Here is a 57,671-nt window from a genome sequence, read left to right on the forward strand (position 1 = left end):
CTTAGCGACATCCGGCAGGCGGTCGCCGGGGCAGGCGTTCAGGCTGGCCACCAAGCGCTCGTGCTTGGTGCTGCCCCCGCTGGGCACGGGAAGCCCGAGGCGCTCGCACAGCGCCGGCAGTTCCTTCGCCGTGTAGCGCGTGTACAGCGTGAGGAGCACACCGTCGATCAGCCTTCGCAGCAGCGCCATGTCCATCTGTTCCCCCATCCCATGATGATGAGCGACGCCGGGACACGATTCCACCCTGCCCGTTCACCTTGCTCCGGCAGCCAAATTCGCGGTGCACTCTTACGCCGCGCTCCTACCTTGGTTCGCATGTCGCACGAAGCAATCCACGAGCAGCTGCTGATATCGGCCCGGAAGTGGGCGCGTACGGCTGTCGACGCGTACCTGGAAGAGCCCGTCGACCAGGACTTCGCCGTGCACCACATGGCGGTCGCAGTAGAACACGCGTCCAAGGCGTACCTGGCGTCTATCGCTCCCGTGCTCCTCGCGTCGGAGAGGCAGCCGAGCGTGGACGACCTCCTGGTCCTGAGCGGGAACGAAGACAGGACGAAGAAGGGCCGCGCCGGGCTCAAGACTATCGGCGGCGAGGGGGCCATCCTCAGGGCAGCCCAGCTCCTCGGCCCCGAGCACAAGGTGCCTGCCAAGCTCAAGGAACTACGCGAGTCCCGCAACGGCATCACCCACATGGGGTGGGGCCAGCCCGTCACCGAGTGTCGCGCACTCCTGGCCGCGGGCATCGAGCACATCAATGCCCTGCTGAAGGCCCTGTCGGCAGAGCCCGACAACTTCTGGGACACGCACCTCGAAGCCTGCACCGCGCTGGTGGCCCAGGCCATGACCGAGATGGAGATCCGGTACCAGGCGAAACTCCGGCAGGCCCGCGAGCGTTTCGCCGAGACCACCCGGCGCCTGTCTGAAGCCGAAATCGAGGAACTCGTCAGCAGTCTCTCCGCGCTGCCGACTGCCGCTCCATGGCCGATCGCCGTACCCGCAGAATGCCCCGCGTGCGGACACACCGGCTTCGCAAGCGACCGGGACAAGTCGGGCGAGTATGGTGCAATCTGGTTTCTGCCCCGGCACTTCGGGTGCCGCCTGTGCGGTCTCACACTCACGACGTGGGAACTGGTCCTCGCCGGAATCAAGGGCCAGATACTCAACGATTCAGAAGAGCCCGACCCTGACTGGGAACCCGACTTCGAGACGTACTGACGGCTCAGACGGACTCCCTACGCTGCCCCTGTCCCATCCACCGAGGAACTCAGACAGAGCGCGGTGCTGCTGTCCCTCCCGGCCGTCTGCTGCGCGAGGACGTCGCGGTCGACGTACGAGTCAACGGCGGCGACGACCAGGCACGGAGTTCGGCCGGCTAAGCGCCTCCACCTCCCCATGCACCGGGCGGGCCGGGTCAAAGCCGTAGGTGTGGGCAAAGGCCGGCCATCGCGGGGCGCCGTACTTGGCCTCGATTAGGAGCACCTCGTAGGCACGGACCGGGTCGTAGGTCAGCAGCACCCGCTCCGTCTCACGCAGAACGACGTCGGCGAGCCGCTGTCCCTCGGCAGGCAGCTGGCCAACGCGACAGGGAATAGGGCATAGCTCTCGTTGATCAGAGCTATGCCTCTATGCGCTACGCCCCGACTCCGGGGGTATCGATCGGACTCGTGGGAGACTGCGGCTCGATCTTCTCCGCTGCCGCCCACAACCTTTCAGAGCCCTCTCGGTACACCTTCGCGATACCCGACTCCGGAGTGACCAGTGAGGTCGCATGCCGTCCTATGCCGTTGATGGACGTACCGATGAGCTGAACTGACCCGTCAGCAGCAACGATACGACGGTCGTGCAGTTCTTTGTCGGGGGATGCCCGTACTTCGATGTCCCGGCCGTTGGGCAGGGTGGCCAAGGCAACGGCGATGATCGGTCGCTCCTTGTTACTAGCCTTCTTAGAGATCAGGATGCGCCGGATGGAGGTGGCTTCCAAGATCCAGCGCAGGTTCTCGGCCTTGAAGTACGGGTCGACAAGCAAGCCAGCGCCAGCTGCGGCCAGGCGACGGGTAAGCACGGTGTAGACGAGTGGGTCGTCCGGGCTGAGGGCCAAGTCGTTCACCAGCGGATGTTGAGCCTCCTCCAACTGCTCCTTGGCTCCGCTTGCCCGCAGCATCGCGCGTCCGAGGTCGGTCAGCCGCATCCCATCGAGGTTCACGGCCCATCCGACGGTGACCAGGTAGTCGGCCACTGGTTCGGCGCGAGTGACCACCTGCTTGGGAAGCACTCCGGCGAATGGATTCAACAACGACTCGTAGACGGCGTCCCGCGGGGGCGGCTCGGTCGCAACTCGGTCGACGTCCTTGGGGGTGATTGCCACACCTTGAGATGACGCGACGTTGATGTACCAGAGGGCCCGCAGAACATGGTGCGAAAGGTGATCCACGCTCTGCACAATGACATCTAACGGCATCACAAGTCATCTGAGATTCCTTCTTGTCCCTCGCACGGACCGCGCCTGGCCTCAGAGTGCGACCTCCAAGACTCGCCATGTCTCCGTGCACGGCTGCCGTCACTTTGCTCATTCCGCCTGCCTTCGGCGGATGCCGGGCGGAGGTGATCAGCACAGTGTTCCTGGAGGCTTCCTGGCCACGGTCTTTGTTGATGCATCCCACACCCAGATCTCATGGGACTGCCACAGATGGGGGAGAGCTTCAACAGGCCTGGTGTGAGGATTGCCGTCCGGGCCGGACAGCAGTTCGCCCGTCTCCCCATTACGCCAGTCGCCGGTCGGTACGAGGGAGGGGCGCCAGCCTGGGTCACCGATGAGGATCGCGCGGATGTTGACCAGGTTCACTCCCGCGCCGTGGATGGGCAGGCGCCACTCCCGTTCGTGTAGCCAGACCGAGTCCGAGCCAGTGCGTACAGCCCAGTGTTCTAGGCCCCGGGCTTTGAAGTAGGAGTAGACGGCGTCCGGTACATACGCAACGCTCCCACCACCCAGACGGAGAACGGCAGAACGAGAGACCACCACGCCCCAGGGTGAGAAACCACGTGTTAGGACCAAGTGGGCAAGATGAGCCGGCGTGCATTCGGAGAAGCAGATGCACGCCTGCGCCGTCCCGAAGGGCGGGAACCCCCGCAGAGTGCGTGTTCCGAGGATCGCGTCCAAGCGCTCTTGGGGCGTCATGTTGCGTATTTCCTCGGGGACATGGACCGGGCGGTTGCCGTTCCGTCCAGTGAAATGGAACAGGTCATCGCTCTGGGCAGGCCCGACCAGCCCAAGATCGATCAGCGTCACGACATCCCCCACGAATTCATGTAACGGCGCATCCCCCCTGGGCACCGCGCGTTCTATCTGCCAGTGCATCATGCCCCTGATCAAGACAGCGACGTCTCTGTGCTCACCCGGTCGGAAGCGACAGCTTCCAGCAGCGCGATCAACGCTTCGCGGCCTCGCCCACGGTCCGAGGCCTTGTCTCAGCGCGATCCCGGGTGACGGGTCGGGGTGTGGCTTCTTGCGCCTCGGCACGGGGGATTGGCGTAGCTAGCAGCTCCTGGACGCGTTGCAGGACCAGCCACCAGGCCGAGCGGTCAAGGATCAGTACGGCACCGACGGCCGCCTCGGAGAAGACCATCTAGGCTTGTCAAGTGACGTCCCATCTCAAAGCAGTTGTGCTGAATGAGGCATGTGAGGGACGAGGCTGAGGAATAGGCTTGCTCTCGCAGGCGCCTGCGCCGAGGGCAGCGCAGGCGCCTAAGCAATGTCGACTGCGAGGTGGGTGGTGACTCTTGACCCTGAAGCGGATGCGCGACACCACGCGTTGGGCAGGAAGGCCGATTGCAATCGAGATCCGGTGCGCTAGTCAGGGCGGACGGTGCGGGCGTATCCGAGCCTTCGCTGTGGAGGCACCACCGAGCAGCGACGCTCTACTGATCGTAACTACCGAAGGCACACCGAGGCAGAAGCTGCTGCTGGAGAGCATCGTGCGGGGCGATTTTGCCGGAGTGCTTGACGGGTTCCACTGTGACCAGCAAGGGCACGATCTGTTCCTTGCAGGTACGCCCACCGGGTCGACGACGTGGTCATCGACGGTTTTCGGCCCGAAGACTCGGTCGGTCCGCAAGCGCCTCTATGAAGGCGAGAAGCTCGTCGAAGGTGGAATGGGTATGGCGGCCGCCCACCTCCGCGACGCGTACGAGCAGTACAGAAGGAGCGGCAGGTCTCACACCCAGACCGTAAGATGGACGATCGGTGGTCCAGGTACTGCCGAGGTGCCTCCCATCGGCACCAGAAGTCCATAGGTAGCCCGCAGCAGATCAGTTGCAGACCCCGGTGATGGCACACCGAGACTCCTGGAGGGGTCTCGATCGTGCTGTCCTCCGAAGGTCTCCTGAAGGCTCTGACGGCCCGCACGCCGCGGCTGGCGTTGCTCGCATTGACCGTCGTCGTGATACTGCCGGCGGTTTGGTCCCGTAAGGCTGAGCGTCGCGAGAGCGCCCTCGATGTTCTCCGGCTGCTGCTCTTCGGGCCGCCGCAGCTGACGCCGGATCAGCCCACCGGACAGGGCCGACGGCCCGCCCCCTCGACCTACACTCGCTCCATGACGACTGATCGGTACGTCGGCGGTCGAGCGGAATACCGAGGACTCATGACGGCCGAGGACGTGGCTGACGTGCTGCTGATCTGGCTCAGCAACCGTACCAATCGGTGGGCAGGCGAGTACGTCAGTGTCAAGGAGTTCGCTGGCGACGATGAGACCCTCCTCCAGTGGGCGGAGGAAGCGGCCTGGCTACTCCAGGAACGAGGCCATGTCGCGGTGCTGAAGGTGCCCGGCTGCTTGGATGCTGCGATCGCTGATAGCGGCCTGGTCGAGGCGGATCGGATCTTGGCTGAACGTGACAACCACGTCGCTCGATTCGGTTATGTTCTCGATCGCCTGGTTGCCCAGGCATTCGCGTCACCGGATGGCGCTGTCCAGCTGCAGATGTTCGTCGCGACCACGCTCTACCTGGGTGAGCACCTGAAGGTTGCGGTGGTCTTGCGTGCCGCCCGAGGCCTTCGCGACTACGGCCTGGCGGTGCTAACACCCGCTGAGGGCCATCCCACGACGCTGACGCTGACGCCGCGCGGAGAGCTCTGCGCGATGTCCGGACAGAAGGTGAACCAGTACGTGAGCGAGCAGACTCCCGCATCCGCGGGCCCGGTATTTACGCAGAACGTCTACGGCGGTACGGCCGCTCAGGGCATGAACGTGACCCAGAACGTAGGGGTGCAGACCGATCAGCTGGCTGACCTTGTGCGGCAGCTCCGCGACTTCGCCACGACCCTGCCGACGGCCGAGCGGGAGGATTTCCTGGTCGACGTAGAAGTGCTCGAGGACACCGAGCAGGGTCCTCAGGCTCGGCTCAGTGCTGGGCAGCGGATCATGTTGGCGCTGAACGCAGCGCCCGGCGCTCAGGCGATGGTCGAGATCGTGGGCCAGGTGATCGGGGCGCTCGGCGGGTAGATCCACTTAGCAGGGCGTCCTGCTAAACGGCCGACGGCCGGCACCCGTTGTGGGCGTCGGCCGTCGGCCGCGTCACTTGGCCCGGACGGATCACCGGGGAACCTACGGCTTGGATCCCGTCAGTCCCGTCAGACCCCGACAACTGCCGATGCCCGCCGTCGTCGACCTCCTCGGTCCACCACCCGTGGATGTCCAGCAGCAGGCCGTCCAGCGGGCCGCCGACCAGTTCGGCGTAGGTCCGGTGCGGGAGCGGGCCGGGGTTGGGGTCGTCGTGCTCCGCGCCGTAGACGCGGCCGTTCAGCAGCTGCTCGTCTCCGTTCATCCGGTCAGCTTCCCAGCCGCCACCGACAACCGGGCAGAGCCGGCGGGCCCGGCCTGAGCGGAGGCCGGGCCCACTGTGCTCACCGCGGCTTGGGCGCTGCGGCCAGCACCCGCCGGTCCTCACCGCGGCCGACGATCCGCCACACCGGCCGGTCGGCCCCGTCATGGGTGAGCTGGTGCAGGGTCGTCGTCGCCACGGTGATCTGCCAGTTCGGCCGGGCGCGGTCGTGGAAGGCGGCCTCCCTCGTTTCTGGGGCCGCGCGGCGCTTGGCCGGGGCGAAGACGAACAGCAGCAGCGGGAAGGGCCGTTCCAGTGACGGACCGGCGTAGGTCTCCTGCCAGTGGTTGCGCGGGGGGCGGGCGGCGTTGCCGCGCCCGGACGCCGGTGCGTTGCGGTAGGCGTCGTAGCGCTCCAGCTTGGCGAGCAGGCTGGCGTAGGACATGGTGCGGTCGATCTCCACGAACGCGCTGGAGCCGTTGGCCAGGAGCACCACGGCGTCGGGCACCAGGTTCCCGGCCGGGGTGGGGTGGGCGACTTCCACCCGCCAGTCGGCGTGATCGGCCACCTGCGCCTGGTGGAAGGCGATGACGGTGTCGACCAGGGCGAGGCCGTGTTCCCGAAGGCCCGTCTTGCTGGCTGCGATGCGCTTGCCTGTGGTCCGGCCGACCGGCGACGCGAGCTCACCGGAGGCGGCGGCTTCGGCGAGGCCCGCCGGGGTGCAGTACCAGTAGCTCTGCTGGGCACGGTGGGTCCGGCCGACCAGGGCCGGGGATTCGGCGAGTAGATTGCGCAGCGCGCGGCGGACGTGGTCGGTGTCCTGCTGGTGTGGCAGCAGCAGTGCCTTGAGCTGGCGGGGTGTGGCCAGGCGTAGCCGGGCGAGGGTGAGCAGGACCTCGCCGCGGAGGTCCGCGCCGGCCTTCGTCGCCGCGGCCTTCCGGGGCCGGGACGCTTCTCCAGGTACATCAGTACCTGGAGAAGAGGAGTTGCAACCGGCCGGGGCAGGTGAATCGGGGGTCTGATCAGCAACAACCGTCAGACGGCGGCTGGAGGCTGCGGGGCTGGGAGCGGGGCTTGTCGCGGGGCTCGGAGCGGGGCTTGCCGTCGCAGCGGTGTCCGCCAGGGCCGGCGGGGTGTGCGGGTCGGGTGCGGTGGTCATCGCGTCCTCGGGTTTCTCCGGCCGCACAAGGCCGGGTCGGCAGTCGTCCGGCCCGCGCGCGGATCTGCGCACGGGCCGGAGCCACCGTGAGAAGGCACCCCTTGACCGTCGTCTGACTGCCACCGACAACCTGCGCCCGATTCCTCCTTGGCCGCCCCTTGCAGTACGAGTTTGTCCGTGACCGGAGTCACGCCCGCACCGTGTCCTGGAGCGCGGTCTCTGTCCACAGGGCCGGGCGCGCACCGTAGGGCGACCGGCCGGGCGCACCAGGCATCCGGCCAGCGAACAGCAAGGAGCCGTCATGGAGACGACGTCGCCGAAGGTGCCCCAGCTCGCCCCGGAGCAGATCCTGCGGGCCTGCGACTACGTGGAGCTGGTCTGGCGGGAGCAGGGCAGCGAGGAGGAGAAGGCCGCGCTGGCGGAGTTCCACGCCGACGGCCCGGAGCTGGCGCGGCTGATCGGTGAGTTCGGTGCGCTGCTGCTGGCCGACTACCTCACCGTCGTGCCCGATGAGCACGCCGACTGCGAGTCCGCGTACGTCACCGGGAAGCTGGTGACGGTGACGAGCCGGTACCTCAAGCGGTGGTGCCTCGCGAGCGGGGCCGGGGCGCACACCGCGTGGATCGCGGCCGGGTTCCTGATCGAGTGCATGCAGGAGGTCGACCAGGTCCACCAGTTCCTCGACGACATCCGTAAGAACGTCGGCGCGGGATTTCGGAGCGGCTACGGCCTGAACTGAGCCGGAAATCCGGGCAGCGCCCGGGGACGGAGATCTCTCCTCCCCCGGGCGCTGCCCCTTTTGGCGCGGGATGTCGCAGGTAGCGGAGGTGGACAAGGGGGGTGCCGCGAATGGCGCGGGGGGCTCTCTCCCCCGCCCGACGGCCGGACTCTGTCCACAGGGCCGCAGTTCGAAAGTGGTTTCGAGGTCGCTGCGATCAGCAAGGCGGCCCATACGTGAGGAGCTGTCATGCCCGAGAACACCGTCACCACGCCGCTCGCCCCGATGGAGCCGGAGGACGTCGCCGACGCCTTCGACTACATCCGGGCGCTGCAGGCCGGGGACATCGACACCGCCTGCGCGGTCGCCAACGACACGGGCCCGGAGCTGCGCCGGCTGCTCCTGGACGTCGCCGCGCGCATCTTCATCCCGGTCACCGCCGTGGACGACTGCGACGGGGAGCCGTGTGCGCACTCCTTCCTGGCAGCGGCGCTCGGGCGACTGCTCCTGGAGGTCCTGTGCCACGGCGACGGCGCCTGCCTGGCTTTCCCGCCGGGCATCGCCCAGACCATCGTCCGCTTCACCGAGAACATCCTCACCGAGGAGCACGGCGACGTCGCCGACGTACTGCGCCAGCTGGAGGCCGCAGGGATGAAGCAGGCAATGGAAGCGCACCCGGTGCGCCGGACCACCGCGTAGCCGCACCTTCGCGACGGCGGTGGTGCGGTCCGGCGCGCATTCCCGGCGCACCACCGCACCACCGTGGTGCGCTCCACCGCGCCACGGCACCACACCGCCGGGAGCCGCGGTGCGGTCTCCCGACATCGCCGCACCGCGCCGGGGCGCGCCACGGCCGGGCGGGCTCCTCTATCACACACCCCCTTGACCGCGACCTGATCGCGAGCCGAAACCGGCGATGGCAAGGGAAAACGTCGCGGTAGCAGAGCTGGACAAGGGGGTGTAGCGGAGCCGGACAAGGGGTCGTGCGCGTCCGGCCGCACCCGGACAAGGGCGGCCGACTGCGGGCGCACCGGTGCGGTGCGGAGCATCGGGTGCGGCGCACCGACGCGCGCGAGGGTGCCGGGCATCGTCGGGTGGTGCGGCGCACCGGGTGCGGTGGCGCACCATCGCGGAGCGCACCACAGTGGCGTCCATCGTCGTCCGGCGCACCGGAGTGGAGTCCACTCGGTGGAGTCCACCGGGTGGAGCCCACTCGGTGTTCTGCATCCGGTGGCGATGCGCGACATCGGGTGGACTCCACTCAGTGGACGGTGCCCGGCATCGTTACCACAGCCAGGCGTTGGAGTGCCGCACCCGGGACAGGGCGCGGGCATCCCGGCGCGCGGCAGCGTTGCCGATCCGGCTCTGCTGGGAACGGGGCCGGCGTGAGTTTCCTGCGGCGAGTCTGCGCTTGGCGGCGTCCTGGAGCCTCCGCCGCTGCTTACGCAGTTCCGCCTTCTTCGCGGCCTTCGACTTCGGCGTCCGGGGCCGCTTCCAGATCGGCTGCCATCGCACGGGCTCATCGGCCTCGTGCTCCTGGTCCTCGTCGAGCGCGGCGGCCATCTGCTCGCGGGCGGCACGGGCGCGGGCGAGGGCGTCGTCGGGGTTGGGGCGCTCTTCCGGGGTGCTCACGTGACTCCTCCTGTGGTTCGGCCCGGCGTGTGCTGGGTGCCGGGTTGCTGGGTGTGCGGCGGCGGGGTCGTCGCCGGGGTGGGCTGCGGGCGGGGGCCGTGGGCGGCTTCGCGTGCCCGCCGGCTGTCCTGGAGCGTGGCGGCCACCTGCGCGGCGGCGGCTTCCAAGGTCTGGCGCGTCCGTTCCACCGTGTCGACGCCGGTCTCCGGCTCCAGGAGGCGGCCGTTCTTCGGGCCGGTGCGGAACGGCCGCGGGTGCGACCTCGAGGCGGTGGGCACGGCGACGGTGCGCGGCCGGGTACGGGAGTGCAGGCGCTCCGCGCGGCGCACCGCGTGGACCCGGGTGGCCAGGGCGTCGGCGGCGAGGCGGGCTCGTTCGTACGGCGGGGCGGTCCGCTTGCGGGTCAGCGGGCGCAGCACGGCCTGGTCCTCGGTGTCGCGCGGGTAGAGGGCGCGCAGGTCGGCGGTCATCATCCGCCAGCTCGCCGGGCGGGTGTAGTCGTCGACGACCGTCTGCACGATTCGTTCGTCCAGGCCCGGCTCGTGGGGCCGGCCGCGCAGGACGTAGGAGAGGTGGCGGCGGGCTTCGGTGAGCAGGTGGTGGCGTTTGAACGCGCCGCGCATCACGTACACCACGGCGACGACGTCGACGGCCGCCAGCGCGATGTCGACCACCGGCCGCACCCGCGCCCACACCGCCGCGGCCGCCGCCCGCGCCCGCTCGGCGAGCCGGTAGACGGTGCAGGCGCCGAACGCCCGGATCGCCGATTCCCGCCACCGCGTCCGCAGCTCGGTCAGCGACAACAGCTCGGTGCGTTTCGGCGGGCGGGTCTGGTCGGCGGCCTGGCAGGCAAGCGCGTAGCCGGCCTTCTCCCCCGGCGCATGCCCCTGCCGTTCCTCGTACCTGGCGGTGAGGACGGGCAGCGCGTCCTCGATCTGCTGGCGGCGGGTCGACTGCCAGCCGATGAGCCGCTGGTCGATGCCCGCGACCTCCATGACGTGCCTGCGGCCGGGTGTCACCTCGCGCGGCTCCCACGCCCACCCGAGCCGGGCAGACACCTCCTCCATGAAGTACAGGGTGTAGAGGGTGTCAGCGGCGACTATGTGGGTCATCAGCGAGTCCGCCGACAGGTTGCCCCACTTCCCGTCGTGCGGCCGCCGGGCACGGATCGACACCACCGCGTGTGCGTGAAGCAGCGGCCTCGATTCCGTGGCCCTGGACTCGTAGTGCCGGAACACCGCGACGACCAGCCCGTCCTTGACCCGGTCGCGCTCCTTGCCGCCGGCCTTCCAGCGGATCTTCGCGACCGACTCCTCCAGCCACGCCAGCGTCTTGTCGCGGGCGATCCCGTCGCACAGCTCCAGCACCCGGCGGTGCTCGTCGTCCATCAGGGCCCACGCGATGTGTGCCGTCGGCGGGGGCCGGAACACCAGGTCAAAGGCCAGCCAGGGGATGCGCTCCTTGGCCTTGTCGGTCTTCGGTGAGCGGTTGTGCTCAATGGGCCTGCCCAGCACGGTCGCCCGCCTCGCCTGCTCCGGGGTCTTGCCCTGCGCCAGGAGCTCGCGCTCGATCCGGTCGGCGTCCGGGTGCCGGCCTTCCCCCAGGAGTAGTTCGGCCTGCCGCTCGGTTACCACGTCTCCAGCCGCCAGGCCGAGCGCGGCCAGGCCCCGGCCCTTCCACACGCCGGGTGGGACACCGGCTTCGTCCTGGGCGGCGCGCAGCGGTGTGCCCGCCGTGCGGTGGCCGTCGCCGACCATCACACCGCGGAAGAGATAGCGCCACCCGTTTCCCGGGCGAACCTCCGACATGCTGATCATCGGCCCATGGAAACCCGGCGCTGACCTGCGAGAAAGCGCGATCCCGGGTAAGTCCCGCCGGGCGGGAGGGCATCACCAGATCTTTACCGGAGCGCCCGCCAGGCGGGCCGCCGGGCCAGCCCGAGACGGTAAGCCGCCGGTGTGTGCACAGTCCGCCGCATGAACACGAACCTTTTCCACGGAGACCTCTGCCCGCTGTGCGGCCGCCCCCTCACGCTGCGCCCGACCGTCACCGTCCACTCGAACGTGCCGTACCCCACCCGGACCGACTACCTGCCCCACTGCACCGCCTGCGCCAACGACCTGCCCAACGTGCAGAGGTGGAACGACCTGATGAACGACCGCTACGGCCTCTGACTCGGGCCGTGCGAATACTGCGCCACGACCACCCCAACAGCATCCACCATGCGATCCGCCCCGAGCCGACTCCAACGTCATCCAACGCGCACCAACGCACCACTTCCCCAGCCGCCCACCACCGCTGAGCGCACCGCGTCACCGACGCCCTTCAACACGAACAGCCACCACCGCCCCCGGCCGACTCCGGCCGGGGGCTTCGTGCGTCCTGGAGGTTCGCCGTGCCCACCTACGAGACCCTGCCGCGCTTCGCCGCCGACCTGGACCGCCTCACCCCAGAGCAGCGCCGTCGATTCCGCCGCACCGTGGCGGCCTTCGTCGAGGACCTGCGCACCGGCAACTTCCGCGCCGGCCTCCGCGTCAAGCGCGTCCAGCGAGCACCGGGCGTCTACGAGCTGACCTGGTCCATGGGCACCGGTCCCGCAGGACGCGCGACGTGGGAGTACGGGCCCGCGTGCCGCCCCGGCACACCGCACATCATCTGGCGCCGCATCGGAGGCCACGACATCCTGACCGGGCCGTAACCCGGGACGCACGGGCGAATTTGCCCGCGAGCGTTCAAGTCAGCTCGAGCAAGGGCGCTTCGACCCCTCAGAAGATCCGTCGGTTCACCCGGTGACCTGTCTCAGTAGACGTGGGCCATCGTGTAGCCGTGACCTGGGGTGGTTCAGGTTGATGTCGGCAACGCCTGAAAACGTGCCACCTCCAACGGATGAAAAGTGGCCCGTCTGAACCGTCTGGCTCGTTGAGCCAGGCAGGGAGGAAGGGTGATCAGCGTGGAGGACTGGGCGGAGATCCGCCGGTTGCACCGGTCCGAGGGCATGCCGATCAGAGCGATTGCTCGGAAGCTCGGGATCTCGCGGACGACGGTGCGGCGGGCGGTGTCCAGTGACCGGCCGCCGAAGTACGAGCGGGCCTCGAAGGGATCGGTCGTGGATGAGGTCGAGCCGAGGATCAGGGAACTGCTCGAGGTCTGGCCGGACATGCCGGCAACGGTGGTGGCCGAGCGGATTGGCTGGCAGCGGGGGATGACGGTCCTGCGGGACCGGCTGCGGGACCTGCGCCGGGACTATGTTCCGGCGGACCCGGCGTCCAGGACGGCTTATGAGCCGGGTGAGCTGGTCCAGTGCGATCTGTGGTTCCCGTCGGCGGAGATTCCGCTGGGGTTCGGGCAGACCGGCAGCCCACCGGTCCTGGTGATGGTCAGCGGTTACTCGCGCTGGATCATGGCGAGGATGCTGCCGACCCGGTCGGCTGCGGATCTGATCGCGGGGCACTGGCGGCTGCTGTCAGGGCTCGGAGCGGTTCCCAGGGCTTTGGTCTGGGACAACGAGGGTGCGGTCGGTTCCTGGCGGGGCGGGCGGCCGCGGCTGACGGAGGACTTCGCCGCGTTCGCCGGACTGCTGGGAATCCGGATCATCCAGTGCCGTCCGGGTGATCCGGAGGCGAAGGGCCTGGTCGAGCGGGCCAACGGCTATCTGGAGACCTCGTTCCTGCCCGGGCGGGTGTTCGCCTCGCCGACCGACTTCAACATTCAGCTGGAGGACTGGCTGCGGCGGGCGAACCGCCGGGTCCACCGCACTCTGCAGGCGCGTCCCGTCGACCGCATCGACGCGGATCGGGCGGGGATGCTGCCCTTGCCGCCGGTCGATCCGCCGGGCTGGTGGCGCACGTCGCTGCGGCTGCCGCGCGACCACTACGTCCGTGTCGACACCTGCGACTACTCCGTCCACCCTCTCGCCATCGGCCGCCGGATCGAGGTCAAGGCCGGCCTGGACGAGGTCCTGGTGTTCTGCGAGGGCACCGAGGTCGCCCGGCACGTCCGCTGCTGGGCCCGCCACCAGAGCATCACCGACCCCGCCCACTCCGCGGCGGCCGGCGCCGCCCGCCTGGCGGCCTGCAAGGAACCCGCCGCCGACGACGGTGAGGTCGAGGTCGAACAGCGGTCGCTGGACACCTACGACCGGATCTTCGGCGTCATCGAGGGCGGCCTCGGCAAGGAGGAGGAGATCGCATGACCACCACCACGGCCACCTCGTCAGGCCGGGACGTCACCTCCGAACTGGCCTATCTGACCCGGGTCCTCAAAGCCCCGGCCCTGCGGGAGGCAGCCTCCCGGCTGGCGGAGCGGGCGAAGGCCGAGCAGTGGGGCTTCGAGGAGTATCTGGCGGCCTGTCTGCAGCGGGAGGTCGCCGCCCGCGACGCGCACGGCGCCGAGAGCCGCATCCGCGCGGCCCGGTTCCCTTCCCGCAAGTCGCTCGAGGACTTCGACTTCGAGCACCAGCGGTCGGTGAAACGGGAGACGATCACCCACCTGGGCACCCTCGACTTCGTCGCGGGCAAGGAGAACGTGATCTTCCTCGGCCCGCCCGGCACGGGCAAGACGCACCTGGCCACGGGTCTGGGGATCCGGGCCTGTCAGGCCGGTCACCGGGTCGCGTTCGCGACCGCCGCCGAGTGGGTCGCCCGCCTCGCGAAGGCCCACGAGACCGGCCGCCTGGACGACGAGCTGGTCCGGCTCGGCCGGATCCCGCTGATCATCGTCGACGAGGTCGGCTACATCCCCTTCGAGCCCGAGGCCGCGAACCTGTTCTTCCAGTTCATCTCGGGCCGCTACGAGCGGGCCTCGGTCATCGTGACCAGCAACAAACCCTTCGGCCGCTGGGGCGAGGTCTTCGGCGACGACACCGTCGCCGCCGCCATGATCGACCGCCTCGTCCACCACGCCGAAGTCGTCTCCCTCAAGGGAGACAGCTACCGCATGCGCGGCCGCGACCTCGGACGGGTCCCCGCCGCCAACACCAGGGAATGACCAACATCAACTGACAAGCGGTCCACTTTTCATCCGCTGCCTCTGGTCCACGATTGCGCCGTTACCGACACGCAACTGCGCCACGAGGTCCTCGTACCGGTAGGGCCAGATGGACAACCGCTCCGAGCAGGCTCGCACCGACCCATCCGGCTCGATCTGAGCGACCACGATCTCGAGGAAGTGTTCCTGCTCCCAGCGCTGCTCGATCTGCCAGTAGTAGCTGACGACCGCATCGCGGTCGTTGCGGCGGATGAGCCGATCGCGGACGTCTACCCGTGAGCCGGCGGAGCGCACGAGCTCCCAGTTGCGTGAGTGGAGCACAAGGCGTCCGCCCGGATTCAGCAGCCCCGACATCGCTTCCAGTGCGGTCAGGCGCCCGGCTGCGCCCTCGGCGTGCCCGAGCGAGTTGCCGACGCAAAACACCAGATCGAACGTGGAGTCCTCCAGGTGCTCGGGCAGCTCGTCCCAGCTCGCGCGGAGGGCTCGAAGCGCCACACCCTGCTCGTCGGCGGCCTTCTCGGTCCGGCGAACCATCCCCTTGCTGGCGTCTGCGGCGACCACGTCAAGGCCAAGACCCGCGAGACCGACGGCGAGCTGGCCGGTTCCACACGCGCAGTCCAGGACGCGCGCATTGGGCGGCACAGAGCCCACGACATCGCTGTAGTAAACCGCGGCTGCCTTGGCGGGGGTCAACCTGTCGTCCCCGATCAGCCACTCGTACACGTCGGAAAGCGCCCCATAACCAGCCACCGCGATAACCTCCACCACTCGACGCCACGCGGGCCAGACCGCGCCTGCGACTCGGACCTTGCGCCTCGCACTGTGCCGGGCCGTGTCAGCGAAGCATTGAGCAGGACCCAACCACTTCCGGCCGCTGAGACTCCACCAGATTTCATGAGAAACCGCGACACGCCGCACCGACGCAGGCACCCACTCCACCAGCGCCCCATCGGCCACGACGGGGGCAGTGAGCTCTTTTCAAGCTGCGGTGTCTGACCGCGAGTTTGACTGTCCTGCGCAACGACGAAGCTCCTGGTAGACGGGTTCTCGACCAAGATCACCCTTATCCGCCAGGAGCTTCGCGTGCTTTTCTACCCGTCCTCGATTGATCTGTCCAGCCGCACCCTGCGGTTCCTGGCCGGACAACTGGCAGCCCGGCGGCAGGAGATCGGAACGCGGTGGCGGCGCCTTCCCGCCGCACGTCAGGCACTGCTCGCCCTGGCCCGTCTACGGTGCGGTGACACCTACGCCCAGCTCGCTGCCGGGTTCGACATCGGGATCGCGACCGTCTACCGCTACATACGTGAAGCCGTCGAGGCCCTGGCCGCCCTCGCCCCGTCCCTGGCCGAGGCGATGAAGACGATCCGGACGAAGGCGTTCGTGATCCTCGACGGCACCCTGCTGCCGATCGACCGCATCGCCGCCGACACCCCGTACTACTGCGGGAAACACAAACGCCACGGCATGAACGTCCAGGTTCTCACCGATCCGTTCGGACGGCTGCTCTGGGCCTCGCCGGCTCTGCCCGGCTCGACTCACGACCTGACCGCCGCGCGGCAGCACGGCATCATCGAAGCCCTCGCCGATGCGGAACTCAAATGCTGGGCGGACAAGGCATATCAAGGCGCCGACGGATCCGTCCGCGTACCGTTTCGGGGCCGCCGCCTCAAGCGATGGAAGCGTCGCCACAACACCACCCACGCCAAGATCCGCTGCCTCGGCGAGCGGACCATGGCCACCGTCAAGGGCTGGCGCCTCCTGCGGAAGCTCCGCTGCAGCACCAACCGAATCACCGACGTGGTGAAGGCCGTCCTCGTCCTTCACCACGCATCAGCGTGAGGTTGGAAAAGGCTCACTTTCCAAGCGGCACAACGTCATCGTCGTCACTGCTGCCTACCAGATCTTCATGCTGGTCCCGCTCCGACGGCTACAGCGAGGTGCTACCCGTTACTGGGGGAGAGGCCGGCCAGCGCGCATGGGAAGGGAAGCCGAGATCCTCAGTCTTTCAACTTCGGAAGTCGAAGGCGGATGACGGCCGACACGGGAAACTCGTCAACCGGCGCGCTCGGCGAGCAGGGTGTGCGGGTTACTGGATTCGTACCAGCCGAGGAACGGAGGACAGACGTCGTAGCCCAGCAGACGCTGCAACTCTTCGGGGTACTCGCGGACCACATCCATCGGCACCGCGAGATACTGGTTCTCCTCCTGTCGCATGTTCCCGGCGATATACGACAGGGTCAGCCCGGTACGCGGCTCGGTGGACGCATTACGCCCGCCACCGTGATAGAGACCGCCGAGCCAGATCAGCGCGGATCCGGCCGGCATCTCGGCCGGCACCGCCTCGTCGCGCTGGGGTGCCCGCTCGTCGTCCCAGCGGTGACTTCCCGGGATCGTCATGGTCGCGCCGTTCTCCGCAGTGAAATCGGTCATCGCGACCATGACCTGGACCCGGGTGGTGGGGGCGGGGTAGGGCCGCAGGTGAGAGGTATCGTCGCGGTGCAGCCACTGCGCACCCTCGTCGGGCCAGATCTGAATCACCTGGGTTGCGCTGACCTGGATGTTGGGTGAGATGTTCACCTGCTGACCGCTGAACCACACCGGCACGGGCTGCTGAATGAGCCGGCGGGCAGCACCGAGGAACAACGGATGCAGCGCAACGGTGGCCATATGCCGACTACGGGCGAACAGCGAGGACATCCGCTTGGTCTTGTGGCCGGAGAAATCATTGTCGCCGTAGCTGAACTTCTCCAGCGCGGGCCCCAGGTCGGCCCAGAGGGCCTGTCGGGTGTCGGGGTCCAGGAACTCCTCCACGACGACTGCACCATCCTGTTCGAGGAGATTGCAGACTCGGTCGAGATCGGCGTCGGAGCGGACCGTGACGAGGTTTTTGTTGATCATTTGTTTCCCCTCCATGAAGGCGTGCGGTTCAGGACGCGATGTCCTTGAGGCTCTGGGCGCGCTTGGTGCTCTCCCACTTCAGGTCCGGCAGCTCCCGGCCGAAGTGCCCGCTGCCCCGGTCTGCTGGTAGATCGGGGCAGCAGCTCCGGGTCGCGGTCGCGTACGGGCACGTGGTGTCTCCTCGTTCAGCGGGGATCGCCGGTCATACGAGTTCACGGTCTTGCGACGACTCCGTCTGCCGGAATCGGTTGATCGCGTCGAGATGCTTGTCGCGCATCGCGGTGTCGCGGACGCCCAGCCCCTCGTGCGGTGCCAGGGCCAGCACGCCGACCTTGCCGATGTGCCGGTTGCGGTGCACGTCGTCGACTGCCTGACCGGCGTGTTCCAGGGCGTACGTTCGGGAAAGGGTGGGGTGGATCTTGCCTTTGGCGATGAGGCGGTTGGACTCCCACGCCTCCCGGTAGTTGGCGAAATGCGATCCGACGATCCGTTTGAGTGACATCCACAGGTAGCGGTTGTCGTACTCGTGGCGGTAGCCGGAGGTGGATGCACAGGTCACGATGGTGCCGCCCTTGCGGGTGACGTACACCGAGGCGCCGAAGGTGTCCCGGCCGGGATGTTCGAAGACGATGTCGGGGTCCTCCCCGCCGGTGAGCTCCCGGATCCGGCGGCCGAACCGTTTCCATTCCGCCGGGTCCTGTGTGTATTCGTCCTTCCAGAACGTGTAGCCCTCATCGGCGCGGTCGATGACCGCGTCGGCGCCCATCGCCCGGCAGATGGCGGCCTTGGCCGGGCTGGACACCACGCAGATCGGGTTCGCGCCGCCGGCCAGCGCGAACTGCGTCGCGAACGCCCCCACGCCGCCGGATGCGCCCCAGATGAGCACGTTGTCGCCCTGCTTCATCTGGGCGCCGTTGCGGGAGACCAGCTGCCGGTACGCGGTGGAGGCGACCAGACCGGGCGTGCTCGCCTCCTCCCATGTCAGGTGCGCCGGCTTAGGCATCAGCTGGTTCGCTTTGACCAGCGCCAGTTGGGCCAGGCCGCCGAAGTTGGTCTCGTACCCCCAGATGCGCTGGTCCGGGTCGAGCATCGTGTCGCTGTGCCCGTCGGGCGCCTCCAACTCGGCCGACAGGCAGTGCGCGACGACCTCGTCGCCGGGCTTCCACGCGAACACGCCGGGCCCGGTGCGCAGCACGACTCCGGAGAGGTCGGAGCCGATGACGTGGTAGGGCAGGTCGTGACGACGGGCCAGGGGTGAGCGGCGGCCGTACCGGGCCAGGAACGTGAAGGTCGCCAACGGTTCGAAGAGCGAGGACCACACGGTGTTGTAGTTGATCGAGCTGGCCATCACCGCCACCAGCGCCTCACCGGGCCCGACTTGGGGAACGGCGACCTCGTCGAGGTGCACCGACCGGCGCGGATCACGGTCCTGCGCCGCGACTCCGACGAACATCTCGGCCTCGTCCGCGTGCAGGGTCACCGCGCGGTAGCTCTCCGGGACGGGCAGTGCGGTGAAGTCCTCCGGCCGAGTGTCCGGGTCGAGAACGGCGCTGATGATGTCTTGCATCTGTGTTCCTCCGTGTACGCGACTGCGGAAGCAGGGGGACCGGCGGGCCGCCGCCCGGGTCAGTGCACGAGCCGTCCCATCAGGCGCTTGAGCTCGGCGGCCGGATCGGTGGTGAGCCCGCCGTGCACGGGACTGGTCTGGATCACGGTGCTGCGGGGTGCGGTGAGCCAGCCGAAGCGCTCCCCGCGCGTGCCGGCCCCGGCGGGGCCGCCCTCGGGGCCGCCCGCGCACACCGCGCGGATGGTGTCCAGGGCCGCGGTGACCATGTCGATGTCGATGTCGGGGTCGAGCGCTCGAAGCCGGTCGGCGTCGATGTGGACCGCGGCGCCGAGGAAGTCCGCGCCGGGGCAGTAGAGCAGCGCCCCGACGTTGATCTGCTCGCTGCGGTCGACTCGCGGGACGGCGCGCAGCAGGGCGTAGTCGAAGCTGAGGACGGACGGCGTGGCGGTGGTCATGCGTCCTCCTGCGGCCACCACGCGCGGGAGCCGGCGCATCGGGTGAGCAGGTAGTCGACGTAGCGCTGCCGCAGGTCGGCCGGATTCGCGTCCTGCGGTACGGAGTTCATGCCCAGCAGGAAGCTGTCCGGGACCAGGGCGGTGATCTCGGTCAGCGCCTCGGCGGTCACCGTCTCGGCGAGTTCGGCGTCGAGTTTGGCGAGCACGGCCGGTTCGAGGGAGGCGACCAGGTCGGCGAGCACGTGCTGGGACAGGTCGTACCGGCGCTCGGCCCAGGCGGCAACGGCCGGCCAGGAGTGCTGGAACAACAGTGCGGCACCGTGGTCAATGGCCCAGAGCTGGCGGTGCCAGATGATCAGGTTGGGGTTGGACCAGGTACGGTCGACGTTGGCGGTCAGCGCGTCCAGCCAGTAGATCCTGGCGGCCTCCTCGGCGGGCGGCTCCCACCCGATACCGTCGTAACCGACCGACCCGGGCAGGAAGTCCATGCCCAGGTTCTCGCCGGCGCTGGCCCGCAACAGCTCCTGGATCTCCTGGTCGGGGTCGCGGCGCGCCATCTCCGGGTCGATGTCGACGGTGACGAGTTCGGGGACGCGGATGCCGAGTCGCCGGCCGAGCTCGCCGACGACGATCTCCGCGACCAGGGCCGCGGTGCCCTGGCCGGCGCCACGGAACTTCACGACGTAGACGCCGTCGTTGTCGGCTTCTACCAAGCCGGGCAGCGATCCGCCCTCACGCAGAGGGGTCAGGTACTGCGTTCCTAATACTCTTTGCAACAAAACTCATCCTGCTGGTCGTTGTCGGGCATGGAAACGGTGGTCACACGAGCCGAACGGGCAGTCGTGTGACGGCTTTCAAGAAGCGCGGGCCGACGTCGTCGGGGTCGGCGGCCAGACGCACGTCGAGGAAGCGCGCGAACAGCTTGTTGAGCGCGATCTCGGTCTCCGCCGTGGCCAGCGACGCCCCGGGGCAGAAGTGGTCGCCGGCGGCGAAGCTGAGCTGCGGGTTGTCGGCGCGGGTGACGTCGAGGACGCGCGGGTTGGTGAAGCGCTCCGGGTCGTTGTTGGCGGCGCCGACCACGAGCTGGATCTGGCCGTCCTTGGGGATGGTCACCCCGTCGATCTCGATCGGCTCCGCGGCGAAGCGCGGCAGGGCCATCTTGATCGGGCCGGAGTAGCGCATCAGCTCGCGCACCGCCCGGACGGTGTTCTCCGGCTGCGTCTTGACCAGCTCCAGCTGGTCGGGGTGGGTCAGGAGGTTGAAGAAGCTGAGCGAGATCGAGTGCCGGACCGTGTCGAGGCCGGCCTGCACCAAAACCAGGACCAGAGCGACGAGTTCGACCTCGTCGAGCTTCTCGGTCTCGTCGCTGACCTGGACCAGGTCGGAGATCAGGTCGTCGCCGGGCTGGGCGCGGCGCGCGCCTATCAGCCGGATGACCGTGTCGACCATGCCGTGCAGCGCGGGAGGCAGGATCTCCGGGTCGGGGCGGACGAAGGTGGTGAACGCCTCGGACCACTTCAGCCACTGGTCGCGGTACTCGTCGTCGACGCCGAGGAGTTCGCAGATGACCGTGGTGGAGATCGGGTGGGCGTACTCGGCGACGAGGTCCGTCTCGCCTTCGGGGTCCATCCGGTCGAGCAGCTGGTCCGCGAGCAACTCGATCCGGGGGCGCAGGGACTTGACCCGGCGCACCGAGAACGCCCGGTCGATCAGGGACCGCACGCGCCGGTGGTCCTCCGGCACCATCGTCATGATCGTCGAGTCGAAGTACTTGAGCAGTTCCTCGGGCACGCCGCGGCGGCGCATGCTGTCGAGGTGGACGCCCTCCGGCGGGTGGTTGCTGACCCGGCGATCGGCGAACAGGCTGCGGACCGCCTCGTAACGGGTGACGACGTAGACGTCGTTGCCGTCGGAGAAGCGGCCCGGGCACACCGGTCGGGGCGCTCCTGTCCAGCGTTCCCCTGCCTCGCGGTCGGTCACGAAATTGACGTCGGACAGGTCGAACTCGACGTCCGTCCAATCGAATGTTCCGGTCACCAACATCCCCATTCGCTAGCTTCACAACGCTGATCCGGGTGTTGACGGGGGCCGCTGGCGAGCGGTGCGGCACACTCCGGGTTGAACCAGGCAGCATTCAGATACATGACTGTATCAGAATGCGGTACTGTATCTGAGTTCTCGGAAGGAGGCCGATCATCAGCAAACGACTCACCCGGCAGGAGAGCCGGGAAATCACGCGCCAGGAGCTGCTGCAGGCAGCTGCCGACCTGTTCGCCGAATGCGGCGTCAACGGCACCTCGGTCGAACAGATCGTGGAACGCGCCGGATACACCCGGGGCGCCTTCTACGGCAACTTCGACGGCAAGCAACAGCTGATCCTGGCCCTCCTGGAGCAGCGCACCGAGCGCGAACTGGCCGAGGTACAGGCACTCAGCGCCAACGCCGGCTCGTTCGAGGAGACGATCGAGCACCTGCGCACCTGGCACCGCGAGCGGGACAAGAACTTCGCGAGCTGGCTGGCCCTGCGCACCGAGCTGTGGCTCTACGGCATGCGCGATCCTGCAGTGCTGTCCGTGCTGGCCGACCGCGAGCGCCGCTCCCGCGAGGCGATGGCCCAGGCCCTCACGCAGGGTTTCGCCGCCCGCTCGGTCACCCCGCCCGCGCCGGTGGAGCTGCTCGCCCTGATCGTGCACGCCCTGGACGACGGGCTCTCCATCCAGCGCGTGCTCTCGGCCGGCGAGAGCCCGGCCGGGGGCGTCATGGACGTGGTGGATCTGCTGATGCGGTCGTGGACCGCGCTGGCCCGCGCCGGGACCACCGAACCCACCGGTCCGCCCGCCCCGGAGAGCGGCACCACTCCCTGAGCCGTCGGCCGGTCCCTTCTCCCGGCCACGCCATACCGAAGAACTGGAGTACCCCCCGTGAGCGAGGAAGCGAAGTCGACGACGGCGGAAGCGGCTCTCGGACCGCCCGTCGCCGCCGACGGTCCGGACCCCAAGCGCTGGCTGGCGCTGATCGTCCTGCTTGCCGCGACTTTCATGGACCTGCTCGACGTCAACATCGTCACCGTGGCGATCCCGAGCATCCAGGAGGACCTCGGCGCCTCCTCGGCCGCCGTCCAGGCGCTGAACGTCGGTTACACCCTGTCCTTCGCGGTCACGCTGATCACCGGCGGCCGTCTCGGCGACATCTTCGGCCGCAAACGGGCCTTCCTGGCCGGCGTCGCCGGCTTCGTCGTGGCCTCGGCCCTGTGCGCCTTCGCCCCCAGCGCCGAAGTCCTGGTGGCGTCCCGGGTGCTGCAGGGCATCGCCGCCGCGATCATGGTGCCGCAGGTCCTGGCGATCATCTACGTGACCTTCCCGGCGGAGGAGATCGGCCGGGTCGTCAGCCTGTACGCCAGCATGATCGGCCTGGCCATCGTCGCCGGACCGCTGCTGGGCGGCGTGCTGGTCTCCTGGGATCCGGGCGGCCTGGGATGGCGGACCGTCTTCGTGGTCAACCTGCCGTTCGGCGCGGCCGCCCTGATCGCCGGCGCGATGTGGATGCGCGAGTCGAAGTCGCCCCGTGCCACCCGGCTGGACCTGGTCGGCATGGTGCTGGTGACCACCGGCCTGCTGTTGCTGCTGCTGCCCCTGCTGCACGGCCGCGAACTCGGCTGGCCGGCCTGGAGCATCGCCTCGCTGATGGCCTCCGTGCCGGTCCTCGTGGCGTTCGTGTACTACGAGCGGTACAAGACCGCCAAGGACAGGTCGCCCCTGGTCGTCCTCTCCCTCTTCAAGATCCGGACCTTCGGTGCCGGGGTCGGCGCGCAGCTGCTGTTCAGCTGCATCCCGGCCGGCTTCTTCCTCAGCTGGACGCTCTACCTGCAGGGCGGTCTCGGCTGGTCGGCGCTGCACACCGGTCTTACCGCGATCCCGTTCTCGCTGGGCGTCCCGATCGCCGGCAACCTCGCCGTCCGCAAGCTGTTCCCCCTCTACGGGCGCAACTGCCTGTTCGCCGGGGCGCTGCTGATGATGGCCGGGCTTCTGCTGTACGCGTGGATCGCCGACCTGGCCGGCGAATCGATCACCTCCTGGCACGCCGTCGTCCCGATGCTGCTGCTCGGCTCCGGCATGGGCATGCTGCTGGCTCCGCTGACCGGCCTGACCCTGAACAACGTCGAGCCGCGGGAGGCGGGCGCGGCGTCCGGCCTGATCAACGCGGCCGGTCAGCTCGGCGCTGCCCTCGGCGTGGCGATCATCGGTGCGATCTTCTTCTCCGGCCTCGCCTCCCATGCGGGCACGGAGGCCGACCGGGTGCTGCCGAGCGTCCCGGCCGTCGCCTCGCAGCAGGCCGAGATCCGCGCCTGCGCCGTCGACGCCCACGACCAGGCCGACCTCACCGCCGTGCCCGACACCTGCCGCGCCCTCGGCACCGATGACCCCGCCCAGCAGGAGGTGATCGGAAACGCCCTGGCCGACATCAACTCCGGGACGTTCACCGCCGCCTTCAGCGAAGCCCTCTACTGGGCGTCCGCAGGCCTGGCCGCGGTGATCTGCCTGCTGTTCCTGCTGCCGCGGCAACCGCGGCGCCTGGGAGTGTCCTGACCGTCCCCGTCCCCCCGACACCTGAGGAGCACCACCACCATGCCCCGCAAGAATTACCAGATCATCGTCTACGGCAAATTCGCGCCGCTCGACGACGACCAGCGCGCCAAGTTGCTGGCCGTGGCCGACAAGCACGACCTGTTCCAGTCGAAGTTCACCGAGGAGGGCACCGTCACCTACGAGCGGACCCTGCTCACCTTCACCTTCCGCTGTGTCGTGAAGGCCGACGCCGAGGACAAGATCGACGAGGTCGTCGCCGGGGCCGAGAAACTGGCCACGGCCGCCGTCCGGGACCTCGGCGCCGATGTGCGCGACCTGCGGTCCGTCTGCACCGACCTGGAGACCATCAAGATCAAGCGACGGGGACGATGACGCCCGAGACATTCACCATTCTCCTTTCCGACTCCGCTCTGCGGCGGGTTTTCTCGGCCATAGCCCTGGGCTCGTCGACGTCCGCGGAGATCCTCGCCACGACCGGGCTCGCCGCCCCGGAGGCCGCCCCGGCGATCGGCCGGCTGTTGCGCGAGGGACTGGTCGTCGCCCAGGGCCCGGGCCGGCTGGCCGTCGACGAGGCCGCCCTGGGCGCCGCGGCCGAGACCGCCGGCCTCCGCCTGCAGGAGCAGGCGGAGGCCGAACAGCCCGATCCCGGGCTGCGCGGCTACGTCCGTGGCACGGTGCTGGTCCGGCTGCCGGAGGACGACGACGAGACCCGGCGGGCCGTGCTGGACCACGTCGCGGCGACGACCTTCGAGGCCGACCGGGGGTACGACGAGCGCACCGTGACCGATCTGCTGCGGCCGTGGTGCGAGGGCACCACCGTGGACCCGGTCTCGCTGCGGCGGTTCCTGGTCGACGACGGCTTCCTGCACCGCGAGTCGGGCGCCTACCGGCTCGTCTCCCTCGTCGGGCCCGGCCAGTCATCCTGAACCCGCCGCAACCGGCGAGGACCGCGGGCACCGGACGGCCTCCAGGACGGCGGCCTGGTAGGGCGTGAGCGCCGGCCCCGGCGGGGCGGACGTCGGCCAGTGCGGGTCGCGGCCATACGTGAAGAGCATGCCGAGCGACGACAGCATGGCCCGGCGTTCGGTCCGCCGGCGGCCGGAGGGCAGCACCTCCCCCGGCCGTCCGGCGCTCTCCAGCGTCTGCCGCAGGCTGCTGAGCAGCACCGGATGGGTGCTGACCTCGACGAAGATCTCGTGGCCGTCCTCGGCCAGCCGGCCGGTGGTGGCGGCGAACCGGACCGGCTCGCGCAGGTTGCGCATCCAGTACTCTGGCCCGAGCTCGGTGCCGGGCACCGGCGCCGCGGTCACGGTCGAGTAGATCGGCACCCGTGACGGCACCGGGCTCAGCGAGCGCAGCGCCGTAGCCAGGTCGTCGCGCAGTTCGTCGACGTAGTGGCTGTGCGAGGCGACCGTGCCCCGCACCATCCGGCAGTAGACGCCGCGCCGGTCGAGGTCCTCGACCAGAGCGGTCAGCGTGGCGGTGTCCCCGGCCAGCACGGTCGAGCGGGGACTGTTCTCCCCGGCGACGCAGATACGGCCTCCGCTGGCGTCGGCCAGGGCGTGTGCGGCCTCGGGCGACAGCTCGGTGGTGGCCAGCGCACCCCGGCCGGCGATGCGCCGCAGCAGGGCGCTGCGGCGGCATGCGATCAGCAGGGCGTCATCGAGACTGAGCGCTCCGGCCGCGTACCCGGCGGAGATCTCGCCCATGCTGTGCCCGGTCACCGCGTCCGGCTCCACGTGCCAGCTGCGCCACAGGGCCACCAGGGCGATCTGCAACGACACCATCGTCGGCTGCAGCACGTCGATCTCACCGAGACGCGATGCCGCCGGGCCGGCCCGCAGCTGCTGGATCACCGAGAAGCCGGCCAGCTCACGTACCCGTTCGTCGCAGCGCCGCAGCGCCGCGCAGAACACCGGCTCGGTGGCCAGCAGCTCCAGGCCCATGCCGTCCCACTGAGCGCCCTGACCGGCGAAGACGAACACCAGGCCCAGTCGGCGGGACAGCGACGGTGCCGACGTCCGGTCGGCCCACCCCTGCACCAGCTTGTCCAGGCCCGCGGCGAGGTCGTCGTACGACTCGGCGGTGAGAGCGGCCCGGTGTGCCAGGCCGGTCGTCCCGGCTGCCGCGTCGTGGCAGTACCGGGCCAGCGAGGGCAGATCCCGGCCGGCGCGGATCCGGTCGGCGTGCCCGTGGATCGCGGCGAGCAGGCCGTCCTCGGTCTCGGCGGCGACGGCGAACAGCCGTACGGTCACTTCTCCCCCTCACACTCGGACGGCGACCTGGTGCCGGTAGCTCTCCATCGGCAGGCCACTCATCCACGGCACGATGCCCAGCCGGCTGAGTACCTTGATCGAGGCGGGCGGCCGGTAGTCGGCGAACATGCCACCGAACATCAGGATCTGACTGTGCGTGGCGATCGTGCGCACCAACGGGTTCATCCGCTGCCGGTCCAGCGTGCGGCGGAAGCGGCTGCCCGGGGCCATCCGGCGGCGCACCGCGGCGCGGACCTCGCCGGAGACGTCGTGATCGGTGATCCACTTCAGCTGAGGCATCTCCTCGGTGATCCCGCGCATCGTCCGCAGCCGCGGACGGGTGAACACGTCGATGTGCGACAGCGCCCCGCCCGGACGCAGCACCCGCGCGGCCTCGTGCAGAAAACGGCCCAGATCGGGGTACGTGTGCGAGCTCTCGATGTTGATCAGCACATCCACCGAGGAGTCCTCGAACGGCAGCTCCTCGGCATCGCCATGAACGAAGCGCAGGCTCTCGCCCCGCGCCAGGGTGGCCTCGGCCCGGGCGATCGCCTTCGGCGACAGGTCCAGGCCGGTCATCCGGGCGCCGGGAACGAGCCGGGACAGGAAGTTGAGCCCCTCGCCCGTCCCGCAGCCCACCTCGAGGACCGCCCGGCCGGCGCACCCGTCCAAGCCGTCCGGAAGATCGCGCAGAGCCAGGTAGTAGAGCTGCTCGCTGAAACCGTCGGTGCCGAACTCGGTGAACCCGGGCAGCCGGGCCTCGATCTCGGCTGCCAGATCAGGGTCGTGCATCCCCCAGTTCCACAGCTCGCCGCGACCGGACAGGGTGGCCGCCATGTCGTAGATGGAGGAACTGGCCGACTTCATCCCGGCGGCCTTCACCCCCGAGCGGGGTGCTCTGGACTCGTCGAGGTTGATGTCCGCCAGACCGGCGGTGAAGGCGGTCATCACATCGGGTTGGCTCATTGTGGTCTCCGAGTTCGCCGGATCGGTGCGGTCACGCGTCGACGGTGTCGCCGCGCATCAGGTCGTCGGCGCCGTCGGGCACCTCGGCCGGGTCGGAACCGACGTTCTGCGGTCGGTTGCCGCCGTCGACGAAGACCACACTCGGCCGGTACGCGCGAGCCTGTTCCTCGGTCATCGCCGCGTACGAGATGATGATCACCAGGTCGCCGGGGCTGATCAGCCGGGCCGCTGCGCCGTTGATGCCGACCACGCCGCTGTTGGCCGGCCCCTCGATGACGTAGGTGCTGAGCCGGGCGCCGTTGTCGATGTCGACGACGTCGACCTTCTCTCCGGGCAGCAGGTTCGCGGCGGCCATCAACGTCGAGTCGAGCGTGAGCGAGCCGACGTAGTGCAGGTCCGCCTGCGTCACCGTTGCACGATGAATCTTCGACTTGAGCATCTCTCGGTACACCGGGTGGTCTCCGTTCACCATGTCACCGGCAGCTCGTGGACGCCGTAGATAATCGATTCGGGGTTGGTGCGGACCTGGTCCGCGGGTGTCGCCAGACGCAGCTCGGGCAGCCGCCGGGCCAGCGCCTCGAACGCGATCCGCAGTTCCAGTCGCGCCAGTTGCTGCCCGACGCACTGGTGGATGCCGTAACCGAACGAGAGATGCGCCACCGGCGGCCGGGTGATGTCGAGGCGGTCCGGGTCGTCGCAGAGCGCCGGGTCCCGGTTCGCCGCGGCCAGCGACAGGGACACCGCGTCGCCTGCGGTGAGGTGGTGCCCGTCGAAGTCCATGTCGGTGCCTGCCGCACGGATCGAGCCGGCGTGCATGACCGTCACGTAACGCAGCAGTTCCTCCACCGCGTTGGCGCCCAGGCCCGGGTCCGCGGCCAACGCCGCGTACTGGTCGGGATGCGCCAGCAGGGCGAAGGTGCCCAGCGCGATCATGTTCTTGCTGGTGTCGTAGCCGCCCACGAGCAGCACGCTGCCGATGGTCGCCAGCTCCTCGTCGCTGAGATCGCCGTCGGCGACCAGCGTGCCGAGCAGATCGTCGGTGGGCTCTTCGCGTTTGGCACGGATCAGGTCCATCAGCTGCCCACCGACGTTCTGCCAGCCGGCGATCGCCTCCTCCGCGCTGGAGTGGACGGTCAACAGCGCCTTGATGCCCTTGACGAACACGTCACGCCGGTCGGCGGGAACACCGAGCAGCTCGCAGATCACCAGCCCGGCGACCGGCTCGGCGTACGCGGCGACCAGGTCGGTGGGGCCGCCTTCCTCGATCATCCTGCCGAGATACAGCTCGACGTGCTCGGTCAGCCTCGGCTCCATGGTCCGGGTGCGGCGGGCCGAGAACCAGGCGGTCAGCCGACGCCGGTAGTGGGTGTGCTCCGGCGGGTCCATCGCCGTGAACATCCCCGGCGCCAAGTCGGTCCGGTTCCCGGCCATCGGCAGCGGGATCGGCGTTCGCAGCAGGTCGCCGCGCGAGCTCATGCTCCGGGCGGCGAGGAGCCGGCGGACCTGGTCGTAGCCGGTGATCAGCCAGCCGAGGTGGCCGTCGGGGAAGACCATGCGGGCCACCGGTTGTTCCGCGCGCAGCTCGGCGAGTTCGGGTGCGGGGTCGAACGGGCAGGTGCCACGGGTCATGGGCAGGCCGTCGACGGGACGAACGGTCTCGGACACAACGCTCTCCTTTGCTAAACGCCGGTGGACCCGACGATCTCGGCGGCTTCGGTGATGAGTCGGTCGGCCAGCTCGTCGGCGTGCCGGTCGCGCCAGGCCTCGTACGGGGTGCCGCGCAGCCAGTGGTTGCAGGCGCCCAGCGCCGGCCCGCAGGCCACCTGGTAGTCCGCGACACGCTCCGGGGTGCCCTCGATCGCCCACCGCTGGGCTTGGGCGCAGTACCAGCGGAAGACCAGGGCCATCCGCCGCTTGGGGTCGGCCGGCTCGCCGGCCGGGACGACCCGCGACGCGAGTTCCTCGAAACCCGCGCCGAAGTAGTCGCGTTCCACCCGGGACTGGATCTGGCCGGGCACGGCGTCCCAGGAGTCGTAGGTGCGCCACAGGTCGTAGAGCTTGCCGGCGCGTACGTGAAAGAGGACGCCCTTCCGCAGCACCCGGGCCCGGCCGCCGAGTTCGAACAGCGCGCCGTACGGGGCGTACGCGGTGTCGTGCACGTCGAGGTCGGGCAGCAGGTCCTTGGCGGGTTCGCTGAGCCCGCTCTCGGCGGTGCAGAGGTTGATCGATCCGGTGAGGATGAAGTCGGCGCCCAGTACGAAGGCGGCGGCGGCCGACTCCGGAGAGCCGATGCCTCCGCCACCTCCGACGCGTACGCCGGAGGCGACCCCGCCGAGCTGCGCCCGCAGCCGGCGCACCGAGGGCAGCAGCGCGGGCAGTGCGCCCTGGTCGGTGTAGTCGGCTCCGTCGCCGACCGCGCAGATGTCGTCGGCCAGGGCGATCCGCTCGCCGGCCGCGGCCTCCTCGGCGGTGAGCAGTCCGTCGTCGACCAGCCGTGCCACGAGGGAGCGCGGCGGCGGCGCGAAGAACAGGCGGGCGGTGTCCAGGCGGGTCACCTTGGCCAGCAGCTTGCGTGGGGCGTGCACGGTGCCGTCCGCGAGGATGCGGGCCCCGGTCAGACGATGCCGCACCAGCGCGGGGGTCACCTCGACGTACGTGGCCGCCTCGACGAGACGGACGTTCTCACGGACCAGCAGGTCGACCATGTCGGCCTCGGCGCGCGGATTGAACGGGTCATGGGTGAGGTTGACCCCGAACGGCGCGGTCGCCCCGGCTGCCGCCCGGATGCCGCGGATCGCGTCGGCGACGTCCGCGAGCGGGAGCCCGGCCGCACCGAAGCAGCCGAGCAGGCCGGAGCGGGCCAGCCGGGCGACCAACGCGACGGAGCTGACGCCGTGGTGCATGCCGCCGGCGACGTAGGCGTGCCGGACCCCGTGGTCGCGCCGGAACTCCGCCGAACCCAGCTCCACGCCCCGCGGCGCCGCAGCACCGACCGGCCCGGTCGGCGCCACGGTTCGTTCCGGCTCGGGTCGGAGCGGGGTGGCCTCCTCCCGGATCCGGGCGATCAGCTTGGTCAGCACCTGCCCCGGGCCCAGTTCGCGGACCCGGAAGTCACCTCGGCCCATCAGCAGCCGGATGCTGTCGGTCCACCGCACCGGGGAGACGATCTGGCGGCGCAGCGTGGCGGCCACGGCGTCCGGCGCGTACGGCCGGGCGTCGACGTTGCTGATCACGGGGATCTTCGGGGCGGCGAACGGCGTGGCGTCCAGCAGGCGCCCGAACTCCTCCGCGGCCTGCGCCATGTAGCGGCTGTGGAAGGGGGCGCTGACGTTGAGCGGGGCACAGCGGGCGCCCTTGTCCTTGAACAGCGCAAGCGCACGGTTAACCGCGTCGGCCGGGCCCGCGATGACGGTCTGGGTCGGCGCGTTGTAGTTGGCGATGTCCAGTCCGGACAGCTCGCTGTCGCGCAGCACCTCCCGGACCAGGTCGGCGTCGACGGCCGAGACCGCCGCCATCGTGCCGCCGGTGACCTGTCCCATCAGCCGGCCGCGTTCGGCGACCAGGCGCAGCCCGGTCTCGAAGTCGTACACGCCCGCGGCGAACAGGGCAGCGAACTCGCCGAGGCTGTGCCCGAGCAGGTAGTCGGGCAGGCGGCCGCCCTCTTGCAGGGCGGCCAGCCAGGTGAGGGCGTCGACCACGTACAGGGCGGGCTGGGTGTACCGGGTGTCGCGCAGGTTGCGGCCGGGGTCCTCCAGGCACAGCTCACGGATCGAGTACCCCAGGACGGCGTCGGCCCGTTCGACCAGCTCGGGGAACCGGTCGAACAGGTCTCGGCCCATTCCCTTGGCCTGAGCGCCCTGGCCGGGGAAGACATAGACGTCGAAGCCGTCGCCCGGGGTGGCGGGGTCGGCCACGGGCGTCTCATTGGTCATGGTGGTCACCTCGGTTCGTCGAGCCGGTGCGGCGAGGAGCGAGCGGGTGTCGAGCACCGCCTGGTACAGCACCTCGTCCCGGGCGTACGGGGAGAGCAGCGGCAACACCCGGGACCGGCTGCCCTCGGGAAGCCGCGCCCGCACCAGGTTGGCCATCGACCCGGACGGACCCAGGTCCAGGAAGAGCAGATCGTCGCGGGCCAGCAGCGGTTCGAGGGCTCGTGACAGGTCGAACGGCTCGCGCAGGACCCGCCAGAAGTGGTCCGAGTCGGGGTGGTGCACCTCGGCACCGGTCGTTCCGGAGATCAGCGGGATCGTGGCGGGTCGCGGGGTGAGAGCGCCCACGAGCTTCGTGAACGCGCCGCGCACGCCGTCGATCAGCGGTGAGTGGAACGGGTACAGCACCGGAAGCCGTTGGCAGAGCACACCTGAGGCGTTCAAGTGGCGCTCGATGTCGTCGAGCCGGTCGGCCGTGCCCGCGAGCACGAAGTTGTCCGGCGCGTTGATCGCGGCCAGATGTGCCCCGGCCAGCGCGGGATCGCGGTCGACGAGGGCGGCGTCGGCGAGGACCGCCAGCATCCCGCCGCGCGGGCACTCCGCCTCGAAGAGCGCCACTTGGTCCAGCAGCGAGCGCAGGCATTCCTCGGGGTCGAAGATGCCGGCCACCGTGGCGGCGACGACCTCGCCCAGGCTGGCGCCGAGCACCAGCTCCGGCTCGAAGCCGCGGGCGCGCAGCGTGCGGGCCAGCGCGTACTCGACCATGAAGATGGCCGGCTGCGTGAGCGACAGGCGGGTCATCGCCGTCTCCGCGCCGCGGCCATCGCCATGGATCGCGGCGATGACCGAGTCGCCGTGGACATCGCGCACCACCGCGTCCAGGGAATCCAGGGCATCGCGGAAGACCGACTCGGCACCGTAGAGCCACCGGCCCATGCCGTGGTACTGGGAGCCCTGGCCCGCGAAGAGGAAGACCGGTGTCAGCATGGTGAGGGGTCCTGTTCGGTCGCTCACGCGAGCCCGCGCAGGCGGCCGGCCAGCGCGGCGGGGGTCGGGTTCTCGAACACGTCGGTGAGAGCCAGCCGGACGCCGGTCTCGTCCTTGATGCGCTGCGCGAGCGAAGCGGCGAGCAGCGAGTGGCCGCCGCTGGTGAAGAAGTGGGCGTCGGCGTCCAGGTCCGGCCGACCGAGCAACTCGGCGAAGAGCTTGGTCAGGGTGGCGGTGAGCGCGTCGCCGCCGGCCGGTCCCGCGGTGTCGCCGCCGGCCGCGGCCGGTTGTCGCGCGGCGAGGTTCGCCAGTGCCAGGTAGTCGACCTTGTCACTTCCGGTGCGCGGGAACGCCTCCACCGCGAGGAACCGGTGCGGCACCACCGAGCGTGGCAGCCGCTGCCGGGCGTGCTCCCAGAGCTCTTCCACCGCCTCGGGCCGGTGCGGCACCTGGACGAAGGCGGCCAGGCTGCCGTCTGCGGCGGGATCGCCGACCACCAGTACGGCGGCCGCCTCGACGTCCGGGTGGTCGGACAGAACCGCCTCGATCTCGCCCAGCTCGATCCGGTTGCCGCGCAGCTTCACCTGCCGGTCCATGCGGCCCAGCAGGTCGATGCGGCCGTCCGGTCGCCAGCGCGCCACATCTCCTGAGCGGTAGAAGCGTCCCCACTGGGGGTTCACCCCGAAGCGCTCGGCGGTGAGGTCGGGCCGTCCGTGGTAGCCGGAGGCGACACCGACTCCGGCGACGCACAGCTCGCCGCGCAGGCCGATCGGCAACGGTTCCCCGTTCGGGCCGGCGATGAAGACCCGGGTGTTGGCGATCGGCGTCCCCACGTCCACTCGGTCGCCGGGATCCGTCGGTACCCGGCCCGCGGTCGCCCAGATCGTGCTCTCCGTCGGGCCGTAGACGTTCCACAGTTCGGCGCCCGCCGCGGTCAGGGTCGCGGCCAGCCCGCCGGGCAGGGGCTCACCGCCGCTGAGCAGTGTGCGGCCGGCGACCAGATCGGTGATGCGGTCGGCGACCAGTCGCCAGGTGGTCGGTGTCGCCTGGAGGAATCCGATGTCGTGGGCGCGTATCTCCTCGGCCAGCAGGGCTCCGTCGGTGCGGGCCTCGTCGGGCAGCACGACCGTGTGGCCGCCGTGCAGCAGCGGCATCATCAGTTCCAGCGACGAGGTGTCGAAGCTGTATGTGCTGAGCCAGCCGGTGGGCCGCGCCGTCGTAGCGACGCCGAAGCGCACCGCGTAGTCGGTGATGTGGTTGACCAGGCTCCGGTGCGTGATCGGGATGCCCTTCGGCCGTCCCGTCGATCCGGACGTGTAGATCACGTACGCGAGGTCGTCCGGCCCGGCCACGCCGGCCGCGCCGGCGTCTACGGGGACGGTGGGGGCGGTGTCGACGTCAGGGGCCGGGATCGTGCGCCGGTCGCCGGGCGCGGTGAGCCCGTCGCCGGTCACCACCACCCGTGCGCCCGCGTCGTCGAGCTGGTAGGCGATCCGCTCCGCCGGGTGGTGCGGGTCCAGCGGCAGGTACGACGCTCCGGCAAGCCACGTGCCGAACACCGCGGCGGACAGCGCCGCACCTCGCGGCGCGAGCAGCGCGACGACGTCGCCGGGGCGGACACCGGCCGCCGTCAGTCGCTCGGCGGTGTGCACGGCGGCGCACCACAGGCGGCCGTAGCTCACCCGCTGGTCCCCGTCCCGGACCGCGAGGGCGTCCGGATCGGCTGCGGCGCGCTCGGCGAATCCGGCGAGCACCGACGTCAGGTCGACCGGCTGGTGGGTCGTGTTGGCGGCTTCGATGATCGCGCGGTCCTCGGGCGACCAGATCGACAGCAAGCCGACCGGCGTGTCCAGGGCGGCGCCGACGGCGACCAGCAGCGCGTCATAGCGGCGGACCATCAGCTCGACGTCCGCACGGTCCAGGACTCCGGTGTAGAACGCCGCGCGCACGGTTGCGCTGTCACGGTCGGAGGTCACGAAGAACTCCAGGTCGAACTGGCTGAACCCGTTCTCGACCACGACCAGTTCCGCCGCGGCGCCGGCCACCGTGAAGGTGCGCTGGTCGGCGGTGAACGGCACGTAGTTGAACACATGGCGGAACAACACGTTGCGCCAGCCGGAACCGTCGCGCTCGATCACGTCGAGCAGTTCGTCGGCCGGCATGTCCGCGTGAGCCATCGCCTCCATGAACACCCGGCGCGCCCGGCCGACCAGCTCCCGGAAACCGGCCGTGCGCTCGGTCAGCAGGCGCAGCGTGACCAGGTTGCTGTGGTAGCCGACCGCCCCGGCCGCCTCCCGGCCGCGCGTGTTGACCGGCGATCCGATGGTCAGGTCGGGGCCGGCGCCGTGCCCGGCCAGCAGCACCGCGTACGCGGTGAGGAGGACGACCGACTCGGGCGCGCGCAGCTCGCGTTGGAGCCGCCGGACGACCTCGTGCGCCTCGGGCGACAGGACGTGGGTGACCTCGTCGCCCTCCAGCGTGGTGGTTGCCGGGGCCGGCTTCTCGCACCACAGCTCCAAGCCGGACGAGCGGAACCCGGCCATGGTGTCGCGCCAAAACGTCACACTCTGCTCGGAGGGCTCGGGCTCGTGCCAGGCGGGCACCGGGTCCGGCTCGGGGGTCCGGCCGGCCAGCGCCGCCTCGTAGAACTCGACGAGCTGGGCGCGCAGGAGGGCGGTGGACTGCACGTCGGCGATGGCGTGGTGCAGTGCGAGACAGAAGACGTCTTCGTCGGGGCCGTGCAGCAGCAGGGCGCGCAGCAGCGGGCTCCCGTCGGCCCGGAACGGGCGGGCCACGAAAGCGGTCAGCGTGCCGCGCTCGTCACCGTGCCCGGCGGCCTGCTCCGGCTCGATGTGGAGGCTGGGCAGGATGGTCCTGGTCAGGGCGTCGTCGGTGCGGTGGAAGACCGTGCGCAGCACCTCGTACCGGCGTGGCAGCAGGTCGAGTGCCGCGGCCAGGGCCGTCGGGTCGAGGCGGCCGACGACACGGAAGGCCAGCGACAGATTGTTGGCACCGCTGCCGGGCACGAGGTCGTCGAGCAGCCACAGGGCGGTCTCCTTGCGCGAGGCGCGCACGTGGGCGTCCGCGGCGCCGGCCGTCACCGGCGGGCCTGCGAGTCGGCGCCGAGCAGGCCAGCCACGGTCGTGGCGACCTCCGGGGTACGCAGCAGGTCGCGGTGCTCCACCTCGAACCGGACTTCGTCGGCGACTCCGATCGGTGCCAGGCCGGGGGTGGCGCGCATCCGGTTGAGTCCGCTGGCCGGGCTCGCCGAGGTGATGACGGTGGCCCGGGACCAGCCGGGACGCGGGTCCAGTCCGGCGGCGACGCCGAGATAGGTCATGAACGAGCCGACCAGTGCCACCAGTTCACCGGCGTAGCCCTCGTCGAGGCCGGCGCGGCGCAGCGCGGCCGAGCCGATCGGCTCGAAGATCGCGTAGAGCTCGGCGGCGAACTCGGCCGGTGTGGTTCCGGGCCGGGCGGCCAGGCGCTCCGCCGCGCCGGCCAGCTCGTCGACCTCGGCCGGGGTCAGCACGGCGGTCATGTTGCCGATGACCCGGCCGAACTGCAGGTGGACGGTGGGCACGTCGACGAGTTCGGGGTCGAAGACCACCACCTGCGGCGCCGTCGGCTGCCGGGCGGCGATCCGCTCGGCCAGGGCACCGGCGAAGACCGATCCGGCGCAGTAGCCGAGGACCGCCCGGACCGTACGTCCGCTCGCGGCGACCTCGGCCAGCCAGGGCGCGAGGTACTCGTCCTGGTCGATGCCGGGGCCGGGGACCCGGGCCGGGGCGACGGTCTGCCACAGGGCGCAGTCCAGTCCCAGGCTGGGCGTCAGGTCGGTGAAACCGCCCTCGTTGCGGCCCGTCACCGGGAAGTCGGTGGCGAGCACTACGTCGGCGTCCGATGCTGCGTCGAGCACCACATTCCACACGGCAGGGCTTGGCATCTGGCAATTCTCCTGAATATCTAAAGGTCAATGCAGGGCAATTTTTCACGCATCGCCGGAGCCGTTCTTCGCCGATGCTATTCACCAATCGAGGCGTTGTCCACCTCGATTTTCCAGGCAATTTTCGAGCATTTTTTGGCATGCCCCAGCAGGCAAGACCCTTACGGGCCACGCCGAAATGGATGACTAATTCGTCAGCTAGCCGACTATTCCTCCTCGCTCATTCGCGCAACCACGAGATCCGCGAGGGCCTGCGGAGTAGGGCATTCATAAAGCACGTCCGCCGCCCATTCCAGACCGGTCAGCGCGCCCAGGTGATCACGCAGTTCCAGCGCGGTGACCGAGGACAGTCCCAGATCGAAGAACTCGTCGTCGGCGCCGATCTCGGCGCCCGAGTCGTGCCCCAGCACGGCCGCCGCCAGCGCCCGCACCCCGGTCAAGACCTCGGCGTCCCACCGGTCGCGGGGCAGCCTCGCCAGCGCCGCCCGCAATCCGCCGGACGGACCGGACCTGACGGACGCAACGGAGGGTTCGACGCCCGCGGGCGGCTCGGTCACCGCCTCGTCCAGGAGCGCCGGATCGGCCGGATCCTCGTCCGCGTACTCGGCGACGAACACACCCTCCGGCCGGATCCGTGCCGCGGTGTGCCCCTGTCCGATCACGGCGCACAGCCGGGCCCGGGCCCGGGCATCCATCTCCGGCGGAAGGTCGACGACGTGATCCGCGACCGGCAGCGAGCCGTCCCGGGTGAGGACCCACAACGGCACCCCGGGCATCCCGGCCGGTTCGGCGCCGGGCAGGACGATCACCAGATCGGGCCGCTCGGTGGCGTCGACCGTCACCCGGGCGCCGTGTCTGGCCAGCGCGCCGGCGAGGGCATCGGTCAGCTCCGGGTCGTCGCCGGGCGGCGGCACCAGCGCCACGGTCGTGTCCAGGACCGGGGGCGCGGCGTCCGGGACCAGCCGCCACCGCACCGGTCGCCGGGTCGTACCGGCGCCGGGCCGCAACCGTGCCACGGCCGCGAGAACCTGGTGCGGTGTCTCGTCGCCGCGCAGGCCGAGCATGCTCAGCGCGGCCGCCGGGTCGCCGGAGCCCAGCGCCGACCAGAGAGCGTCGGATGCGGGCCGGGGCGCCGGGACCGGGGCCGGTGGTACCAGCTCGGGCCAGTACCGGCGGCCCTGGAACGCGTACCGCGGCAACGGGCTGCGCTGCGGCTCACGGCCCGCGTACACCGCCGGCCAGTCGACGCGCACCCCGTACGTGTGCAGGGCGCCGAGCGCGCCGAGGGCGGCCCGGACGTCCGGGCGGTCCCGCCGGGCCAGCGCCACCGGGGGAACCGGCACTTCGGGCAGACAGGCGCGGACGGCCGGAGCGAGCACCGCGTCCGGGCCTAGCTCCAGGAACGCGGTACCACCCGCCCGGCCCGCCTCCCGCACCGCGTCGAGGAAGCGAACGGAGCCACGCAACTGGTCCACCCAGTACGCCGGCGAGATCATCTTCTCGTCGGTCCGCACCGTGGAGACGATCGGAATCCGGGGCTGCTGGAACGTGACCGCCTCGGCGACCGCCCGGAACCCGGCGAGCGCCGGTTCCACCCGGGCCGAGTGGAACGCCGTCCCGACCCGCAGCCGGCGGGTGCGATGCCCACGGTCGGACAGCACGCCGGCGAGCTCCAGCACGGCGTCCTCGTCCCCGGAGAGCACGACCGCGTCCGGGCCGTTCACCGCGGCGATCGACACCCGGTCGGCATATCCGGCCAGGAGCGGCAGGACCACCGCCTCGGCGGCACGGACGGACACCATCGCGCCACCGGCCGGCAGCCCCGCCATGGCCCGCCCTCGGGCGGTGACGAGCGTGGCGGCGTCGTCGAGCGTGAGCATGCCCGCCAGGTACGCCGCGGACAGCTCGCCGATCGAGTGGCCGATCAGCATCTCCGGCCGCAATCCCCAGGCGCTGACCAGCCGGAACTGGGCCACCTGGAGCGCGAAGAGGGCGGGCTGCGTGTACTCCGTGCGGTCGAGCAGGCTGCCGTCACCCCACACCACCTCCTGCAGCGGGGTGTCCAGCGTGAAGTGCGCGCTCACCTCGTCGAAGGCCCGCGCGTACTCAGGGAACGTCTCGTACAGTCCGCGCCCCATTCCGGGCAGCTGGCTGCCCTGGCCCGTGAGGACCAGGACCAGCCGGTGCCGCGCGGCGGTGGCGCGCAGCACGGCCGGCACGGTGTTCCCCTCGGCGAGGGCGGCCAGCCCGGTCCGCAGCGCGGTCTCGTCCGCGCCGGTGACCATCGCCCGGTGCTTGTGGACGGCGCGGGTGGTGGCCAGCGCGTACGCGACCGCCGACGGATCCGTGGCAGCGGTCGCCGCCAGGCGGGCGGCCTGCTCGCGCAACGCCGCCTCGGACCGTGCCGACAGCAGCCACGGCACCCCGTCGAGAACCGGCCGTTCCTCCTCCGCGTCCGTCGCCGGCGGCGCCTCCTCGATCACCACATGAGCGTTGGTGCCGCTGATACCGAACGAGGACACCCCCATGCGCCGCGGCGCCTCGTGCCGTGGCCAGGGCTGCGCCGAGGCCAGCAGCGCCACGTCGCCGGCGGTCCAGTCCACGTGCGGCGACGGCTCGTCGATGTGCAGACTGCGCGGCAGCACGCCGTGCCGCAGCGCCAGCACCGCCTTGATCACTCCGGCCACACCGGCCGCGGCCTGGGTGTGCCCGACGTTGGACTTGATCGAGCCCAGCCACAGCGGTCGCGGGCGGTCGCCGCCGTACACCGCGAGCACCGCCTGCGCCTCGATCGGATCGCCGAGGACGGTGCCCGTACCGTGCGCCTCGACCGCGTCGACGTCGGCCGGGTTCAGCCCGGCGGCGGTCAGCGCCGCCCGGATCACCCGCTCCTGGGCCGGGCCGTTCGGCGCGGTGAGCCCGTTGCTCGCCCCGTCGGAGTTGACCGCGCTGCCGCGCAGCACGGCCAGCACCTGGTGACCGTGCTCGCGGGCCCGCGACAGCCGCTCGACCAGGACCACGCCGACGCCCTCGCCCATGCCGGTGCCGTCGGCGGCCGCGGCGAACGGTTTGCACCGGCCGTCCGCGGCGAGCCCGCGCTGGCGGCTGAACTCCACGAACACCGCAGGCGTGGCGAGCACGGTCACCCCGCCGGCGAACGCGAGGTCGCACTCTCCAGCCCGGATCGCCTGTGCGGCCAGGTGCAGGGCGACGAGCGACGACGAGCAGGCGGTGTCCACGGTGACGGCCGGCCCCTGCAGCCCGAAGGTGTACGCCACCCTTCCGGACAGCACGCCGCCGCCGACGCCCGGCGCGAGGAACCCCTCGGCCGCGGCTCCCTCCAGCAGCCGGCCGTAGTCCTGGTACATGGCGCCCATGAACACGCCGGTACCGGTGCCGCGCAGCGTGTCCGGGTCGATGCCGGCGTCCTCGCACGTATCCCAGACGGTCTCCAGCAGCAGCCGCTGCTGCGGATCCATCGCCACGGCCTCCCGCGGCGACACCCCGAAGAAGGCGGCGTCGAACTCGGCCACGCCGGAGACGAACCCGCCGGACCGGGCGTACGAGGTGCCGGGCGCGTCCGGGTCCGGGTCGTGCAGCTCCGCGAGGGGCCAGCCGCGGTCGTCCGGAAACGGCACGATCGCGTCCCGTTCGGAGACCAGCAGGTCCCACAGGTCGTCCGGGCCGCGGACCCCGCCGGGCAGCCGGCAGCCGATACCGACCACCACCACCGGGTTGTCCGCGGTGCCGGCGGCCATCGGGGCGGCGCTCGGCTGCTCCGCGCCGGCCAGGCGGTCGCCGAGGTGCCGGGCCAGCGCGGCCGGGTTGGGGTGGTCGAACACGAGCGTGACCGGCAGCCGCAGCCCGGTCGCACCGGAGAGCCGGTTGCGCAACTGAACCGCGCTCAGCGAGCCGAACCCGGCGTCCTTGAACGCCCGGTCCGGGTCGATCGTGTCGGGTGAGGCGTGCCCCAGCACGGCGGCGGCGTGCCCCAGCACCAGCTCGAGCAGCACCCGGTGCCGGTCGGCCGGGCTCTTGCCGGCGAGCCGGGCCACCAACTCGGAGTCGGCGGCACCGCCGCGGGTGGCCGTACGCCGCGCCGGCGTCCCGGCGAGGGACCGCACGACCGGCGGCACGGCGTCGGTCGTGGCACGCAGCGCGGCCGGGTCGAGCCGGATCGGCACGAGTACCGGCTCGGCGACGGTCAGGGCGGCGTCCAGCGCGGCCAGGGCGGCGTCGCGCGGGAGCGGCGGGAACCCCGAGCGGCGGAATCGGGCCAGGTCGGCACCGTCGGTCATGGTGCTCTCGTCGGCCCACAGGCCCCAGGCCAGCGAGACACCCGGCAGCCCGGCGGCCCGGCGTACCCGGGCCAGCGCGTCCAGGGCGGCGTTGGCCGCGGCGTAGTTCGCCTGGCCGAGACCGCCGAGCACACCCACCGCGGAGGAGAACAGGACGAGCCGGGCCTGCGGGAGCAGTTCGTGCAGGAGCCAGGCCGCGTCGACCTTGGGGCGCAGCACCCGGGCCAGCCGCTCCGGCGTGAGGTCGGCGACCAGCCCGTCGTCGAGCACCCCGGCAGCGTGCACCACGGTGTCGACGGTGGTCGTGTCGAGCAGCGCGGTCAGCTCCGCCCGGTCCGCGATGTCGCAGGCCACCACGGCGACGTGCGCACCGGCGGCGGTCAGCTCCGCGGCCACGGCGGCCGCCTCCGGGGCCTGCGGCCCGCGCCGGCTCGCCAGCACCAGGTCGCGGACGCCCAGGTCGTGCACCAGGTGCCGGGCGACGATCCCGCCGAGCGTGCCGGAGGCACCGGTCACCAGGACGGTGCCGAGGTCGCCGGCCGGTTCGCCCGTCGGGGAGACCCGGACCAGCCGCAGCTCCCGGGCGGCGCCGGCGGCGAGGCCCACCTGCGGCTCGCCGGCGGCCAGCGCGGCCGGCACCGCCGCGACGGTGGCGTCATCGTCGTCGGCGAGGTCGAGCACCGCGAAGCGGTCCGGATGTTCCAACTGGGCGCAGCGCACCAGCGCCGCGGTCGCGGCCTCCCCGGGATCGTCGAGCACCCGCCGGGTCACCACGACGAGAGTGGACGTGGCCCGGCGTTCGTCGGCCAGCCACTCCTGCACCAGGGCGAGCGCCCGCTCGGCGGCCGCGGCGGGTGGGCCGGACGGGGCCGGCACCAGGACGAACGGCGCGACGTCGTCGCTCGGCGACACCCGCAGCAACCGGGCGAGGGCTGGATCGCGGACCGCGTACCCGGCGGCTGGACTGTCCGGCAGCGTCAGGGGCGCCCACTGCGGAAGCAGCAGGTCACCGCGGTCCGGCAGGCCGAGTGCGCCGTCCGGGAGTGGGCTGAGCGCCAGGGACCGCACCGACGCGACCGGCGTCCCCGCCGGGTCGGTCAGCTCGATGCGGACGGCGCCGTCCCGGGCGCCGGTGAGCGTGGCCCGGACGGTGTCCGCGCCCACGGCGTGCACCTGGACCCCGGTCCACTCGAACGGCAGCGCGGGCCGGTCCTGCGCCCCGGTGCGGAGGTCGCTGAGCGCCAGCGGGTGCAGACAGGCGTCCAGCAGCGCGGGGTGGATGCCGAACCCGCCCGGCTCGGCGCCGGGCAGCACGACCTCGGCGTACAGGTCCCCGGCCCGGTCGCGCCACAGTGCGCGGACGCCGCGGAACACCGGCCCGTACCGCAGTCCGGCGCTGTCCAGCCGTGCGTACAGCTCGTCCACGTCGAGCGGCTCGGCGCCGGCCGGTGGCCAGGCGGTCGCCGCGGGCGGCGGCGGGTCACCGCCGGGCGTGAGGACGGCGGTGGCGTGCAGTGTCCAGCCACCGGCACCGACCCGGCCCTGTACGGTCACGTCCCGTGAGCCGTCCGTACCGGGCTCGCCGGCCTCGATCCGCAGCCGGACCTCGGCGTCTTCCGGCACCACGACCGGAACGAGCAGGGTCAGCTGGTCGATCACCGGGCAACCGGCCTCGTCACCGGCCCGGGACACCAGGTCCACCATGGCGGCGCCGGGGAACACGACATGCCCCTCGACGGTGTGGTCGGCCAGCCACGGGTGGGTCGCGGCCGACAGCCGTCCGGTCAGCACGAGCCGGTCGGCCCCGGGCACGGCGGCCCGCAGGACCGGATGCTCGACGGCGTCCAGGCCCAGGGCGGACGGGTCTCCACCGCCGGCCGGCAGCCAGTACCGCTCGGTCACGAACGCGGTGGTGGGCAGCTCGACCGGCCGGGCCCCGGGCCACACCGCGGACCAGTCCGGACGGACCCCCTGCACATGCAGCTGCGCCAGCGCCCGGACCAGCTGGTCCGGTCCGCCCTCGTCGCGGCGCAGCGTGTGCAGGACGGCGACCTCGGCGCCGATCGCATCCACCGTCTCTTGGGCGCCGGTGGCCACCACAGGGTGCGGGCTGACCTCCAGCAACGTGGTGCAGCCGTGGCCGGCGAGTGCGGTGACGGCCTCGTCGAAACGGACCGGTTCGCGCAGGTTGCGGTACCAGTAGTCGGCGTCGAACGCGTCGTCGCCGTCAATCCACCGGCCCTCGACCGAGGAGAAGAACGGGACGGCCGGCGGGCGCGGGACCACCGGAGCCAGCGCGGCGCGGACCCTGTCCTGTACGCGTTCCACGTGCGCGCTGTGCGAGGCGTAGTCCACCTCCACCCGACGGGCCCGTACCCCCTCGGCCTCCAGCTCGGCGAGCAGCTCGTCCAGGGCGTCACCGTCACCGGAGACCACGACCGAGGACGTGCCGTTGACCGCGGCCAGGGACAGCCGCCCGTCCCAGGCGCGCAGGCGTTCGCGGACCTGCTCGGCGGGCAGCGCCACCGACATCATGCCGCCGAGGCCGGACAGCTCCACCAGCGCCTGGCTGCGCAGCGCCACCACCCGGGCGGCGTCCGGCAGGGTCAGCGCACCGGCGACGTACGCGGCGGCGATCTCCCCCTGGCTGTGGCCGGCGACCGCGGCCGGGGTCACGCCCACCGAACGCCACACCTCGGCCAGGGCCACCATCATCGCGAACAGCACCGGCTGCACGATGTCGACCCGGTCGTAGTCCTGCTCGCCGCGCAGTACGGCGGTCAGCTCGAAGTCGACGTACGGCGCGAGCGCGGCCTCGCACTCGGCGATCCGGTCCCGGAAGACCGTGTTGCTCTCCAGCAGCCGCACCGCCATCTCCCGCCACTGCGATCCCTGGCCGGGGAAGAGGAAGGCCACCGGACCGGGCGCTCCGGTGACGCCCTCCACCACCGTCGGTGACGGCCGTCCGGCGGCGACGTCGGCGAGACCGGCCAGCAGTCCGTCACGGTCGGCGGCGCAGACCACGGCCCGGTGCTCGTGCGCGGTCCGCGTCGTGACGAGGGACGACGCGATGTCCCGCGGGTCCTGGTCGGGGCGGGCGGCGAGATCGGCGGCGAGCGCTGCGGCCTGGGCGCGCAGTCCGGCGGGCGCCCGGCCGGACACGGCCCAGGCACACGGCCATGACGCTGCGGGCTCGGTGCCGGGTGCCGGGGTGGCCGCCGCGGGCTCCTCCAAGATGACGTGCGCGTTGGTGCCGCTGACGCCGAAGGACGAGACGGCCGCTCGGCGCGGTTCGTCGCCGGCCGGCCACGGCACCGGCTCGGCCAGCAGCTCGACCGCTCCGGCCGACCAGTCCACGTACGGCGTGGGCCGGTCCAGGTGCAGCGTGCGCGGCAGCACCCCGTGCCGCATGGCCAGCACCATCTTGATGATCCCGGCCACGCCCGCCGCGGCCTGGGTGTGCCCGAGGTTGGACTTGATCGAGCCCAGCCACAGCGGTCGCGGGCGGTCGCCGCCGTACACCGCGAGCACCGCCTGCGCCTCGACCGGGTCACCCAGCGGGGTGCCGGTGCCGTGCGCCTCCACCGCCGCGACCTGGGCCGGGGTGAGGCCGGCGTCGACCAGGGCGTCCTGGATCACGCGGCGCTGCGCGGGACCGTTCGGGGCGGTCAGGCCGTTGCTGGCGCCGTCGGAGTTGACCGCGACGCCGCGGACGATCGCGTGCACCCGGTGGCCGGCAGCCACCGCGGCGGAGTGCCGTTCCAGCACCAGCACCCCGACGCCCTCGGACCAGGCGGTGCCGTCGGCGGCCGCCGCGAAGGGCTTGCACCGCCCGTCCGGGGCGAGCCCGCGCTGCCGGCTGAACTCGACGAACGCGCTCGGCGTAGCCATCACGGTGACCCCGCCGACCAGCGCCATGTCGCATTCGCCGCGTTGCAGGGCGCGGACCGCCTGGTGGAGCGCGACCAGCGACGACGAGCATGCGGTGTCCACGGTGACGGCCGGGCCGCGCAGCCCGAGCTGGTAGGCGACCCGCCCGGACACGACGCTGCCGCCGCCCTGGGCGCCGTGGTAGTCGTGGTGCATCACCCCGGTGAACACCCCGGTACGGGTGTCCCGCAGCGCCGCCGGGTCGAGGCCGGCCCGCTCCACCGCCTCCCACGAGGTCTGCAGGATCAGCCGCTGCTGCGGGTCGGTGTACAGCGCCTCCTTCGGCGAGATGCCGAAGAAGCCGGCGTCGAAGGCCGGGGCGTCGTGCAGGAATCCGCCGTCCCGGACCGTGGAGGTGCCGGGGTGGTCGGGGTCGGGGTGGTACAGCCCGTCCACATCCCAGCCGCGGTCGCGGGGGAATCCCGTGATGCCGTCGCGGCCCTCGGCGACCAGCGACCAGAGGTCCTCGGGCGACTCGACGCCGCCCGGGTAGTGGCAGGCCATGCCGACCAGGGCGATCGGCTCGGCGGACCGGCTCTCCGCCTCCCGCAGCCGCCGGCGGGTGACCTGCAACTCCGCGGTGACACGGCGCAGGTAGTCACGGAGTTTGTCCTCGCTGCTCATCGGTCCTCCTGACCCGGTACGGGGCTGCCGAGCTCGGCGTCGATCAGGGCAAACACCTCGTCGTCGGTGGCGGTGGCGAACAGGTCCAGCGGCGCCTCGGCGGTCGCCGGGCTCAGGGCGGTGAGCAGCTCACGCACCCGTTGCACCACCCGGCCGCGGAACACCTCGTCGGTGGCCGCCTCGGTCAGACCAGCGGCGAGGCGGTCGAAGTCGGCGAACAGCGCCGGCAGGTCGTCGGCCCCGCCGGTGCCGCCGTCGAACCGCCCGGCGAGGTGCTCCACCAGGTCGCCGGGGGTGGGATGGTCGAAGACGAGGGTCGCCTCCAGCGTCAGGCCGAGCGCCGCGCCGAGGCGGTTGCGGAACTCCACCGAGCTCAGCGAGTCGAACCCCAGCTCCTGGAAGGAGCGCCCTGGGTCGATCGCGGCGGCACCGGCGTAGCCGAGCACGGCCGCGGCCTCGCCGCGGACCAGGCCGGACAGGCGGGCGCGCAGCTCCGCGGATCCCAGCCCGGCCAGGCCCGGGTCGGCGACGACGGCCGGTGCGGCGCTCAACAGGCCGCGCAGTATCGGGGGCACGACCGCCGGGGTGCCCGGGCCCCACCGCAGCGCGACCACCTCGGGCTCCGTACCGGCCAGGGCGGCGTCCAGCAGGCGCAGTCCCGCCTCGACCGTCAGCGGTGCGAGGCCGGCGCGGGCCAGCCGTTCGCGGTCGGCGGTCATACCGTCGTCGAGGTCCCACGGCCCCCAGGCCACCGAGACCGCCCGGCCACCTGCCGCGACCCGGTGCCGGGCCAGCGCGTCCAGATACGCGTTGGCCGCGGCGTAGTTGCCCTGGCCGGGCCCGCCGAGCACGCCGGCCGCCGAGGAGAAGAGCACCAGCTCGGCCTCGGGCAACAGCTCGTGGAGGTGGTGGGCGCCATCGGCCTTGGCCCGCCACACGGTCTCCAGCCGGTCGGCGTCCAGCGCGGTCACCACACCGTCGTCGAGCACCCCGGCGGCGTGCACCACGGTGCCGATCGTCCGGCCGGCCAGCAGCGCGGCCAGCGCGTCCCGGTCACCGACGTCGCAGGCGACCGGCTCGATCCGCGCGGTCAGCCCGGAGAGGCCGGCGGGGACGCGCCCGCTGCGGCTGACCAGGAGCACGTCGGTGAATCCGTGTTCGGCGACCAGGTGACGTACCACCGGGGTGGCGAGGCCACCGCTGCCGCCGGTGACGAGCAGCGTGCCCGGCCGGCGCGGCGGCGGCGCCTCGGTGGCCGGGGCGCGCACCAGGCGGGCCGCCAGCACCCGCCCGTCGCGGACCGCCAACTGCGGCTCGCCGGTGGCCAGGGCGCGCGGCAGGATCTGCGCCGCGTCCGTGCCGGACAGCTCGACGAGACCGAAGCGGCCGGGGTGCTCGGACTGCGCCGAGCGCAGCAGCCCCCATGCGGCGGCCGTGGCCGGGCCCGGATCGGTGGCCACGAAGACCAGGCGGGCGCCGCCGAAGCGGGTCTCGCCGAGCCAGAGCCGGGCATGGGCGAGGACGTCACGGGTCAGCTCGAACGCGGCGGACGCCGACGTCCCCGTCGCGGCGACCGGCACGATCACCACCTCGGCGGGTTCGGTCAGCGCCGTCGGAGTGTCCGCACGGGTCACGGTCACGCCCGCGGCGGTGAGCGCGGCGCCGATACCGTCCCGGTCCGGGCCCACGACGGCGTACCGGCCGGGCGAGCCGGGACCGATGTCGTCGAGGGGCACCCAGTCGACGTGGTACAGCGGGTCGGCCGAGGCTCCGGCGGGGCGCAGGGTCACCGCGTCCACCGAGGCGACCAGCCCGCCGGCAGCATCGGTGAGCCGCACCGAAACGACACCGGGCCGGACCGGGGCGACGCAGGCCCGCGCGGCGACCGCGCCGCTCGCCGCGACCCGGATCGCGGACCAGGCGAACGGCAGGTGGGCCCGGCCGCCGGGGACGAATCCGCCGAGAGCCACCGCGTGCAGCGCCGCGTCCAGAAGAACGGGGTGCACGGCGTACGGGCCGACGTCACCGCCGGGCACGGTGACGTCCGCGTACACGGTGTCGCCGGCCCGCCAGGCGCGGCGCAGCCCCTGGAAGGCGGGACCGTAGCCGGGCAGCCGGTCGTAGAAGCCGGTGAGGTCGAGCTCCTCGGCGTCGCCGGGCAGCGGTGGCGGCTCGGCCGCGACGCCACCTGCGGGGGCGAGCGCGCCCGTCGCGTGCCGGGTCCAGGCCGGTTCTCCGGCGGCGCGGGCGTGCACCTCGAAGGCGCACCGCCCGTCGTCGCCGGGCAGGGCCGCGGTGAGCCGCAGGTCGGCGTCGCCGAACGGCAGCGGCGCCTCGATCACCAGCTCGGCCACGACCGGCCGGCCGAGCCGGGCGCCGGCCTGTAGGGCCAGGTCGGCGAAGAACGTGCCGGGCACCAGCGTGGTCCCGTCGACGGCGTGGTCGGCCAGCCAGCCGTGGCCGTCCCGCGAGATCCTGGCCGACAGCACGTGCCCGCCGGGCAGCTCCACCAGGTCGGCCCGCACCCGGCCGGGGTCCGTGCCGGTGGTCACCCAGTGCCGGTCCCGAGCGAACGGGTAGCCGGGCAGCGACAGCCGGCGCGCTCGCGCCGGCATCGGCGGGGTGATCTCGGCCCCGGTGACCCAGGCGGCGGCGAGCGCGTCGAGGTCGTCACCGGTCACCGCGGCGGCCGGTTTCCGCCGGCGGCCCCGATGGCAGCCGACCCCGGTACGCAGCGCCGTCACCAGTTCGGCGGTGGTCGTGGCCACGACGGCGAGCCGCTCGTCCAGGTGCTCACGCCCGGACCACAACGTGTACGCCAGCGCCGCCGGATCCATCGCGACGGCCGCCGTGGTCAGGGCGGCGGCCAGGCCCTCGGCGGTGGTCTCTCCGTCGATCGCCGGGCGGGTTCCGAACACCGCCTGGATACGGTGGGCGAGGTCGGCCAGTTGCGGGAAGTCCAAGCCCAGCTCGGCGAACGGCAGGTCGGGCCGTGCCGCGGTCGCACCGACCTCGGTCAGCAGCGCGGTCACGACCGCGGCCACGTCCCCGCCGGCGCCCTCCAAGTGGGTCACCAGCCGGGCCACGCTCTCGTCGAGGCGGGCGGTGTCCCGGGCGGACACCACGAACAGCCGCGGCTCGGCCGGTTCCGGCACGGCCGGCGGCGCCGGCCACTCGGCGAGGACGACGTGCGCGTTGGCCCCGCCGGCACCGAAAGAGCTGATCGCCGCGGTCCGCGGCACGTCCGCGCGTCCCGGCCACGGCGCCCGTTCGCGCTGCACCCGGAACCGTGCGGTCTCCCACCGCACCGCGCTGGACAGCGGGTCGGCGTGCAACGACGGTACGAGTTCCCGATGGCGCAGTTGAAGTACGACCTTGGTGAGCGCCGCGACGCCGGCCGCGGACTCCAGATGCCCGATGTTCGACTTGACCGACCCGATCGGCCAGGGACCCGGGCCGGCGCCGATCCGGTCGAAGGCCTCTTCCAGCGCGGCGACCTCGATCGGGTCGCCGAGGCTGGTGCCGGTGCCGTGCGCCTCCAGGTAGCCGAGGTGGGCGGGGTCGACCGCGGCGCGCCGCAGCGACCCGGCGATCAGGGCGGCCTGCGATGCCGGGTTCGGCACGGAGAACCCGGCGGTACGGCCGCCGTGGTTGACCGCGGTACCGCGGATGACGGCGTGCACATGGTCGCCGTCGCGCAGCGCGTCGCGCAGCGGGCGCAGCAGCACCACGCCGACGCCCTCGCCGGGCACGTAGCCGTCCCCGCCCTCGCCGAAGGCGCGGCAACGCCCGTCGGTGGACAGGAAGGAGGACTGGCTCAGCAGCAGGTACTTGTTCGGGTGCACGGCCAGGTTGACGCCACCGGCCAGGGCCGCCTCGCACTCCCCCCGGCGGATGGCCTCGACGGCCAGGTGCAGCGCGGTCAGCGAGGACGAGCACATGCTGTCCAGGGCGATGCTCGGTCCGCGCAGGTCCAGGAAGTACGACACCCGGTTGGCGATCGACGCGCTGAACGACGAGGGCACCGGGCCTGGCTCCGCGCCGACGCCGTGCAGCTGGTACTGGTTGTACATCACCCCGGCGAACACGCCGACGGACCGGCCGCGCCAGGCCGACGGCGCATGGCCGGCCTCCTCGAACGCGTGCCACGCCTCCTGCAGGAACAGCCGCTCCTGCGGGTCCAGCACGGCCGCCTCGTTCGGCGAGATGTGGAAGAACCCCGCGTCGAATTCGTCCACCCCCGAAATGAACCCGCCCCATTTGCCGTACGAGCGTCCCGGCGTCCGGCGGTCTTCGGAGTAGATCGCCGCGTGGTCCCAGCGGTCGGCCGGCACCGTGCTGACGCAGTCACGGCCGTCGCGCAGGTTCGCCCAGAACTCGTCGAGGTCGCGGGCCATCGGGTAGCGGCCGCTGATGCCCACTACGGCGATCGCGTCGTCGTCGGTGCCGACCGGCTCGGGGTCCGCCTCCGGCGTGGTGAACTCGGCCGTGATCCGGGCCGCGTCCCCGTTCAGGACCACGACGTGGGAGCGGCCGCTGCCCACAGCGGCCAGCAGCACGTCGACGGCGGCCGGGGTCTCCATCCCCCGCAGGCCCATCCGGCGCAGCGCGGCGTCATCGACCGGCATGCCGCCTTCCGCCCAGGCCGGCCAGCCCACCGACACGATGTCGCGGCGGGTGCCGGCGAACAGGTCCAGGAACGCGTTCGCGCACGCGTAGTCGGCCTGACCCGGATTGCCCCAGGTGCCAGCGGTGGACGAGCAGAGCACCAGGAAGTCCAGGCTCAGGCGCCGGGTGGCCGCCTCGAGGTGATGGGCGCCGTCGACCTTGGGGGCGAGCACCGCCCGTACGTCATCGGCTTTCTTCCCCGCCAGCAACCCGTCACGCAGCACGCCGGCGGCGTGCACCACCCCGTGCAGCACTCCGAAGCGGTCCACCGCGGTGCGCACCGCGCGGTCCACGTCGTCCGCGCGGGTCACGTCCATCACCACCGTGACCACCTCGGCGCCGAGGGCCGTCAGCTCGGCGGTCACGGACGGATCGGCCGGGGTGCGGCCGCCCAGGACGAGCCGGGCGTGTACCGACCGGGCCAGATGCCGGGCCAGGGCCAGCCCGACCCCGCCGAGCCCTCCGGTGATCAGGTAGACGCCGCGCTCTCGCAGCGACGCCCTGTCCGCCGGTGCCGGCATGGGCCGGGCGAGCCGGATCCGGCGGGTGCCGTGCGCGTAGCGCACCTCCACGTCCGGTGCCCCGGCGGCCAGCTCGGCCAGCGCGTCGGCCCGGCGTGGCGAACGGACCACCGCGGCCCGTATGCCCGGGTTCTCCCGCACCGCGGTGCGGAACAGGCCCGCGACAGCGGTGACCGGCGCGTCGTCGTCCTCGACGTGGCAGACCAGCCGCAGGTTGCTCCGCCCCGCGCGGATCGCGGCTGCCAGGAACTCGCTCAGCGCGACCGCCTCACCGGTGAGGTCGGCCGGATCGGCGGGCTGCCACAGCACACCGGCCGCGGCGGTGTCCGCGAGCGCGGACGGCCAGTCCGCCCGGTTGTGCGCGCCGGTCGTGACCCAGTGCGCCGCAGGCGCTCCGGGCGGCGGCAGGGCGGCCGTGTGCCAGGACGCCTCGAACCACACCACCTCGGCGGGCACCTCGGTATCGGCGGTCGTCGTGGTCTCGGCGGTCGTCTCGGTCACCGGTCCCGCGGGCGGGGCCGCCACGACCTCGTACTGCCGTAGGTGGTCGGCCAGCAGGGTGAACGTGTTGTGCTCGAACAGCAGGGTCGGGGAGAAGTCGACGCCGAAGACCCGTTCCAGGTCGGCGGCGATCCCCAGCAGCGCCGTCGAGTCCAGGCCGAGCTCGTAGAACCCGGCCGTCTCGTCGAAGTCGGCGCGGCCGGTCCTCGCCTCGATCAGCTCACGGACGATCCGGTCGGTGTCCTGCGCCGCCGGGGGGCGTGCCTCGAGGCGGGTGATCGCCGCGGCGTCCCGGATCCGTTTGGAGGTCAGGCCGTGCAGCCAGGCGACGACGGTCCCGTCCGGGGCGTGGAACTCCAGGTCACACGTGGTCAGGTCGCCGTCGGGCCCGGCCGGGCGCGGCGGGGTGGCGTGCACCAGGGTCCGCGAGCCCAGCGGTCCCGCGGCCCGGACCGATTCGATCAGCATCGGGATGTACGGGCGTGCCTCGTCGCCCGGCACGGCCTCGGCGAACTGGGTGGGCAGCAGCGTCGAGGAGTCCAGCGCCGCGGGATGAAGGTGGAAGTACTCGGCGTACTCGGCGGCCTGGGCGCTCAGCGAGAGGTCCGCGAGCAGGTCGTCCGGCCCGGCGTGCAGGGTACCGACGGCCCGCATGAACTCGCCGTGCTCGATACCGGTCGCGCGGACCGTCGTGTACAGGTCGGCCATGTCGACGCTCTGCCGTGCGGCGGCGCGCAGGGCCTCCAGGTCCCGCCGGCGCTGCGGAAACGGCAGGCCCAGGTACAGCTGGCAGTCCAGGACCGGTTCGCTCTGCCCGGAGGGGCTGCGGGTGCCGGTGACCGACACCCGGAAGTGCCCGTCGTCGCGGGCGAAGCGCAGCGTCAGCTCGGTGTCGAAGTCCGGCCCGGCGGCGACCGGGTTGCGGAACAGCACACGGCGCAGCTCGACACCGCCGGGATCGGCGCCCCGGGCTCGCACCACCCGCAGGATGATGTCGAGAAACGACACCCCGGGCAGGATCCGGGTGCCGTGCACACGGTGGTCGCGCAGCACGGGGTCGCTGCCCCGGATCACGACGGTACAGGTCAGCCCGTCCAAGGAGTCCATCAGGTTCTCTCCCCCGCGCATCAGAACTGGATCTGGAAGAACGGCGCCGGCGGCGTCGGGCCGTCGTGGCGCCCGTTGCCGTTGGCGGAGGCCGGCACCGGCACGTCGAACCAGAACCGGCGCCGCCGATACCGCGGCGGGTCCAGCGGTTCACGCCGCGGGACGTGGCCGTCCGGGGCCTGGCGCACCACCATGTGGGCGTTCGTGCCGCCGAAGCCGAACGAGCTGACCCCGGCCCGGCGTACGCCGTCCCGCCCGGTCCAGTCCCGCAGCTCGCGGACCGGGAACAGCGGCGACCGGTCGAATGCGAAGCGCCGGTTGAGCGTCGCGCAGTGCAAGGTCGGCGGCAGTTGCCCGTGGTGCACCGACAGCACCACCTTGATCAGGCCGGCGATCCCGGCCGCGCTGAGCGTGTGCCCGATGTTGGTCTTCACGCTGCCCACACCGCAGAACCCGACCTCGTCGGTGGCTTGGCGCAGGACCTCGGTGAGCGCCTTCAGCTCCATCGGGTCGCCGATCATGGTGCCGGTGCCGTGCGCCTCGACGTAACCGAGCTGCGCCGGTGACACCTCGGCCGCGGCGAGTGCGGACTCGATGACCTCGCGCTGCGCCCTCGGGTTCGGCGTGGTGATGCCCATGGTGCGGCCGTCGTTGTTGACGGCGCTGCCCTCGATCACCGCGTACACCCGGTCGCCGTCGCGGATCGCGTCCTCAGCCCGCTTGAGCAGCAGGGCGCCGACGCCCTCGCCGAGGACGATGCCGTCGGCGCGCTCGTCGAAGGTGTGGCACCGGCCGCTGGGTGACAGCGCCCCCGCGCCGCTCATGCCGACGAACGGCACCTCGTCGAGCAGGATCTCGACGCCGCCGGCGATCACCAGGTCGGACTCGCCGGTGCGCAGGCTCTGCGCGGCCAGGTGCACCGCGACCAGCGCCGAGGAGCAGGCGCTGTCGACCACCACGGCGGGGCCGCGCACGTCGAGGTAGTGCGAGAGGTGGGCGGCGATGAAGTTCTGCGCCATGCCGCTGATCGAGTGGGTCGTCGCGGCGGCATGGTGCGCGCCGAAGTTCGCCGCCCGGGCGCCGGCGAAGACCCCGACCCGGCGACCGGCCACTTCGGCGGGCGTCAGGCCCGCGTCGGCCAGGCACTCCGCTCCGGCCTCCAGGAACTGCCGCACCAGCGGGTCGACGTGGGCGGCCCCGGCCGGGTCGAGCCGGAAGAAGTCCGGGTCGAAGTCCTCGATGCCGTCCAGGAATCCGCCCCACTTGCTGACGGTTCTGCCGGGCTGCGGGGCCGGGTGCCAGAAGCGATCGGCATCCCAGCGCGACGGCGGCACCTCGGTCACCGAGTCCACGCCGCCGACCAGGTTGCGCCAGAACGTGGCGTGGTCGGGCGCTCCGGGGAAGTGGGCGGCGATGCCCACCACCGCGATGCCCCGCTCCGGCTGCTCCACCCGCGGGAGGTGCGGCTCCGGCGTACGCACCGGGTCCGGCGTACGCACTGGCTCCGGCTCCTCGGGCACCGGCTGGTCCGGCATCTGATCGTCGAGGGCGGCGGACAGCTGGGCGATGGTCGGGTTCTCCAGCAGCGCCGACGGTTCGGCGACCACCCCGAGGTCACGTTCCAGCGCGGCGAGCAGCTGGGCGATCATGATGGAGTCCACACCGAGGTCGGCGAAGTCGGCGTCGGGCCGGATCTGCGTGGCGTCCAGGCGCAGCGTCGCCGCGAAGACCTCGGTGAGCCTTCGCACGCCGTTACCGGTCCGGGTCCCGTGCGCCATGGGCGTGTCCGCGGCGGCGACCGGCGCGGGGGCCTCGGGGGCGGCGACCGGCGCGGGGGGCTCGGGCGTGGCGACCGTCAGGAGGGCGTCGGCGTCGAACCGGGTGGTGTCCACCAGGCACGGCAGCACGACCGGGTCGGGCCCGGCCAGCGCCGCGTCCAGCAGCGCCACGCCGTCCCGCGGGCTGAGCGTCCGCAGCCCCAGCTCTCGGTACGCCGGGGTGTCCACCTCCGGCATGCCGGCCGCCTGCCAACTCGGCCACTGCACCGACCGGAAGACCGTCGTACCGGTGCTGGTGGCGCTCCGGTACTCGGCCACCCGGTCCAGCACCGAGTTGGCCAGCGCGTAGTCGCTCATCCCGGCCGCCAGCGCGGGCACCTGACCGGCGACCGACGAGTACAGCACCACGAAGCGCAGCGGGTCGTCCGCACACGCGTCCAGCAGCGCCTGCAAGCCGGTGGTCTTCGGTTCCAGCACCCGCCGCATGTCGGCGGTGCGTTTGCCGACGAAGGCCGGGTCGGTCATCACACCGAGACCGGCGCAGTGCACGATCCCGGCGATCGGTCCCCACTCCTGCCGGATCCGGTCCAGCGCCTCCCGGGCGCGCTCCAGCGGGACGCTCTCGATCAGCAGGCGCACCCCGGGGCGTTCGAGCGCGGTGAGGTCGCGCAGCCGGGCCGCCAGCGCCGGATCGGTGTCGGGCGCGGTCAGCAGCTCCGCCCAGTCCTCGCGGGCGGGCAGCGGGGACTGCCCGAGCAGGACCAGCCGGTCCGCTCCCCGCTCGACGAGCTCGGCGGCCAGCAGGCGGCCGAGCGCGCCGGTTCCGCCGGTGATCACCACCGGCTGCCCGGCGAGATCGTCCGACCACCGGGCGGGCGCCGGGGCGTTGCCGGTGGGACGCAGCGCCGGCGTGTACCGGGCGCCGTCACGCACGCACACCTCGGTGACCGGGTCGGTCGCCGCCAGCTCCGCGGCGGCCACGTCCCGCAGCGCGTCCGGGTCCATGACGTCGACGTCGACGGTACGGGCGAACACCCCGCGGTACTCGGCGGAGAGCATCCGGACCAGTCCCGCGAACGCCGCTCCTCGCAGCGTCGGGCTGTGCGCGCGGAAGGACACCAGTCCCCGGGTCATGTGCAGATACGCGAAGCCGGCGGTCCGGTTCGCCGCGATCAGCTCGCGGGCCAGCACGATGCGGGCCCAGTCGACGCGTACGTCGGACACCGGCACCGCGGACAGGTCGACGAGGTCGATCACGACCGGCGCCCGGCCGATCGACGCGGCGGCCCGCAGACCGGTCTCCTCGTCCGTGTCGTCCAGGCGGACCACCCGGGCCGCGTCACCGAACGCCGCCGTCGCCAGCGCCTCGGTCTCGGCCCGGACCAGGACCACCGGTGCGTGCGGCGCCGGCCCGGACGACGCTGGCGCCGGTTCCCACGCCTTGGCCAGCAGGCGTCGCGCATCGTCCTGCGGCGGCGGGGCGGATGGGCTCGTCAGCCAGTGCCGTTCCCGTGCGAACGGGTATGTCGGCATGGATGCCAGGGCGGGCCGATCGGTGCGCAGCGCGGCCCAGTCCACGGCCGCGCCGTCCTGCCAGAGCCGGGCGATCCGGTCGAGCCGCCCCTCCCGGGCCAGCCGGCGCAGGTAGCTGACGCCCTCCGGCTCGGTGAGCCAGTCGTGGGCGCCGGTCACGGTGGTCGCCTCGATGTCACCGGCCAGGAAGGCGGCCAGCTGGTCCCGCAGTTCGGCCACGGACGTGACGACCAGGGCCAGGCGCACCGGCATCGGAACCCGGCCCACCTGCGAGGTGTGGGCGAGTGAGGAGAGCGCGGGCTGCTGGTCGCCGAGGAAGGTCCAGTGTGCCCGGGCATACCGATGCAGGGCGGCCTCGTCCCGCGCCGACAGCAGGAAGATCTCCGGCTCGGCCGACTCCACCGGCGCGGACGTTGCGGGCGGCTCCTCCAGGACGACATGGGCGTTGACCCCGCCGAAGCCGAACGAGCTGACCCCGGCGCGCAGCGGCACGGGCGTGCCGTCGGCGTCGTTCGGCGCCCACGGCCGGGTCTCGCGGACCGGCTCGAACGGGGTGCCGTCCAGCTCGATCAGCGGGTTGAGCCGGGACAGGTGCAGGGTCGGCGGCAGCTGCCGGTGCCGCATCGCCAGCACCACCTTGATCACGCCGGCTATGCCCGCGGCGGGCTCCAGGTGCCCGATGTTGCTCTTGACCGTGCCGATGCCGCAGGTGACCGCGGGCCCGGCGGCCAGCGTGCGCTGGGCACGGATCAGGCCGTCGATCTCGACCGGGTCACCCAGGGCGGTGCCGGTGCCGTGCAGCTCCACGTAGGACACCGTCTCGATCGGCACATCCGCGTCCCGATATGCCTCGACCAGCAGGTCCGCCTGGGCGAGCGGGTTCGGTGAGGTGAGCGACGACGCGCGGCCACCGTGGTTGACCGCGCTGCCGCGGATGACCGCGTGCACCCGGTCGCCATCGGCGAGGGCCCGCGACAGCGTCTTGAGCACGACGACGCCGACCCCCTCGCCCTTGACGTATCCGTCGGCCCGCTCGTCGAGCGCCTTGCACCGGCCATCGGGCGCGAGCACGCCGAGCTGGTTGCCGGCGACCACGGTCTGCGGGGACAGCACGAGGCTCACCCCGCCGGCGATGGCCAGTTCGCTCTCCCCCGCGCGCAGCGACCGCACGGCGCGGTGCAGGGCGACCAGCGAGCTGGAGCAGGCGGTGTCGACGCTCTCGCTCGGGCCTCGCAAATCGAGCAGGTACGAGATGCGGTTGGCCAGCATGGTGCGGGCCAGACCGGTGCCGGCGTGAGCGTTGACGTGCTCGCCGCGCAGCACCATCGACTCGTAGTCGGTGAACTGCACCCCGGCGAAGACGCACACCCGGCCGCCCGCGAGCCGGTCCGGGCGGCACCCGGCGTCCTCCAGCGCGGCCCAGGTGTGCTCCAGGAAGAGGCGGTGCTGCGGGTCCATGGCCTGCGCCTCGGCCGGTGAGATACGGAAGAACAGCGGATCGAAGTGGTCCACGCCCGTCAGGAAACCGCCCCAGCGAGCGGTACCGCCGAAGCGGCGGGCGACCTCCCGCCAGTCCCATCGGTCGGCGGGCGTCTCGGTGATCAGGTCCTGACCGTCGGCGAGGTGCCGCCAGAACGATTCGAGGTCGTCGGCGCCGGGCAGCCGCCCGGCCAGGCCGATGATCGCGATCGGCTCGTGACCGACCTGATCCGCGGCCCGCGAGCCGCTCGCGGGCAGGGACACGCCGTCCGGCACGGACACGCCGTGCGGCACGGATACCGGTGCGGGCGTGGGCTCGGCCGGTGCGGGTGCGGGTGCGGGTGCCGACTCGGACCACGCGGGAGCGGGCTCGGCTTGCGGAGCGACCGGGGCCGCCGGGGGCAGCTCGTCCGCCAGGTGCGCGGCGAGCTTGGTGATCGTGTTGGCACCGAACAGCGTCGTCGTCGGCACGGTCACGTCGTAGCGGGTGGCCAGTGCCGCGGCCAGGTTCTGCAGGCCGAAGGAGTCCAGGCCGTACTCGCCGAAGCCAGCGTCCAGGTCGAGAGCGGACGGGGTGATCCCGAGGATCTCGCCGATCAGCTCCCGGAGCTGCGTGGCCAGTTCCGGGGAGACGGCGACGGTCGGCGCAGGAGTCGGCGGCGGCGCCGGGAGGACCGGCACGCCGTCGTCGCGCAGGCGCATCCCGGCGACCAGATCGCGCATCCGGGCCGGGTCACCGGGCAGGACGGCCACCTGCGGGCGGTCCAGGCGCAGCGCCAGGTCGAGCACCTGCTCGCCCTCGGCCGTCTCCAGGTAGCGGAAGCCGGTGCCGGCCAGGTAGCGGCGCTCGTCATCGGTGTCCACGTGCATGCCGCCGGCGCGCCACATCGGCCAGTCCACCGACACGGTACGGCCGTGCCGGCGGCCGGCGAGACGGTCCCGCTCCCGGAAGTCCGCGAACCCGTCGAGGTAGCGAGCGCCGACCGCGTAGTCCACCAGGCCGTAGTCACCGAGCTGCCCGGCCAGCGAGGAGTAGAGCACGAACAGGTCCAGCGGCAGGTCGCGGGTGACCTCGTCGAGAACCCTGGTTCCGGTGATCCGGGCGCGCAGGTGCGCCCGCAGCTCGTCGACGTCCTTGCCGGGCAGTGGGTTGCGCGACGCGGTGCCGGCCAGGTGGAACACCCCGTCGAGGCCGCCCAGGTCGGCGATCACCTCGGCCACGACGCGGGTCATCGCGTCGCGGTCCTCCACGGCCGCCTGGTAGTACTCGAGGGTGCCGTGCGCGCGCAGCTCCGCCAGCTGCTCGGCCCGCTCGGCAGCCGGCGAGCGGCCGG

At 71.8% G+C, this 57,671-nt stretch carries 35 protein-coding genes and 1 pseudogene (1 of these 36 running past the window's edge); 13 read left to right on the forward strand and 23 right to left on the reverse strand.

Going from position 1 to position 57,671, the window contains the following annotated elements; all coding sequences use genetic code 11:
• Window positions 1-207: pseudogene (locus ACWH4W_RS32250) on the reverse strand (hypothetical protein); the annotation flags it as partial.
• 108 nt (window positions 208-315) lie between these two features.
• Here ACWH4W_RS32250 and ACWH4W_RS32255 point away from each other — a divergent pair.
• Complete coding sequence (locus ACWH4W_RS32255) at window positions 316-1,215, forward strand: hypothetical protein (RefSeq protein WP_473079415.1); 900 nt, start codon at window positions 316-318, stop codon at window positions 1,213-1,215.
• A gap of 415 nt (window positions 1,216-1,630) precedes the next feature.
• Here ACWH4W_RS32255 and ACWH4W_RS32260 read toward each other — a convergent pair whose 3' ends face one another.
• Both ACWH4W_RS32260 and ACWH4W_RS32265 read right to left on the reverse strand, forming a co-directional pair.
• On the reverse strand, window positions 1,631-2,431 hold the full coding sequence (locus tag ACWH4W_RS32260) for a hypothetical protein (RefSeq protein ID WP_473079416.1): 801 nt from the start codon (window positions 2,429-2,431) through the stop codon (window positions 1,631-1,633).
• Window positions 2,432-2,605: 174 nt separating this feature from the next.
• Window positions 2,606-3,358 carry a hypothetical protein gene (locus ACWH4W_RS32265; RefSeq protein ID WP_473079417.1) on the reverse strand — a complete coding sequence of 251 codons (753 nt, stop codon included), beginning with the start codon at window positions 3,356-3,358 and terminating at the stop codon, window positions 2,606-2,608.
• 1,000 nt (window positions 3,359-4,358) lie between these two features.
• On the opposite strand from ACWH4W_RS32265, the gene ACWH4W_RS32270 reads away from it, so the two are divergent.
• Window positions 4,359-5,495, forward strand: coding sequence for a hypothetical protein (locus ACWH4W_RS32270; protein ID WP_473079418.1), 1,137 nt, complete (start codon window positions 4,359-4,361; stop codon window positions 5,493-5,495).
• Window positions 5,496-5,517: 22 nt separating this feature from the next.
• Here ACWH4W_RS32270 and ACWH4W_RS32275 read toward each other — a convergent pair whose 3' ends face one another.
• Window positions 5,518-5,817 (reverse strand): hypothetical protein, encoded by a 300-nt coding sequence (locus tag ACWH4W_RS32275; RefSeq protein ID WP_081239678.1) that lies wholly within the window; start codon window positions 5,815-5,817, stop codon window positions 5,518-5,520.
• Window positions 5,818-5,896: 79 nt separating this feature from the next.
• Window positions 5,897-6,973 carry a replication-relaxation family protein gene (locus tag ACWH4W_RS32280; protein ID WP_473079419.1) on the reverse strand — a complete coding sequence of 359 codons (1,077 nt, stop codon included), beginning with the start codon at window positions 6,971-6,973 and terminating at the stop codon, window positions 5,897-5,899.
• A gap of 301 nt (window positions 6,974-7,274) precedes the next feature.
• On the opposite strand from ACWH4W_RS32280, the gene ACWH4W_RS32285 reads away from it, so the two are divergent.
• Window positions 7,275-7,712, forward strand: coding sequence for a hypothetical protein (locus ACWH4W_RS32285; protein WP_473079420.1), 438 nt, complete (start codon window positions 7,275-7,277; stop codon window positions 7,710-7,712).
• 228 nt (window positions 7,713-7,940) lie between these two features.
• Complete coding sequence (locus ACWH4W_RS32290; RefSeq protein WP_473079421.1) at window positions 7,941-8,390, forward strand: hypothetical protein; 450 nt, start codon at window positions 7,941-7,943, stop codon at window positions 8,388-8,390.
• A 585-nt stretch (window positions 8,391-8,975) separates the two neighbouring features.
• On the opposite strand, the gene ACWH4W_RS32295 is transcribed toward ACWH4W_RS32290, so the two are convergent.
• On the reverse strand, window positions 8,976-9,323 hold the full coding sequence (locus ACWH4W_RS32295; RefSeq protein ID WP_473079422.1) for a hypothetical protein: 348 nt from the start codon (window positions 9,321-9,323) through the stop codon (window positions 8,976-8,978).
• Window positions 9,320-11,140 (reverse strand): MobF family relaxase, encoded by a 1,821-nt coding sequence (gene mobF, locus ACWH4W_RS32300; protein WP_473079423.1) that lies wholly within the window; start codon window positions 11,138-11,140, stop codon window positions 9,320-9,322. Before mobF ends, ACWH4W_RS32295 begins: the two co-directional genes overlap by 4 nt.
• A gap of 159 nt (window positions 11,141-11,299) precedes the next feature.
• On the opposite strand from mobF, the gene ACWH4W_RS32305 reads away from it, so the two are divergent.
• The 4 genes from ACWH4W_RS32305 (at window position 11,300) to istB (ending at window position 14,309) form a co-directional block, all read left to right on the forward strand.
• On the forward strand, window positions 11,300-11,497 hold the full coding sequence (locus ACWH4W_RS32305; protein WP_228970987.1) for a hypothetical protein: 198 nt from the start codon (window positions 11,300-11,302) through the stop codon (window positions 11,495-11,497).
• Window positions 11,498-11,718: 221 nt separating this feature from the next.
• Window positions 11,719-12,021, forward strand: a complete 303-nt coding sequence (locus ACWH4W_RS32310; protein ID WP_473079424.1) for a hypothetical protein — start codon at window positions 11,719-11,721, stop codon at window positions 12,019-12,021.
• 243 nt (window positions 12,022-12,264) lie between these two features.
• Window positions 12,265-13,515 carry an IS21 family transposase gene (gene istA / locus ACWH4W_RS32315; RefSeq protein ID WP_473074291.1) on the forward strand — a complete coding sequence of 417 codons (1,251 nt, stop codon included), beginning with the start codon at window positions 12,265-12,267 and terminating at the stop codon, window positions 13,513-13,515.
• Window positions 13,512-14,309: an IS21-like element helper ATPase IstB gene (gene istB / locus ACWH4W_RS32320; RefSeq protein WP_473074290.1), complete on the forward strand. Its 798-nt coding sequence runs from the start codon at window positions 13,512-13,514 to the stop codon at window positions 14,307-14,309. The genes istA and istB overlap by 4 nt, the downstream gene beginning before the upstream one ends.
• Window positions 14,310-14,315: 6 nt before the next feature.
• Here istB and ACWH4W_RS32325 read toward each other — a convergent pair whose 3' ends face one another.
• Entirely contained in the window at window positions 14,316-15,059 is a 744-nt protein-coding gene (locus tag ACWH4W_RS32325; protein WP_473079439.1) for a class I SAM-dependent methyltransferase, read from the reverse strand.
• Between the two features lie 333 nt (window positions 15,060-15,392).
• Here ACWH4W_RS32325 and ACWH4W_RS32330 point away from each other — a divergent pair, with 333 nt between their 5' ends.
• A complete protein-coding gene (locus ACWH4W_RS32330; protein ID WP_473079425.1) occupies window positions 15,393-16,148 on the forward strand; it encodes a transposase family protein in 756 nt (251 codons plus the stop codon).
• A gap of 213 nt (window positions 16,149-16,361) precedes the next feature.
• Here the strand turns inward: ACWH4W_RS32330 and ACWH4W_RS32335 are convergent, their stop codons facing one another.
• The 5 genes from ACWH4W_RS32335 to ACWH4W_RS32355 form a co-directional block, all read right to left on the reverse strand.
• Entirely contained in the window at window positions 16,362-17,207 is an 846-nt protein-coding gene (locus ACWH4W_RS32335; RefSeq protein WP_473079426.1) for a phytanoyl-CoA dioxygenase family protein, read from the reverse strand.
• 202 nt (window positions 17,208-17,409) lie between these two features.
• Window positions 17,410-18,774 carry a crotonyl-CoA carboxylase/reductase gene (gene ccrA, locus ACWH4W_RS32340; protein ID WP_473079427.1) on the reverse strand — a complete coding sequence of 455 codons (1,365 nt, stop codon included), beginning with the start codon at window positions 18,772-18,774 and terminating at the stop codon, window positions 17,410-17,412.
• A gap of 59 nt (window positions 18,775-18,833) precedes the next feature.
• Window positions 18,834-19,229: a DUF3037 domain-containing protein gene (locus ACWH4W_RS32345; protein ID WP_473079428.1), complete on the reverse strand. Its 396-nt coding sequence runs from the start codon at window positions 19,227-19,229 to the stop codon at window positions 18,834-18,836.
• Window positions 19,226-20,008, reverse strand: coding sequence for a HipA family kinase (locus ACWH4W_RS32350; protein ID WP_473079429.1), 783 nt, complete (start codon window positions 20,006-20,008; stop codon window positions 19,226-19,228). The genes ACWH4W_RS32345 and ACWH4W_RS32350 overlap by 4 nt, the downstream gene beginning before the upstream one ends.
• A gap of 40 nt (window positions 20,009-20,048) precedes the next feature.
• Window positions 20,049-21,266 (reverse strand): cytochrome P450 family protein, encoded by a 1,218-nt coding sequence (locus ACWH4W_RS32355; RefSeq protein ID WP_473079430.1) that lies wholly within the window; start codon window positions 21,264-21,266, stop codon window positions 20,049-20,051.
• A gap of 212 nt (window positions 21,267-21,478) precedes the next feature.
• Between ACWH4W_RS32355 and ACWH4W_RS32360 the strand changes: the two genes are divergently transcribed.
• The 4 genes from ACWH4W_RS32360 to ACWH4W_RS32375 are packed head-to-tail and all read left to right on the forward strand — an operon-like array spanning window position 21,479 to window position 24,741.
• Entirely contained in the window at window positions 21,479-22,093 is a 615-nt protein-coding gene (locus tag ACWH4W_RS32360; protein ID WP_245170720.1) for a TetR/AcrR family transcriptional regulator, read from the forward strand.
• Between the two features lie 57 nt (window positions 22,094-22,150).
• On the forward strand, window positions 22,151-23,815 hold the full coding sequence (locus ACWH4W_RS32365; RefSeq protein WP_473079431.1) for an MFS transporter: 1,665 nt from the start codon (window positions 22,151-22,153) through the stop codon (window positions 23,813-23,815).
• Window positions 23,816-23,854: 39 nt separating this feature from the next.
• Window positions 23,855-24,187 (forward strand): DUF6204 family protein, encoded by a 333-nt coding sequence (locus ACWH4W_RS32370; RefSeq protein WP_030587711.1) that lies wholly within the window; start codon window positions 23,855-23,857, stop codon window positions 24,185-24,187.
• The gene (locus ACWH4W_RS32375) at window positions 24,184-24,741 is read left to right on the forward strand and encodes a DUF2087 domain-containing protein (RefSeq protein WP_473079432.1); all 558 of its coding nucleotides are present in this window, start codon (window positions 24,184-24,186) and stop codon (window positions 24,739-24,741) included. Before ACWH4W_RS32370 ends, ACWH4W_RS32375 begins: the two co-directional genes overlap by 4 nt.
• Here ACWH4W_RS32375 and ACWH4W_RS32380 read toward each other — a convergent pair.
• The 10 genes from ACWH4W_RS32380 to ACWH4W_RS32425 form a co-directional block, all read right to left on the reverse strand.
• Complete coding sequence (locus ACWH4W_RS32380; protein WP_473079433.1) at window positions 24,733-26,070, reverse strand: acyltransferase domain-containing protein; 1,338 nt, start codon at window positions 26,068-26,070, stop codon at window positions 24,733-24,735. The genes ACWH4W_RS32375 and ACWH4W_RS32380 overlap by 9 nt on opposite strands.
• A 9-nt stretch (window positions 26,071-26,079) precedes the next feature.
• Window positions 26,080-27,036, reverse strand: coding sequence for a class I SAM-dependent methyltransferase (locus ACWH4W_RS32385; RefSeq protein ID WP_030587720.1), 957 nt, complete (start codon window positions 27,034-27,036; stop codon window positions 26,080-26,082).
• Window positions 27,037-27,067: 31 nt separating this feature from the next.
• Window positions 27,068-27,487 carry an aspartate 1-decarboxylase gene (gene panD, locus ACWH4W_RS32390; protein ID WP_030587723.1) on the reverse strand — a complete coding sequence of 140 codons (420 nt, stop codon included), beginning with the start codon at window positions 27,485-27,487 and terminating at the stop codon, window positions 27,068-27,070.
• Between the two features lie 14 nt (window positions 27,488-27,501).
• Complete coding sequence (locus tag ACWH4W_RS32395) at window positions 27,502-28,701, reverse strand: cytochrome P450 (protein WP_030587726.1); 1,200 nt, start codon at window positions 28,699-28,701, stop codon at window positions 27,502-27,504.
• A 14-nt stretch (window positions 28,702-28,715) separates the two neighbouring features.
• A complete protein-coding gene (gene fabD, locus ACWH4W_RS32400; protein WP_030587731.1) occupies window positions 28,716-31,952 on the reverse strand; it encodes an ACP S-malonyltransferase in 3,237 nt (1,078 codons plus the stop codon).
• A gap of 23 nt (window positions 31,953-31,975) precedes the next feature.
• Window positions 31,976-35,053: a non-ribosomal peptide synthetase gene (locus ACWH4W_RS32405; protein ID WP_124288615.1), complete on the reverse strand. Its 3,078-nt coding sequence runs from the start codon at window positions 35,051-35,053 to the stop codon at window positions 31,976-31,978.
• A complete protein-coding gene (locus tag ACWH4W_RS32410) occupies window positions 35,050-35,898 on the reverse strand; it encodes a hypothetical protein (RefSeq protein WP_124288614.1) in 849 nt (282 codons plus the stop codon). The genes ACWH4W_RS32405 and ACWH4W_RS32410 overlap by 4 nt, the downstream gene beginning before the upstream one ends.
• A gap of 206 nt (window positions 35,899-36,104) precedes the next feature.
• Window positions 36,105-44,750, reverse strand: coding sequence for a type I polyketide synthase (locus ACWH4W_RS32415; RefSeq protein WP_473079434.1), 8,646 nt, complete (start codon window positions 44,748-44,750; stop codon window positions 36,105-36,107).
• Window positions 44,747-51,547, reverse strand: coding sequence for an SDR family NAD(P)-dependent oxidoreductase (locus ACWH4W_RS32420; RefSeq protein WP_473079435.1), 6,801 nt, complete (start codon window positions 51,545-51,547; stop codon window positions 44,747-44,749). Before ACWH4W_RS32420 ends, ACWH4W_RS32415 begins: the two co-directional genes overlap by 4 nt.
• A gap of 20 nt (window positions 51,548-51,567) precedes the next feature.
• Window positions 51,568-57,671, reverse strand: partial view of an L-histidine N(alpha)-methyltransferase gene (locus ACWH4W_RS32425; RefSeq protein WP_473079436.1) — the end only. 12,886 nt of this gene lie beyond the right edge of the window; 6,104 of the gene's 18,990 nt are visible here — the last part of the coding sequence; its start codon lies beyond the right edge, outside the window; the stop codon is at window positions 51,568-51,570.

The sequence above is a fragment of the Streptomyces sp. DSM 120436 genome (assembly GCF_055778765.1).

Excerpts from the sequence above, each read along its gene's own strand:
- mobF (WP_473079423.1), bottom strand. The coding sequence starts at position 11,140 with ATGATCAGCATGTCGGAGGTTCGCCCGGGAAACGGGTGGCGCTATCTC.
- ccrA (WP_473079427.1), bottom strand. The coding sequence starts at position 18,774 with ATGCAAGACATCATCAGCGCCGTTCTCGACCCGGACACTCGGCCGGAG.
- ACWH4W_RS32375 (WP_473079432.1), top strand. The coding sequence starts at position 24,184 with ATGACGCCCGAGACATTCACCATTCTCCTTTCCGACTCCGCTCTGCGG.
- ACWH4W_RS32265 (WP_473079417.1), bottom strand. The coding sequence starts at position 3,358 with ATGATGCACTGGCAGATAGAACGCGCGGTGCCCAGGGGGGATGCGCCG.
- ACWH4W_RS32285 (WP_473079420.1), top strand. The coding sequence starts at position 7,275 with ATGGAGACGACGTCGCCGAAGGTGCCCCAGCTCGCCCCGGAGCAGATC.
- ACWH4W_RS32335 (WP_473079426.1), bottom strand. The coding sequence starts at position 17,207 with ATGATCAACAAAAACCTCGTCACGGTCCGCTCCGACGCCGATCTCGAC.
- ACWH4W_RS32345 (WP_473079428.1), bottom strand. The coding sequence starts at position 19,229 with ATGACCACCGCCACGCCGTCCGTCCTCAGCTTCGACTACGCCCTGCTG.
- ACWH4W_RS32255 (WP_473079415.1), top strand. The coding sequence starts at position 316 with ATGTCGCACGAAGCAATCCACGAGCAGCTGCTGATATCGGCCCGGAAG.
- ACWH4W_RS32305 (WP_228970987.1), top strand. The coding sequence starts at position 11,300 with ATGAACACGAACCTTTTCCACGGAGACCTCTGCCCGCTGTGCGGCCGC.
- ACWH4W_RS32420 (WP_473079435.1), bottom strand. The coding sequence starts at position 51,547 with ATGGACTCCTTGGACGGGCTGACCTGTACCGTCGTGATCCGGGGCAGC.
- istB (WP_473074290.1), top strand. The coding sequence starts at position 13,512 with ATGACCACCACCACGGCCACCTCGTCAGGCCGGGACGTCACCTCCGAA.
- ACWH4W_RS32370 (WP_030587711.1), top strand. The coding sequence starts at position 23,855 with ATGCCCCGCAAGAATTACCAGATCATCGTCTACGGCAAATTCGCGCCG.
- ACWH4W_RS32275 (WP_081239678.1), bottom strand. The coding sequence starts at position 5,817 with ATGAACGGAGACGAGCAGCTGCTGAACGGCCGCGTCTACGGCGCGGAG.
- fabD (WP_030587731.1), bottom strand. The coding sequence starts at position 31,952 with ATGCTGACACCGGTCTTCCTCTTCGCGGGCCAGGGCTCCCAGTACCAC.
- ACWH4W_RS32280 (WP_473079419.1), bottom strand. The coding sequence starts at position 6,973 with ATGACCACCGCACCCGACCCGCACACCCCGCCGGCCCTGGCGGACACC.
- ACWH4W_RS32290 (WP_473079421.1), top strand. The coding sequence starts at position 7,941 with ATGCCCGAGAACACCGTCACCACGCCGCTCGCCCCGATGGAGCCGGAG.
- ACWH4W_RS32385 (WP_030587720.1), bottom strand. The coding sequence starts at position 27,036 with ATGAGCCAACCCGATGTGATGACCGCCTTCACCGCCGGTCTGGCGGAC.
- ACWH4W_RS32415 (WP_473079434.1), bottom strand. The coding sequence starts at position 44,750 with ATGAGCAGCGAGGACAAACTCCGTGACTACCTGCGCCGTGTCACCGCG.
- ACWH4W_RS32410 (WP_124288614.1), bottom strand. The coding sequence starts at position 35,898 with ATGCCAAGCCCTGCCGTGTGGAATGTGGTGCTCGACGCAGCATCGGAC.